The 57,671-nt window shown below is 72.3% G+C and carries 41 protein-coding genes (1 of these 41 running past the window's edge); 25 read left to right on the top strand and 16 right to left on the bottom strand.

Annotation, left to right across the window (positions count from 1 at the left end):
* Positions 1-195 precede the first annotated feature (195 nt).
* The 5 genes from ACIBK8_RS17600 to ACIBK8_RS17580 all read right to left on the bottom strand — a co-directional run bounded on the left by ACIBK8_RS17600 (position 196) and on the right by ACIBK8_RS17580 (position 5,640).
* Complete coding sequence (locus tag ACIBK8_RS17600) at positions 196-567, bottom strand: hypothetical protein (protein WP_399042735.1); 372 nt, start codon at positions 565-567, stop codon at positions 196-198.
* Positions 554-2,212, bottom strand: a complete 1,659-nt coding sequence (locus ACIBK8_RS17595) for a hypothetical protein (protein ID WP_399042734.1) — start codon at positions 2,210-2,212, stop codon at positions 554-556. Before ACIBK8_RS17595 ends, ACIBK8_RS17600 begins: the two co-directional genes overlap by 14 nt.
* A gap of 386 nt (positions 2,213-2,598) precedes the next feature.
* Positions 2,599-3,588: a malate dehydrogenase gene (locus tag ACIBK8_RS17590; RefSeq protein ID WP_399042733.1), complete on the bottom strand. Its 990-nt coding sequence runs from the start codon at positions 3,586-3,588 to the stop codon at positions 2,599-2,601.
* Between the two features lie 749 nt (positions 3,589-4,337).
* Positions 4,338-4,784 carry a DUF3017 domain-containing protein gene (locus tag ACIBK8_RS17585; protein WP_393687396.1) on the bottom strand — a complete coding sequence of 149 codons (447 nt, stop codon included), beginning with the start codon at positions 4,782-4,784 and terminating at the stop codon, positions 4,338-4,340.
* A gap of 1 nt (position 4,785) precedes the next feature.
* The gene (locus ACIBK8_RS17580; protein WP_393687397.1) at positions 4,786-5,640 is read right to left on the bottom strand and encodes a bifunctional methylenetetrahydrofolate dehydrogenase/methenyltetrahydrofolate cyclohydrolase; all 855 of its coding nucleotides are present in this window, start codon (positions 5,638-5,640) and stop codon (positions 4,786-4,788) included.
* A 245-nt stretch (positions 5,641-5,885) separates the two neighbouring features.
* Between ACIBK8_RS17580 and ACIBK8_RS17575 the strand changes: the two genes are divergently transcribed.
* Entirely contained in the window at positions 5,886-6,668 is a 783-nt protein-coding gene (locus ACIBK8_RS17575; protein WP_399042732.1) for an RDD family protein, read from the top strand.
* 164 nt (positions 6,669-6,832) lie between these two features.
* Entirely contained in the window at positions 6,833-7,393 is a 561-nt protein-coding gene (locus tag ACIBK8_RS17570; RefSeq protein ID WP_399042731.1) for a hypothetical protein, read from the top strand.
* A 179-nt stretch (positions 7,394-7,572) separates the two neighbouring features.
* On the opposite strand, the gene purH is transcribed toward ACIBK8_RS17570, so the two are convergent.
* Positions 7,573-9,144 (bottom strand): bifunctional phosphoribosylaminoimidazolecarboxamide formyltransferase/IMP cyclohydrolase, encoded by a 1,572-nt coding sequence (purH, locus tag ACIBK8_RS17565; protein ID WP_399042729.1) that lies wholly within the window; start codon positions 9,142-9,144, stop codon positions 7,573-7,575.
* Positions 9,141-9,791 (bottom strand): phosphoribosylglycinamide formyltransferase, encoded by a 651-nt coding sequence (purN, locus tag ACIBK8_RS17560; RefSeq protein ID WP_399042728.1) that lies wholly within the window; start codon positions 9,789-9,791, stop codon positions 9,141-9,143. Before purN ends, purH begins: the two co-directional genes overlap by 4 nt.
* 334 nt (positions 9,792-10,125) lie before the next feature.
* Between purN and ACIBK8_RS17555 the strand changes: the two genes are divergently transcribed.
* Positions 10,126-11,172, top strand: a complete 1,047-nt coding sequence (locus tag ACIBK8_RS17555; protein ID WP_399042726.1) for a hypothetical protein — start codon at positions 10,126-10,128, stop codon at positions 11,170-11,172.
* Between the two features lie 64 nt (positions 11,173-11,236).
* On the opposite strand, the gene ACIBK8_RS17550 is transcribed toward ACIBK8_RS17555, so the two are convergent.
* Complete coding sequence (locus ACIBK8_RS17550) at positions 11,237-13,351, bottom strand: DUF6350 family protein (RefSeq protein ID WP_399042725.1); 2,115 nt, start codon at positions 13,349-13,351, stop codon at positions 11,237-11,239.
* 144 nt (positions 13,352-13,495) lie between these two features.
* Here ACIBK8_RS17550 and ACIBK8_RS17545 point away from each other — a divergent pair, with 144 nt between their 5' ends.
* Positions 13,496-14,791 (top strand): RNA polymerase sigma factor, encoded by a 1,296-nt coding sequence (locus tag ACIBK8_RS17545; RefSeq protein WP_399042724.1) that lies wholly within the window; start codon positions 13,496-13,498, stop codon positions 14,789-14,791.
* A gap of 156 nt (positions 14,792-14,947) precedes the next feature.
* Here ACIBK8_RS17545 and sucD read toward each other — a convergent pair whose 3' ends face one another.
* Together sucD and sucC are read right to left on the bottom strand one after the other, a co-directional pair.
* A complete protein-coding gene (gene sucD / locus ACIBK8_RS17540; RefSeq protein ID WP_393687408.1) occupies positions 14,948-15,832 on the bottom strand; it encodes a succinate--CoA ligase subunit alpha in 885 nt (294 codons plus the stop codon).
* A 20-nt stretch (positions 15,833-15,852) separates the two neighbouring features.
* A complete protein-coding gene (gene sucC / locus ACIBK8_RS17535) occupies positions 15,853-17,031 on the bottom strand; it encodes an ADP-forming succinate--CoA ligase subunit beta (protein ID WP_399042723.1) in 1,179 nt (392 codons plus the stop codon).
* Between the two features lie 817 nt (positions 17,032-17,848).
* Between sucC and ACIBK8_RS17530 the strand changes: the two genes are divergently transcribed.
* The 20 genes from ACIBK8_RS17530 (at position 17,849) to ACIBK8_RS17435 (ending at position 48,229) form a co-directional block, all read left to right on the top strand.
* A complete protein-coding gene (locus ACIBK8_RS17530) occupies positions 17,849-19,705 on the top strand; it encodes a phage tail sheath family protein (protein ID WP_399042722.1) in 1,857 nt (618 codons plus the stop codon).
* A gap of 42 nt (positions 19,706-19,747) precedes the next feature.
* The gene (locus tag ACIBK8_RS17525; protein ID WP_399042721.1) at positions 19,748-20,272 is read left to right on the top strand and encodes a phage tail protein; all 525 of its coding nucleotides are present in this window, start codon (positions 19,748-19,750) and stop codon (positions 20,270-20,272) included.
* A 29-nt stretch (positions 20,273-20,301) separates the two neighbouring features.
* Positions 20,302-21,078 carry a hypothetical protein gene (locus ACIBK8_RS17520; RefSeq protein ID WP_399042720.1) on the top strand — a complete coding sequence of 259 codons (777 nt, stop codon included), beginning with the start codon at positions 20,302-20,304 and terminating at the stop codon, positions 21,076-21,078.
* Complete coding sequence (locus ACIBK8_RS17515; RefSeq protein ID WP_399042719.1) at positions 21,071-21,835, top strand: hypothetical protein; 765 nt, start codon at positions 21,071-21,073, stop codon at positions 21,833-21,835. Before ACIBK8_RS17520 ends, ACIBK8_RS17515 begins: the two co-directional genes overlap by 8 nt.
* A 4-nt stretch (positions 21,836-21,839) precedes the next feature.
* The gene (locus ACIBK8_RS17510; protein WP_399042718.1) at positions 21,840-22,883 is read left to right on the top strand and encodes a DUF4255 domain-containing protein; all 1,044 of its coding nucleotides are present in this window, start codon (positions 21,840-21,842) and stop codon (positions 22,881-22,883) included.
* 5 nt (positions 22,884-22,888) lie between these two features.
* Positions 22,889-24,922 (top strand): ATP-binding protein, encoded by a 2,034-nt coding sequence (locus ACIBK8_RS17505; RefSeq protein WP_399042717.1) that lies wholly within the window; start codon positions 22,889-22,891, stop codon positions 24,920-24,922.
* A complete protein-coding gene (locus ACIBK8_RS17500) occupies positions 24,922-25,287 on the top strand; it encodes a hypothetical protein (RefSeq protein ID WP_399042716.1) in 366 nt (121 codons plus the stop codon). Before ACIBK8_RS17505 ends, ACIBK8_RS17500 begins: the two co-directional genes overlap by 1 nt.
* The gene (locus ACIBK8_RS17495; protein WP_399042715.1) at positions 25,284-31,940 is read left to right on the top strand and encodes a DUF4157 domain-containing protein; all 6,657 of its coding nucleotides are present in this window, start codon (positions 25,284-25,286) and stop codon (positions 31,938-31,940) included. Before ACIBK8_RS17500 ends, ACIBK8_RS17495 begins: the two co-directional genes overlap by 4 nt.
* Positions 31,941-31,953: 13 nt before the next feature.
* Positions 31,954-32,712 carry a hypothetical protein gene (locus ACIBK8_RS17490; protein WP_399042714.1) on the top strand — a complete coding sequence of 253 codons (759 nt, stop codon included), beginning with the start codon at positions 31,954-31,956 and terminating at the stop codon, positions 32,710-32,712.
* Between the two features lie 71 nt (positions 32,713-32,783).
* On the top strand, positions 32,784-33,470 hold the full coding sequence (locus tag ACIBK8_RS17485; protein WP_399042712.1) for a hypothetical protein: 687 nt from the start codon (positions 32,784-32,786) through the stop codon (positions 33,468-33,470).
* A gap of 5 nt (positions 33,471-33,475) precedes the next feature.
* Positions 33,476-33,853, top strand: a complete 378-nt coding sequence (locus ACIBK8_RS17480) for a hypothetical protein (RefSeq protein ID WP_399042711.1) — start codon at positions 33,476-33,478, stop codon at positions 33,851-33,853.
* Positions 33,846-34,985: a hypothetical protein gene (locus ACIBK8_RS17475; RefSeq protein WP_399042710.1), complete on the top strand. Its 1,140-nt coding sequence runs from the start codon at positions 33,846-33,848 to the stop codon at positions 34,983-34,985. The genes ACIBK8_RS17480 and ACIBK8_RS17475 overlap by 8 nt, the downstream gene beginning before the upstream one ends.
* Positions 34,986-35,061: 76 nt before the next feature.
* Positions 35,062-35,595 (top strand): phage baseplate assembly protein V, encoded by a 534-nt coding sequence (locus ACIBK8_RS17470; protein ID WP_399042709.1) that lies wholly within the window; start codon positions 35,062-35,064, stop codon positions 35,593-35,595.
* A gap of 83 nt (positions 35,596-35,678) precedes the next feature.
* Positions 35,679-35,987, top strand: a complete 309-nt coding sequence (locus tag ACIBK8_RS17465; RefSeq protein ID WP_399042707.1) for a hypothetical protein — start codon at positions 35,679-35,681, stop codon at positions 35,985-35,987.
* Positions 35,984-36,370 (top strand): GPW/gp25 family protein, encoded by a 387-nt coding sequence (locus ACIBK8_RS17460; protein ID WP_393687424.1) that lies wholly within the window; start codon positions 35,984-35,986, stop codon positions 36,368-36,370. The genes ACIBK8_RS17465 and ACIBK8_RS17460 overlap by 4 nt, the downstream gene beginning before the upstream one ends.
* The gene (locus ACIBK8_RS17455; protein WP_399042706.1) at positions 36,367-39,579 is read left to right on the top strand and encodes a putative baseplate assembly protein; all 3,213 of its coding nucleotides are present in this window, start codon (positions 36,367-36,369) and stop codon (positions 39,577-39,579) included. The genes ACIBK8_RS17460 and ACIBK8_RS17455 overlap by 4 nt, the downstream gene beginning before the upstream one ends.
* Positions 39,576-43,442: a putative baseplate assembly protein gene (locus ACIBK8_RS17450; protein WP_399042705.1), complete on the top strand. Its 3,867-nt coding sequence runs from the start codon at positions 39,576-39,578 to the stop codon at positions 43,440-43,442. Before ACIBK8_RS17455 ends, ACIBK8_RS17450 begins: the two co-directional genes overlap by 4 nt.
* Positions 43,439-45,631 (top strand): hypothetical protein, encoded by a 2,193-nt coding sequence (locus ACIBK8_RS17445; protein WP_399042704.1) that lies wholly within the window; start codon positions 43,439-43,441, stop codon positions 45,629-45,631. The genes ACIBK8_RS17450 and ACIBK8_RS17445 overlap by 4 nt, the downstream gene beginning before the upstream one ends.
* Positions 45,632-45,719: 88 nt before the next feature.
* Positions 45,720-47,315: a DUF6519 domain-containing protein gene (locus ACIBK8_RS17440; RefSeq protein WP_399042703.1), complete on the top strand. Its 1,596-nt coding sequence runs from the start codon at positions 45,720-45,722 to the stop codon at positions 47,313-47,315.
* Entirely contained in the window at positions 47,315-48,229 is a 915-nt protein-coding gene (locus tag ACIBK8_RS17435; RefSeq protein WP_399042702.1) for a peptidoglycan-binding protein, read from the top strand. The genes ACIBK8_RS17440 and ACIBK8_RS17435 overlap by 1 nt, the downstream gene beginning before the upstream one ends.
* A gap of 259 nt (positions 48,230-48,488) precedes the next feature.
* Here the strand turns inward: ACIBK8_RS17435 and ACIBK8_RS17430 are convergent, their stop codons facing one another.
* The 6 genes from ACIBK8_RS17430 to ACIBK8_RS17405 all read right to left on the bottom strand — a co-directional run bounded on the left by ACIBK8_RS17430 (position 48,489) and on the right by ACIBK8_RS17405 (position 57,236).
* The gene (locus ACIBK8_RS17430; protein WP_399042701.1) at positions 48,489-49,616 is read right to left on the bottom strand and encodes a hypothetical protein; all 1,128 of its coding nucleotides are present in this window, start codon (positions 49,614-49,616) and stop codon (positions 48,489-48,491) included.
* Between the two features lie 93 nt (positions 49,617-49,709).
* On the bottom strand, positions 49,710-50,669 hold the full coding sequence (locus tag ACIBK8_RS17425) for a hypothetical protein (RefSeq protein WP_399042700.1): 960 nt from the start codon (positions 50,667-50,669) through the stop codon (positions 49,710-49,712).
* Positions 50,670-51,133: 464 nt separating this feature from the next.
* Positions 51,134-51,676 (bottom strand): hypothetical protein, encoded by a 543-nt coding sequence (locus ACIBK8_RS17420; RefSeq protein ID WP_399042699.1) that lies wholly within the window; start codon positions 51,674-51,676, stop codon positions 51,134-51,136.
* Between the two features lie 459 nt (positions 51,677-52,135).
* Entirely contained in the window at positions 52,136-53,263 is a 1,128-nt protein-coding gene (locus tag ACIBK8_RS17415; RefSeq protein ID WP_399042835.1) for a VWA domain-containing protein, read from the bottom strand.
* Positions 53,264-53,451: 188 nt separating this feature from the next.
* Entirely contained in the window at positions 53,452-56,106 is a 2,655-nt protein-coding gene (locus ACIBK8_RS17410) for a DUF5682 family protein (protein WP_399042698.1), read from the bottom strand.
* Positions 56,103-57,236, bottom strand: a complete 1,134-nt coding sequence (locus tag ACIBK8_RS17405; RefSeq protein WP_399042697.1) for an AAA family ATPase — start codon at positions 57,234-57,236, stop codon at positions 56,103-56,105. The genes ACIBK8_RS17410 and ACIBK8_RS17405 overlap by 4 nt, the downstream gene beginning before the upstream one ends.
* 168 nt (positions 57,237-57,404) lie before the next feature.
* On the opposite strand from ACIBK8_RS17405, the gene ACIBK8_RS17400 reads away from it, so the two are divergent.
* Positions 57,405-57,671, top strand: the beginning of a protein-coding gene (locus ACIBK8_RS17400) for an SWIM zinc finger family protein (protein WP_399042696.1). The gene runs 1,083 nt beyond the window's last position; 267 of the gene's 1,350 nt are visible here — the first part of the coding sequence; the start codon lies at positions 57,405-57,407; its stop codon lies beyond the right edge, outside the window.

Raw genomic sequence — 57,671 nt, 5'->3', positions numbered from 1 at the left:
GACGCATCGGCTCCTGAGAAGGAACAACAGGATCCACAACACCGCCACCGCAGACGGCCCCTGACGAATCATCAGACACCACCGGAGCGAACACCGGCCGAGGCGGCAACGGCCCCGTATACGCCGCCGGAGGAGGCCCCCCGTCCTCCCAGCTCTGCGTCTCACTGTTCCAGCGGGCCGGGCCGCCGTTCACCGTCACCCTCCCACCAGCGCGGCGACCGCCTGGCCGACCGCGGCGCCGGAGGACAGCAGCCCGACGACGGCGTTCGCGTCGGTCAGCGCCGTACGCAGCCTGGCCAGCCGACCGGGCCCGGCCGCCCCGTTGTCCGCGATCTCCGCCTCCGTGTCGGCCAGTTCACTGCCGAGCGCCACGGTCTGCGGGCTCTCCACCACCCTGTCCAGATCGGCACGGAGCGCACGAACGGCACGCAGCAACTCCTCCTGCGCCGCATCCACGGACGCGGCCCCGCCGCCGTACTGCGTCACGGTGTTGTTGTTCCCAATGGCCAGGGCGCCCTGGACACTTCCGATGTGGATGCCGCCGCCCTGCTCGTCAGCCGTTGCCACCCCTGGCCCCTTCCGTCGTGGTGCTGCCGCGTTGCGTGTGGTGGGTGACGGTGTTGTGGTCGCCGATGCCGACCGCGCCCTGCGCCGACTCGACGTAGACACCGCCCTCGGCGACATGCACGACCCGCCGCTCGAACTCATCCGTCTCGTAACCGGCTTCGCGCAGCGCGGTGGTCACCCCCGCCGCCACCCGCTGCTCGATCGTCCGCAGATAACGGGCGACGTCCATCTCCTGGAAGAGCGACGCCTCCTCGTCCGTGCCCAGCTCGCGCACCGACGCGGCGGGCCCGTCCGGGAGCGCCGCGCCGTACCCGGCGGTGGCCAGCCGCCACACCGACCACAGGCCGCGCGCCAGCGTGCTCACCGCGCGCCCCGCGGCCTGCGGCGTACGGGTCAGCGCCCAGACCGCCTTGCCGAACGGGTTGAGGTGGCGGTACTGGTGCGCGATCCGGTCGGCGTCCTGGAACAACTGCCGCAGCGACCACAGCACATGGGGCGCGACCTCCAGCATCAGCATGCCGCCCTGCGTGTGCACCCGCACGAACACCGTGGTGACGATGGATTCGTTCCAGCCGCCGACCCGGATGCGCAGGAAGTGCCGCCGCGGCTCGCCGCCTTCCTCCACTGCGGCGGCCCGGTGCTCCTCGAACGCCGCCGGCGCGTACGGCGCCGCGCCGCGGTGCGGCAGCCCCTCGGCCGGAAGGAACACGCACTCGTCCATCTCCAGCTCGCGCAGCCGGTCCCGCACCGCGGCCTGGGCCTGCGGCGAGCCGTGCGGCGAAGGCACCCGCAACGCCGCGACCAGCGGGACGATGCGGGCCAGGATGGCGCTGTTGTCGAGCGGTTCGGCCTTGCGGTCCTTGCGGGGACGCAGCTCAACCGACAGCGACCAGGTACGGAAGGCGGTACCGGCGCCGCGGAACGGCTCGGCGGGCCGGTACATCACCAACGGCCCGTGCTGCTCGGCCCGCACCCGCTCCCGCAGCCGCTGGAACCGCGCGCCGGTGTGCCCCTCCGCCGGATCACGCAGCAGGTTGGGGAATTCCGCGCGCGACAGCTCGGCGGCCAGCACCCTGGCGAACTTCCCGCGTTGCAGACCGACGATGCCGGCGACCGCCACCGGAAACAGCAGCGCGATCCAGACCGGCGCCAGACCGCTGCCGTACCCGGAGGCACCCATCCCGTCGCCGGTCCACTCGAAGTCACCAGCCGAGCTGTAGGTGCCGTAACTGTCATCGTCCGACCAGCCGAAGAGGCCCGAAAGGCCCCCCATCAGCTGGAACGTCCCGCCGAACGCCGCGAAGAGGAACGTCAGCAGGGTGACGGCCAGACTGATCCGGCCGTACCAGCGCAGCAGAAAGGCGACAGGCCGGGACAGCCACTGCGGCACCGGCGCCCGCCGCACGAAGCGTGCCAGCGCCATCAGGACGACGGGAACGAAGTAGAGCGCGGCGAGCCCCTGCGACAGGAGCACCGCCCCCACCCACAACAGCAGGACGGCCCCCGCCCAGCAGAGCTGTATCCGCCGGGCACGCAGCGCATGCGCCAGCACCCGCGCCGCATCAATGCCCAAGGAAGGCGCAGCAAACCGCTCTTCATGCACGTACAGCTCATCGATGACGGCATCACGGAACGCGTCATCCATATACGTCCCGGCACACAACAACCGGGTCGCCTCACTGGCCCCCGGCGGAACCGCGGTCTGCGGCGGCACGGCCGGTGGTGGTGGCGGCCCTGCTATACCGCCGGCGCCCGCCGGATCCCCGCCCGGCTCCCCACCCTGCCGAGGCACATTCATCTGTGGTGTCACCGCTCCCCCAAAGCGCCAACAGGCCGGTCCCGCGGCCTTGTTGCCCGTGCGGATCCCGGCAACTGAGCGCGGTACGGAAGGCGCAGCATAAGGGAGGAGGACGGCCCGTGCCAGCGGGTTGACGGAACGTGTGCCGTGAAAACAGCCGAGCCCGCACGGTCCTTCGCGGACCGTGCGGGCTCGTGGCTGCTGCGCCCTCGGCTACGGGCAGCGGGTACGGCTCAGAGCAGGCCGAGACCGCGCACGGCCTCGCGCTCGTCGGACAGCTCCTTGACGGAGGCGTCGATGCGCTCGCGCGAGAAGTCGTTGACCTCCAGGCCCTGGACGATCTCGTACGCACCGTTCTTGGTGGTGACGGGGAACGAGGAGATCAGGCCCTCGGGGACGCCGTACGAACCGTCCGACGGGATGCCCATGGAGGTCCAGTCGCCATCGGCGGTGCCGTTGACCCAGGTGTGGACGTGGTCGATCGCGGCGTTGGCGGCCGACGCGGCGGAGGACGCGCCACGGGCCTCGATGATCGCCGCGCCGCGCTTGGCGACGGTCGGGATGAACTCGTCGGCCAGCCATGCCTGGTCGTTCACGGCCTCGGCGGCGTTCTTGCCCGCGACCTCGGCGTGGAAGATGTCGGGGTACTGCGTGGCGGAGTGGTTGCCCCAGATCGTGAGCTTGCGAATCTCGCTCACCGGCACACCGGTCTTCTGCGAGAGCTGCGAGAGCGCACGGTTGTGGTCGAGGCGGGTCATCGCGGTGAAGCGCTCACGCGGCACGTCCGGCGCCGCGGCCTGCGCGATCAGCGCGTTGGTGTTGGCGGGGTTGCCCACCACCAGGACCTTGATGTCGTCCGCGGCGTGCGCGTTGATGGCGGCACCCTGCGGCTTGAAGATCCCGCCGTTGGCCTCCAGCAGGTCGCCGCGCTCCATGCCCTTGGTACGGGGGCGGGCGCCGACGAGGAGGGCGACGTTGGCGCCGTCGAAGGCCACGTTCGGGTCGTCCGAGATGTCGATGCCCTGAAGCAGCGGGAAGGCACAGTCGTCCAGCTCCATCGCGGTGCCCTCGGCGGCCTTCAGGCCCTGGGGGATCTCCAGGAGGCGCAGCTTGACCGGCACGTCCGCGCCGAGCAGGTGACCGGATGCGATGCGGAAGAGGAGTGCGTAACCGATCTGGCCGGCGGCGCCGGTGACGGTGACATTGACGGGAGTGCGGGTCATGGCGATCTCCTGCGCGATATTTTCTGGAGGTTTCCGGGGGCAAGCCCCCGGACCACCATGGGTGGCGGTGGGTGTCCTGCCCATCGAGCGGGTCTCAACGATTTCTCTTGGTATCGAGAGACCTGTCGGTCAGGCTATCGGACCCCCGCCCGGCACAGGCGACGGGCCGGTGTGGAACACCTCACCGGTGCCCCCGTACGGCCGCCCGCACCACGCTCCGCCCACGGAGACGCCCCCTGCCACCTCACCCAAAAGTGCGGCGGTCGCCCGCAGATGGAGGGGGAGCGCAGGCGACCGCCGAGTTGTGCCACACCCGTGGGGGGTTAATGCTCCGCATGCCCGGGATCCGCCAGAGCAATCCCCTCGCACGGCACCGACCCCCACACCACAGTCGAATCCCAGCCACCCACACCCCCGCGAACTCCCCCCCCACCCAGCCAAAAACAGCCCCCTCCCCAAGCGATGCCCGAAGGGCGAGAGGCACAGGAACCACCCACCATCCCGCAGCCACACGAGGCCCGAAGGGCGAGAACAGGGAGCAACCACCGGCGCTCAGCCGCGTACGAGGCCCGGGTGGGTCGGAGGGGCCGTACCGGGTCGCTCCCCGCAGCGACAGGTGCCAACACCGGCAGCTTCTTGACTGGTAGCCGAGGGCACATGCGTCGAGGAGACGACCCGGTGCGGCCCCTCCGACCCACCCACCAACGCCACGCGCCCCCACCGCACCACGAAACAACCGGGCACGCACCTCACGCCCCCGAAGAATCCCCCCGAACCGTGAAGTGCACCACATCCTCCAAAAACGGCACATGCACCCAAGGCTTCGGCTGCACCATCAACGCCAACAGCACAATCACCACCCCCAGCCCCCCATACGTCACCAAGTCCGTGAACCGCGACCGCACCGCCAGCATCCCCACCGACGGCAACGCCCACCGCAACGCCGCCGCCCCCAACAGGGAAAGCCCGATCAGGATCGCCCCGATCCGGGTCACGTCGAACGCCACCAGCAGCAGCCCCACGGCCACCCCGCCCATGACGCTCAGCAGCGGCCACTGCCTGGCCGGCGCCGGAAACCCGCCCGGCGCCGCCCTGCCCCCGCCCTGCGGCCGAGCGGTGTCCCGCGTCAGCTGCGGAAAGCGGCGAGTGGCCCGCTGCGGCTCGGACGCTCCGTCGGCCTGTGCCTCGGCACCCACGTCAGCCGACCGACCGCTCGGCCGCCTCGACGACGTTGACCAGCAGCTGGGCGCGGGTCATCGGCCCGACACCACCCGGGTTCGGGGCGACCCAGCCGGCGACATCGGCGACGCCGGGGTGCACGTCCCCGACGATCTTGCCGTTCTCGTCCCGGCTGACACCCACGTCGAGCACGGCGGCGCCCGGCTTCACGTCCTCGGGCTTGATGATGTGCGGCACACCCGCCGCGGCGACGATGATGTCCGCCTGCTTGAGCTGCGCCGACAGGTCACGGGTGCCGGTGTGGCACTGGGTGACCGTGGCGTTCTCCGACTTCCGGGTCAGCACCAGCGGCATCGGCCGCCCGATGGTGATCCCGCGGCCGACCACGACCACGTGCGCGCCGTTGATCTCGACGTCATGGCGGCGCAGCAGCTGCACGATGCCGTACGGGGTGCAGGGCAGCGGCCCGGTCTCGTTGAGCACGAGCTTGCCCAGGCTCATCGGGTGCAGGCCGTCGGCGTCCTTGTCCGGGTCCATGAGGGCGAGCACGCGGTTGGTGTCGATGCCCTTGGGGAGCGGGAGTTGGACGATGTAGCCGGTGCACTCGGGGTTGTCGTTCAGCTCCCGTACGACCGCCTCGATCTCCTCCTGCGTGGCGGTCTCCGGCAGTTCGCGCTGGAGGGAGGCGATGCCCACCTGGGCGCAGTCGCGGTGCTTGCCGTTGACGTACCAGCGGCTGCCGGGGTCGTCACCGACCAGTACGGTGCCGAGACCGGGCTGGACACCCTTGGCCTTCAGCGCCTCCACGCGGACGGTCAGTTCGGACTTGATCGCGGCTGCGGTGGCCTTGCCATCGAGAATCTGGGCGCTCATACCCCCCATCTTCCCGGATGGGGGCGGTCGCGTTCCAATCCGGGCGCGGGCGGGCCCCGCATCACGGAATGGTTCATTGCACTTGCACAACACCTTCCCGCCCTGACTGGACAACGTTCACACGCAGCTAGAAGGATTGTCGCTCAGTGCCGCAGGCATCATCGGGGGCGGGCCAAGTGAAACTTGTATTCCTCCGAAGTCGCGCCCGCGTCGTCCCCCACTGACCCAACGGAGGAAATCACCACATGAGTTTCGGCGACCCCAACAACCCGTACGGCCAGCAGCCCCCGCAGGCCCCGCCGCAGGCGCCGTACGGCCAGCAGCCGCCGGTGCCCCCGCAGGGCGGCCAGCCCGGCTACGGCTACCCCCAGCAGGGCCCGCCGCAGGCTCCGCCGCAGCAGCCCTACGGCTACCCGCAGCAGCAGGCGCCCGGCGCCCCGCAGCAGCCGTACGGCTACCCGCAGCAGCAGCAGATGCCCGGCTACCCGGGTCAGCCCGGCATGCCGGGGATGGGGATGCCGACCGGCTACGCGGGCTGGGGCTCCCGGGTGGGCGCCTACCTCATCGACGGCCTGATCGTCGGTGTGGTCCCCGGCATCCTCTACATCATCGCGATCCTCATCGCCGCCGGCTCGTCGGGCCCGATCACCCCGGACTACTCCGGCTGTGCGCTCGACGACACCCAGTGCCGCCTGGACGCCATCGACGCGGCGTCGTCCAGCACCTTCCCGGTGATCTCCTTCCTGCTGATCGCGGTGGCCGGCCTGATGGCCTTCGCCGCGCTCATCTTCATCCTGGTGAAGGAAGGCAACACCGGCCAGACCCCGGGCAAGAAGGCCCTCGGCATCCGCACCGTGCGCGAGACCACCGGCCAGCCGCTCGGCTTCGGCATGGCCTTCGTCCGCCGCCTGGCCCACTTCCTGGACAGCATCGCCTGCTCCATCGGCTACCTGTGGCCGCTGTGGGACGAGAAGGGCCAGACCTTCGCCGACAAGGCCGTCGGCTCGGTGGTCCTCAAGATCCAGTGATCCGGACCTGGGTCGCAGCGACCTGAACCGCCGGCGAAGGCCCCCTCGCACCTGCGCGATCGGGGGCCTTCGCGGCACCGTACGGGATCCCGGCCGGCTTCCCGCGCCGCATTTCCGCACCGCTCTTCCGCTCTTCCGCTCAAGACGCCCGAAGGACACTGCTCGTGAGTTATCCGAACCAGAATCCCTACGGTCCGCCTCCGGGCCAGCAGCCCGGTTACGGCTACCCGCAGCAGCAGCCGGCACCCGCGCCGTACGGCCCCTACCCGGGTGGCGGCGGCATGCCGCCCGCCGGGCCGTACCTGAGCCGGATGCCGGGCGGGGTGAAGGCGGCGCGCGTGATGCTGTTCGTGCTCGCCGGTCTGAACCTGATCGGGCTCGTAGGGGCCGTCGCGGGTCTCGGCGGCGTCAGCAAGGCGGCGCGCAACGCGTCGCCGTACCAGAGCCACGACGCGGCGACCGCGCTGAACGTCGGCAAGGGCCTGCTCATCGCGCTGATCGTGCTCATCGTGATCTTCACGGTGGTGGCGGTCACGCTGGCGCTCCAGTTCAACAACGGCGGCGGCGGGGTCCGCATCGGCACCATCGTCTTCGGTGTCGCCAACACCCTGGCCAGTTTCCTGGTCTTCCCCCTCGGTCTGGTGCACACCGTGCTCGGCATCCTGGTCATAGCCTTCGCCTCGAAGGACGACGGCAACGCCTGGTTCAACAGGCCGCGTTACTGACCCCGGCGGCTCCGGCCCGCCACCCCCGCAAGGCCCTCCCGCCCGTACGGCGAGAGGGCCTTCGCCGTACAGGCGCTCCCCGTAACAGGCACCCGGACCGAACGGGGCCCGGCCCGTGCCTCACAGAAGGCACGGGCCGGGCCCGTCGTCGTACACCGCCGCAGCGCGACGGCCGCGGCTCAGTGGAAGAAGTGCCGCGCCCCCGTGAAGTACATCGTCACGCCGGCCTTCTCGGCGGCCTCGACGACCAGCTCGTCACGGACCGAACCGCCGGGCTGGACAACGGCCTTGACGCCGGCTTCGGCGAGCACCTCGAAGCCGTCGGGGAACGGGAAGAACGCGTCGGACGAGGCGTAGGCGCCACGGGCCCGCTCCTCGCCCGCGCGCTGGACGGCGAGCTTGGCGGAGTCGACGCGGTTGACCTGGCCCATGCCGACGCCGACCGTGGCGCCGTCCTTGGCGAGCAGGATCGCGTTGGACTTCACCGCGCGGCCCGCACGCCACGCGAAGGCCAACTCGGCCAGCTCGTCGGCGTTCAGCGCCGCGCCGGCCGCCAGCGTCCACGCCGCCGGGTCGTCGCCGTCGGCCTGGAGCCGGTCGGTGACCTGGAGCAGCGCGCCGCCGTCGATGGCCTTGACCTCGACGGGCGCGGACGGCGCCTCGGGGGCGCGCAGCACGCGGATGTTCTTCTTGCGGGAGAGGACCTCCAGCGCGCCGTCCTCGTAGCCGGGCGCCACGATGACCTCGGTGAAGATCTCGGCGACCTGCTCGGCCATCGCCACGGACACCGGGCGGTTGACGGCGATCACGCCGCCGTAGGCGGACAGCGAGTCGCAGGCGTGCGCCTTGCGGTGCGCCTCGGCGACGTCGTCGGCGACGGCGATGCCGCAGGGGTTGGCGTGCTTGATGATCGCGACGCACGGCTCGGCGTGGTCGTAGGCGGCACGCCGGGCGGCGTCGGTGTCGGTGAAGTTGTTGTAGGACATCTCCTTGCCGTGCAGCTGCTCGGCGTCGGCGAGGCCGCCGCCCGCGGCGGCGGTGTACAGCGCGGCGCCCTGGTGCGGGTTCTCGCCGTAGCGCAGGACGTTCTTGCGCACGTAGGTGGAGCCGATGAACTCGGGGAAGCCGGAGTCGTCGGCGGCGGCGTAGCCGTCCGCGAACCAGGAGGCGACGGCGACGTCGTAGGCCGCGGTGTGCTGGAACGCCTCGGCGGCCAGCCGCTTGCGGGCGGTGAGGTCGAAACCGCCGCCGGACACGGCCTGAAGCACGTCGTCGTAACGGCCGGGGTTGACGACGACAGCCACGGACGGGTGGTTCTTGGCGGCGGCGCGGACCATCGAAGGGCCGCCGATGTCGATCTGCTCCACGCACTCGTCGGGAGTGGCGCCGGAGGCGACGGTCTCCTGGAACGGGTAGAGGTTCACGATCACCAGGTCGAACGGCTCGACACCCAGGTCGGCGAGCTGCCGCTGGTGGTCGGTGAGCCGCAGGTCGGCGAGGATGCCGGCGTGCACCTTGGGGTGCAGGGTCTTGACCCGGCCGTCCAGGCACTCGGGGAAGCCGGTCAGCTCCTCGACCTTGGTGACCGGAACCCCGGCCGCGGCGATCTTCCCGGCCGTCGAGCCGGTCGAGACGAGCTGGACACCCGCCGCGTGCAGGCCCTTCGCCAGCTCTTCGAGACCGGTCTTGTCATAGACGCTGACCAGAGCGCGGCGGATGGGCCGCTTCGTACCTTCGGCGGTGGCGGTCACGAGATACGTACCTTTCGTCCCTCAATGCGGTAGCCGTGCCGGGCCAGACGCCCCACGACCTCGACGAGCAGAGTGCGCTCGACTTCCTTGATGCGCTCATGCAGCGCGGATTCGTCGTCCTCGTCCCGGATCTCCACCACGCCCTGCGCGATGATCGGCCCGGTGTCGACGCCTTCGTCGACGAAGTGGACGGTGCAGCCGGTGACCGTCACGCCGTACGCGAGCGCGTCGCGTACGCCGTGGGCACCGGGAAAACTGGGCAGCAGGGCCGGGTGCGTGTTGACGATCCGGCCACCGAAGCGGGCCAGGAAGTCCCTGCCGAGGATCTTCATGAAGCCGGCCGAGATCACCAGGTCGGGCGCGTACGCGGCGGTCGCTTCGGTGAGCGCGGCGTCCCACTGCGCGCGGTCGCCGTGGTCCTTGACCTTGCACACGAACGTCGGCAGGCCGGCCCGCTCGGCGCGGTCGAGCCCCGCGATGCCCTCGCGGTCGGCGCCCACCGCGACGATCTCGGCTCCGTAGGCGGCGGGCCCCGCTTCGGCGACGGCGTCCAGCAGCGCCTGGAGGTTGGTGCCCGATCCGGAGACGAGGACGACAAGCCGGGCGGGGGCGGCGTCCGGGCGGGACGAAGGGCGAAGGGGATCCACGATGGGGGTCTTTCTCGCGTGGGTGCTGCTGCGGTGCGGATGTCGTGCGGGGTGCGGTGGCGCCCCTGATACCGGCCGGCACCCGCACGGCCCCGGCAGCGCGCCCGACCGACATCTTTGTGCAGTCGTACGAAGCCATGGGTTGCGGAAATACGGGGAACCCTACGAAGGCGCCGACCGTCAGCAACGATACCGGCACACCGCGCGGCCCCCACGGGACGGGGGCGGGCACGGGAGGTAGCGTCGGGCCTGAGAACGCATGCAGTTCGTGGTAATCGTCCGCCCGGCCCACCAGCCGGAAGGGCGGCCGAGACAAGGGGAAGACACACTCCAGATGCCGGACCGACACCGCCGCGCGGCCCTCCTCATCCCGCTGCCCGCGACCATCCCCGGGGCGGTCCTGCTGCCGCGTGACGCCACGTCGTCCTCCCCTTCCCCCGCCGCATCGGGCCCGTCACGCAGCACGGGCGCCCTGCGCTCGTCGGACACGGGCTCGTCCGGCGGCTCCGGTTCATCCGGCACGGGCGACGGCTCCGGCTCGTCGGGATCCGCAGATCCGGAGGGCGACGGCGGCCCAGGCAAGGACCGGGGCTCCCCGGACGCGACGCCGGACCGGCCCGCCGCGCCCGACCGTGACAACCCCTTCGCCCCGCCGCCCGCCGACGCCCCCGACCAGGAGTGGCGCCCGCGGCACCAGCACGCGCACAGCCACCACGGCGACGACGGCCAGGCGCCGGGCGACGAGCAGCCGCCGGCCTGGGGCAGCCAGTGGAGCAGCAAGCAGCCGGGGCGGCAGGGCGGCGGCTTCGGCACCCGGCCGGGCCGCAGCGGTCAGCAGGGCGGCGGCCAGGGCGGTCCCGGCGCGCCCGGCGGCCTGCGCTGGGATCCCACCGACCCGGCCCAGCGGCGCGCACGCTACGCACTGCTCGGCGGCATGTGGGCGTTCTTCTTCGTACTCTTCAACCTGCCGGAGGTCGCCCTCCTGTTGGGCGCGCTGGCCATCTACTGGGGCATCAGCTCGCTCCGCGCCAAGCCGGGGTCCTCCGCGAAGGCGAAGGCCGCGGCGACGACGGCGGCCATGGAGGGCCTGCCTGCGCCTTCGGCCGACGGCTCCGATGCGGGCCGGGGCGGCCCGTACGGCGCTCCGGCGCCCGGCGGCCCCGCCGCACCGCAGTCCACCCGCCCGCAGACGACCGCCGCGATCAGCGGTCTGGTGGTGGCGGGTCTCGCCCTCATGATGGTGGCCGCGACCTTCGCCGTGCAGCTCGTCTACCGCGACTACTTCACCTGCGTCGACGACGCCCTGACGCAGTCGGCCGCCAAGTCCTGCGAAAAGCTGCTCCCCGAACAGCTCCGCCCGCTGCTGAGCGTGCAGGAGTAGGAGGAGCGGCAGAGGAAGCAAGGGGGAAACCCTGGCCCTGACCCGGTCCCGGACCGGTGCCGGGTCAGCGGCCCTCTTCCGCCGCCGGCTCCGTCCCGGCCGGTGCGCCTTCGGGCCGCCCTCCGTGCGCGGGCTCGGCCCGTGAGGTCTCGGCCCGTGGGTTCTCGGTCCGGGGCGGCTCGGTCCGGGGCGGCTCGGCCTCGTCGGGGAAGTCGGCCATCAAGTCGTGGGAGCGGACCCGCAGTTCCGCCCAGCGGGCCGCCCGGGTGTCCGCTTCGTGCCAGGGGTCGTAACGGTGCACGACGCGGTCGAACCCGTACAGCTCGGCCGTCTCCTGATCGACACCCTCCGCACCGCCCTTCCGTCGCTTCGCGGCCTTCCGCGCCTTCCGCCGCTTCCGCACCTCACGCTCACCGGTTCCCGCCCCGTCCCGGCCCGCCCTCCGAGTACGCGCACCACGGGACCACCGCGAGCCACCGCCTTCCGCATTCGGCGCCTCGGCCCCTTCGCCCTCTGCCGCCCCGTCCGTCGCATCGGCAGGGCGGCCGACCGGCTCACCGTCCGCGCCCCCGTCCCCGTCCCCGTACGGCGAGACCGCCACCGGAACGATCTGCGGGGCGACCGGTTCCGGCGCTCCCGGGGCATGCGGCCCTGACGCGCCCGCGGCATGCGGCACCGGCGCTTCCGGCGCCTCTCCGGCCGGGATCAGCCCCTCCGGGCCGACCGCGCGCGCGTCCGGCACCGGCACCGCGACGCCCGGATCGACGTCCGTCGCCTTGCCCCGGCGCCCGCCCAGGAAGCGGCGCAGGCCCCGGCCGTCCCTCTGCTTCTCGGCGTGCCGGCGCCGTGCCGACCTCAGGCGGCAGGCGCGGAGCAGGAGGGCGCACGGGACGCCGGTCAGGGCCGTCCAGCCCGCGGCGGCGAGGCCGGTCAGCCACCAGGTGGGGCCGAAGACGGCGAGCCGTCCGGTGCCCAGTGCGCCGCCCGACAGGGCGGCGAGCCCGGCCATCGCCGCCCCGCAGGCCCCGGCCGCGAGCCCGGCGACGGCCGCCGTCGTCCGGCGCCGCCAGGGACGGCCCGCACCGCCCGAGCCCGACGCCTGATGCGCCACGTACCGGGCGAGCAGGATCCCCGCCATCACAGGACCGGCGGCGACCGCCCAGGTCAGCGGCGTGACGGGGGCCGGGTCCGGCAGCGCGCCGAGCAGCGGGAAGTGCGGCAGCGCGGGCGGGGCGGCCGTGCCCAGCGGTCCCGCCGTGCCGCCGACCCCGGCCGTGAAGCCGGGGCCGAGGCCGTATGCGGCGCCCCAGACGGCGGCGTTCGGGAGCAGGGCCAGGCAGAGCACCAGCACCGCGCCCCGGCCTGCCCAGTCCGACGCGAGCCCGAAGAGGTCGCCCCTGGCCTCGCCCGCGTGCAGCCCGAGCCCGACGAGCGTCAGCACGGTGCCCGAGGCGAGCAGGGTGAGGACGGCAGCGGTCGCGGAGCGGCGTACCGCGGCGCGCCGCGGGCCGCCGGCGAGGTACCTGACGCCGCCCGGCAGCACCGCGAGCAGCCGCCGCGCCCACCCCGGAACCAGCTCCGAGCCCGCCGCTCCCCCGTGCTCGTCGGACTCGTCGGCCCCCAGGACCCGCCAGGCCGATACGCCGAGCGTGCCGACGGCCGCGACCGGCACGCACACCGCGGCGCTGAGCGGCACGGCCCGCAGCGGTCCCGTCGACGCGTACAGCACGGCACCGGCGGCGACCAGCAGATACCCGGCGAGCAGCGCGCCCAGCCGGCTCCGCGCCGGGACCTCGGCCCCGGGGTCAGCGGGCTGGTCGTCGGCGTCCGCCAGGGCGTGCCGGGTGGCCCGGTGGAGCAGCCAGACGGGCAGGACGGTCAGCAGCAGCGGGGTCAGGGCGATGGGGACCGGGGTTCCGGAGAGGGTTCCGGTGCGTGCCAGGTCGACGCCGTGCGCGAGCAGCCAGAGGTCGGCGGCGAGGTGCAGGGCGCCGGTGGGGTCGCTGCCGGGGTACGGGGAGGCGACCCAGATCAGGAGTACGGCGACGGTGAGCACGCCCAGGCCCAGGCCGGCTGCCGTCACACCGCTGAAGAAGGCGCCGCTGATCGCGGAGGAGCGCTGCGCGGCGGTCCGGCCGTGCGAGGACAGTGTCGGGCCACGATCGGTCAGCTGGCTCACAGCGCCATGCTGCCAACAACACCTGATTCATCCGCGTAGTGAGCAAATGCCCGACGTGTCGCGCACCTTCCGCTTATTCCGTTTTTCACACTGTCTTCTGGTGCGACTTTCATCGATCCGTCGGGGGGCCGTGTGGAGGCAGGCATGAGGCAGCGCAGGAAGCAGCAGACGCGTCGGCGGTCGGGCGGACAGCCGAACCGGCCGGAGCGGAAGACAAGGGAACGGGGCGCCGGGAAGCGGCGGGACGAACGGGCCAGGGACCGGTCGTCGCCCGAGCCGGTGGCCGCCGAGGCCGTCGACGCGCTCGCCGCCGACGACACCGAGGAGCTGCCGCTGGTGACCGCCCGGGAGGAGGCGCCGGAGGCCGGGCCCGTACCGCCCTTGCCTGGTGAGGGGGCCGTTGCCGCGTTCGACGCGCTCTACGACCGGCACGCGGCCGGGCTGATCCGGCAGGCGTATCTCCTCACCGGGCGGCCACGGCGCGCCCAGGAGGCGGTGGAGCGGGCGTTCCAGCTGGCCTGGCAGCGGTGGCCCGAGGTGGCGGTGGACCGGGATCCGGCCGGCTGGGTGCGGGCCGCCGCGTACGAGTACGCGCTGTCGCCGTGGCACCGGATGCGCCCCTGGGGGCGGGCGGCCGACAAGCCGTCGCCGAAGGCGCCCGCGCCGCCGCCCGCGGGGCCCGGCGAGCGTGCGCTGCTGAGTGCGTTGCTTGAGCTGCCCGCCGCGTACCGGCGCACGCTGCTGCTGCACGACGGCGTCGGGCTCGGCCTCTGCGAGACCGCGGCCGAGATCGAGGCGAGCACCCCGGCCACCGCGGGGCGGCTGACCCACGCGCGCGAGACGGTGGCCGGCCGGCTGCCCGAACTCGGGCTTGAGGGGGCATCGGTGGCGCGGCAGGGCGAGATCCTGCACGAGCGGCTGGCGGTGCTGGCCGCCGCGCAGCCGGTGGCGCCTTCGGCCGCGGCTGCGGTCCGCGGCGGCAGCGAGCGCAGCGCCCGGCGGATCACCAGGGGCGCGTTCGGGATGATCGCGCTGCTCGCGACGGCGACCGCGTTCGTGCTGCTCACCGCGCCGAACCGGGCCGTGCATCCGCCGGAGGTGACCGTGCCGGCGGCGCCCGCCACGTCTGCCGCGCCCGGAACCCGGGCGGACGGCGGGCGACCGGAAAACGGCGGCGAGCCGACGGGCGACAGCGCGGCCGACGGCGGTGACACAGGCCGTGACGCGTACGAGCCGGGGGCGGACGGCTATGGGGAGAACGGTGGTGACTACGAAGGGGAGGACGACTACGGCGACGGTGCCGATGACGGCAAGCCGCGGGTGGGCCCCGGGCCGCGGCCCCGCCCCGGTCCCGCCGCCGGGCACGGGGCCGTGTCCCCGGCCGCGCCGCCGACGGGGCACCCGGCAGGTCAGGGAGCCGGGAGCGGCCCGCCGCGGTGACATCTGCGGCAGGGGCGTGACGTGCGGCAGGCGGCGCCCGTCGCGTACGGCTCGGTTCGGTCATGCCGCGCAAACGGCCGCGGGCCCGCACCACTTGAGGGTGCGGGCCCGCGGCCGGGTGCGCCGGACGGGTCCGGTGCTGCCGTGCGGCTGCGATCAGCCGTTGAGGATCTCGCGCGCCAGAACGGCGGTCTCCGACGGGGTCTTGCCGACCTTGACGCCGGCGGCCTCCAGGGCCTCCTTCTTCGCCTGGGCGGTGCCGGAGGAGCCGGAGACGATGGCGCCTGCGTGGCCCATGGTCTTGCCCTCGGGCGCGGTGAAGCCCGCGACGTAGCCGACGACCGGCTTGGTGACGTTGGCCTTGATGAAGTCGGCCGCACGCTCCTCGGCGTCGCCGCCGATCTCGCCGATCATCACGATCAGGTCGGTGTCGGCGTCCGCCTCGAACGCCTTGAGGGCGTCGATGTGGGTGGTGCCGATGACCGGGTCGCCACCGATGCCGACGGCCGACGAGAAGCCGATGTCGCGCAGCTCGTACATCATCTGGTAGGTCAGCGTGCCGGACTTGGACACGAGACCGATGCGGCCGGGCTTGGTGATGTCGCCCGGGATGATGCCGGCGTTGGACTGGCCGGGGGTGATCAGGCCGGGGCAGTTCGGGCCGATGATCCGGGTCTTGTTGCCCTTCGAGCCCGCGTACGCCCAGAAGGCGGCGGAGTCGTGGACGGCGATGCCCTCGGTGATGACGACCGCGAGGCCGATCTCCGCGTCGATCGCCTCGACGACGGCGGCCTTCGCGAACTTCGGCGGCACGAAGATGACGGAGACGTCGGCGCCGGTCTGCTCCATCGCCTCGGCGACGGTGCCGAAGACGGGCACCTCGGTGCCGTCGAAGTCGACCTTCTCGCCGGCCTTGCGGGGGTTCACGCCGCCGACGATGTTGGTGCCGTCACCCAGCATGAGCTTGGTGTGCTTCATGCCGGTGGCGCCGGTCATCCCCTGGACGATGACCTTGCTGTCCTTGGTGAGGAAGATAGCCATGGTGTTGGAGTCCCTCGTCCTTACTTCGCAGCCGCGAGCTCGGCGGCCTTGTCGGCCGCGCCGTCCATGGTGTCCACGCGCTGCACCAGCGGGTGGTTGGCGTCGGAAAGGATCTTGCGACCCAGCTCCGCGTTGTTGCCGTCGAGGCGCACGACCAGCGGCTTGGTGACGTCCTCGCCCTTGGACTTGAGCAGCTCCAGGGCCTGGACGATGCCGTTGGCGACCTCGTCACAGGCGGTGATGCCGCCGAAGACGTTGACGAACACGGACTTGACGTCCGAGTCGCCGAGGATGATCTCCAGGCCGTTCGCCATGACCTCGGCGGAGGCGCCGCCACCGATGTCGAGGAAGTTGGCGGGCTTCACGTTGCCGTGGTTCTCACCGGCGTACGCGACGACGTCCAGGGTCGACATGACCAGACCGGCACCGTTACCGATGATGCCGACCTCGCCGTCGAGCTTGACGTAGTTGAGGCCCTTGGCCTTGGCGGCGGCCTCCAGCGGGTTGGCCGCGGCCTTGTCCTCCAGGGCCTCGTGCTCCGGCTGGCGGAAGTCGGCGTTCTCGTCGAGCGAGACCTTGCCGTCAAGCGCCAGGATGCGGCCGTCCTTGGTCTTCACCAGCGGGTTGACCTCGACGAGGAGGGCGTCCTCCGCGACGAAGGTGTCCCACAGGGTCACCATGGCCTCGGCGACACCCTCGGCCACGTCGGCCGGGAACTTCGCCTGGGCCACGATCTCGCGGGCCTTGGCGATGTCCACGCCGTCGACAGCGTTGACCGGGACCTTCGCGAGGGCCTCGGGGGTCTTCTCCGCGACCTCCTCGATGTCCATGCCGCCCTGCACCGAGGCCATGGCCAGGAAGGTGCGGTTGGTGCGGTCGAGGAGGTACGAGACGTAGTACTCCGCCTCGATCTCCGGGGACAGCTCGGCGATCATCACCTTGTGGACCGTGTGGCCCTTGATGTCCATGCCGAGAATGTCGGTCGCGCGGGCGACCGCCTCGTCGGGGGTGGCGGCCAGCTTGACGCCGCCGGCCTTGCCTCGGCCGCCGACCTTCACCTGGGCCTTGACGACAGACTTGCCGCCAAGACGCTCGGTCGCCTCGCGGGCTGCCTCAGGCGTGTCGATGACTTCACCGGCCAGCACCGGTACACCGTGCTTGGCGAAGAGGTCCCTCGCCTGGTACTCGAACAGGTCCACGCGCGTCCGTCCCTTGTCTTCTCAGAATCGCCGTAGTGATCGCGGGTCGTTCTCTGCGATGGGCGTGCCGCGAAGGGCAACGTGACGGCGCTGTCACAGGGGATGCGTACACGGTGACCGAATACGCGGCATGTCCGTCTCGCAGGTTATCGCCGTGGGACGTGCGGCCCTAAATCACAGATCACACTGTGGCGGTGATTACGGTCACAGATTCCATGGCCAAGGCGCCGTGCACCGGCGGATTCGTACGCGCCGGCGCCCGTCGTTGTGGAACGGCTCACGTCGCGCCACGGCCGGAATTCCTTCCCGTGGCCCAAGGCGGGGCGCGTTTCGGCGTCACCGCGCGTCACCCGGCGTACGGCCGGCGGTCACCCGCCGTACCCGCTCCCCCGCGCCCCGCGCGGCGGCTTTCACCGGTACGCACCCGCACGCCCCTTGTCGCGTGATTCCGCTTCGGAAGGCGGGGCACTTGTTGTGCGGAGGAGATGCGATGGCCCGTCACATTTCCCGCGCACACCCTGTCCTGAATGCTCTCTTGACCCTCAACTCCACCCGGCGGACACTGCGTTGAGCACTTACGCATCAGGAGTCACAAGCTTCGGGCTTGGTCCCGTGCAGGCCGGTCGGCAGACCGCCGGCACCGGGTGCAGACGGGGGAACTTGATGGGTGGCGGGGGGATGCGCGACCGCGGACAACGACGTGGGCGCGGGCTCTCCCGCACCCCGCCGCCCCTTCCCTCTTCCTCCCGCCACCCCTCCCGACTCTCTCGATTTCTTGGTGTCCTCACACTCGGTGCCTGAAGGGATTGGAGAGGGAATGCTGACCCAGCCGACACATACGACCTATCCCGGCGTCTATGTCGAAGAGCTTCCCAGCAGCATCCGCAGCATCACCACCGTCACCACGTCCGTGACCGCCTTCGTCGGCCACACCCGGCGCGGCCCGCTCAACCACCCGGTACGGATCACCAGCTTCGCCGACTTCGAGCGCCGCTTCGGCGGGCTGACCTCGCAGAGCCCGGTCGGCTACGCCGTCCACCAGTTCTTCGGCAACGGCGGCACCGTCGCGGTGATCGTCCGGGTCGCCAAGGCGCACACCGGCAGGGAAGCCTGCGTCACCCTGGAGTCCACCGAGGGCCACAGCCAGTGCCCGGTCCTGGAGGTGCACGCCAAGGAGCCAGGCGTCTGGGGCTCCGGCCTGCGGGTCGCCGTCGACTACGACACCCACCACCCGGACCACACCTTCAACCTTCAGATCCTGGACGCGCACGGCACCGCCCGTGAGGCGTTCTCCGGGCTGTCCATGGATCCCGGCCACGGCCGGTACGCCGAGACCGTCGTCAACGCCGGGTCCGCACTGGTCCGCGTCGCGGTCGTCGGCGAGGGCCGCCCCGACCCATCCGGCACCGTCTCCAAGGCGTTCCATCACGAACTCCCGGATCTCAACGTCGAGTTGACGGTGAAGATCGGCGAGGTGGAGCGCGAGTTCACGCTCTACGACCCGGACTGCGACGGACCGGCGCCGTGCAACGTCACCGAGCTGGCGCTGCTGCTCGAACACCAGCTGCGCGCGCTGCCCGACGCTCCCGGCAAGCACGCGTTCGCCGGGGCCGAGGTCATCGCGTTCGGGCGCCGCATCCAGGTCGTGGCCGGTTCGACCGACCCGGACGACGTGGTCAGGTTCGTCGGCGAGTGCGCCAACGACCTGGGCCTCGAAGCGTCCGTCAACCCGCCGGTCTTCCCGCTGTGCGGCGGCGAGGACGGTGAACTGCCGGGCCCGCGCGACCTCATCGGCAGCGAGGCGCGCAAGACCGGAATCCAGGCGCTGCGCGACGTCCACGACGTCAATCTGCTGGCACTGCCCGAGCTGGCGTCGTACGAGAGCACCGATGACATGGTCACGGTGCTGTCGGCGGCCGAGCGGCTCTGCCGGGAGCGGCGGATCTTCCTGCTGGTGGACGCGCCCGCCGCCTGGAGCAGCGTGGACGCGGCCCGCGCGGGTATCGCCGCCTTCACGCCGGTCCGCGGCAACCACTCCGGCCTGTACTTCCCGCACCTCCAGCTCACCGACCCGCTGACCGGCAGGCTGCGGTCCTTCCCGCCGTCGGGCGCGGTCGCCGGCGTCATCGCGCGGACGGACAGCGAGCGCGGGGTGTGGAAGGCACCGGCAGGCACCGAGGCGCGGCTCGCGGGCGTGCACTCGCTGACCGTCAAGCTCACCGACCGGGAGAACGGGCTGCTCAACCCGCTCGGCGTGAACGTGCTGCGCAGTTTCCCGATGGTCGGCCCGCTGATCTGGGGTGCCCGCACCCTGGAGGGCGCTGACGGTCTGGACAGCGAGTGGAAGTACGTCCCGGTGCGGCGGCTGGCGCTGCACGTCGAGGAGAGCCTGCTGCGCGGCCTGCAATGGGTGGTCTTCGAGCCGAACAACGAGCAGCTGTGGCAGCAGATCCGGCTCAACGCCTCCGCCTATCTGCACTCGCTCTTCGAGAAGGGCGCCTTCAAGGGCGGCACTCCGCGGCAGGCGTACTTCGTCAAGTGCGACAAGGACACCACGACCGACGAGGACATCGAGCGCGGCATCGTCAACGTCGTGGTCGGCATCGCGCCGGTCAAGCCCGCGGAGTTCGTGATCGTCAAGATCCAGCAGATGGCCGGTCAGTTCGACGTCTGACGTCCGGTGGGAGACGCGAGGGAAAGGGACGTAAGGAATCCGATGGCTGAGTTTCAGATCAACGCCCATCGCTTCGACCCGTACAAGAACTTCAAGTTCCTGGTCCTGTGGGACGGGCGTACGGTCGCGGGTGTCAGCAAGATCAGTCCGTTGAAGCGCACCACCGAGGTCGTCAAGCACCGGCACGGCGGCGACCCCAGCTCTCCGCGCAAGTCTCCTGGCCGCTCGGAGTTCGAGGGGATCACTCTGGAGCGCGGGGTCACCCACGACCCGGAGTTCGACCGCTGGGCCAACAAGGTCTGGCAGGTCGGCGCCGGTCTCGGATCCGAGGTGTCGCTGGCCGACTTCCGCAAGGACATCGTCATCCAGGTGCTCAACGAAGCCGGGCAGGTCGCCGTCTCGCACAAGATCTACCGGTCCTGGCCGAGCGAGTACCAGGTCCTGGGCGAGATGGACGCCAACGCCAACGCCGTCGCCATCCAGAGCCTGAAGCTGGAGTGCGAGGGCTGGGAGCGCGACTACGAGGTGCCCGAGCCGCAGGAACCGTCGTTCACGCATCCCGGCTGACCGCGGGGGCTGCCGGACGGGGGTGAGGGATGGCGCTGACGGGGCCGGCTGAGCTGCTGGCCACCTGGGAGGCGGGGCTCGACCGGGACGCGGCCGGGCGCGCCCTGCTGCTGCACCGGGCGGCCCGCCCGGAGACCGGCACCGACGCGCTGCTCGCGGTGCCGGTCGGTCGGCGCGCCGCCGACCTCTTCGGGTTGCGCCGGGCGCTGTTCGGCGAGCGGATGCAGGTGCGGGTGGAGTGCGGCGGGTGCGCCGAGGCGATGGAGTTTGACCTCGACGCGGGGCAGTTCGCCGCTCCGGCGGCGGGCACGGCGGCGGACGACGGGGTGCTGCGGGTGGCCGACGGCGGCTGGGTGGTCGACTTCCGGCTGCCGACCGTCGCCGACCTCGCCGCGGTCACCCGCGCGCTCGCCGACCCGGCCGCCGCGCTGGATCCGCCCGACGCCCAGCAGCTGCTGCTGGCCCGCTGCACGGTCTCGGCGACCCGGGACGGCGCGCCGCTGCCCGCCGACGAGCTGCCGGGCGCGCTGCCCGACAAGGTGCGGCGCCTGCTGGCCGAAGCGGCCGAACGCGCCGACCCGGCGGCCGAGATCACGCTCAGCATCGCCTGCCCCGAGTGCGGCGATGCCACCCCCGCCGAGCTGGACATCGCCGACCACCTGTGGACCGAGCTGGACGCCTGGGCCCGTGACGTGCTCCTCGACGTCCATCTGCTCGCCACCGCCTACGGCTGGAGCGAGCCGGAGATCCTCGCGCTCAGCCCGCAACGCCGCCGCTACTACCTGGAGTTGTGCGCTGATGCCTGAGCTGCCCGACTACTTCGACCGGCTGCTGGCCCGGCACGCAGCCGCGCCCGCCGCCGGGCCGCCCGGCCTGCCGGCGGACGCTCCGGGCCGTCCCGCCCGCGTGCGCCCGCGGCTCCCCGGGCCGTTCGAGCGCATCGAGTCGCTGGGCGGCGGGCGTGCCGACGAGGGTCCTGCGCCCGGCCTGCTCGCGCCGCCCGCCGCCGCGCCACGGCCGCCCGGCCGCGCGTTCACCCGCGTGGAGCGGGAGGTGCGGACCACGGAGCGGGAGACCGTGGTCCGGCCGGGTCCGGTGCCGCAGGACGTACCGGATGACGGCGGGGAGCGCGTACGGCCTTCAGCCGCGCCCCTGTTGCGGCCCGCCGCGCCGGTCACCGGGCGGGCCCGTCAGGACACCGCCGAGCCGGTGCGGCAGGTCCGGACGGTCGGGGCCACCCGGGACGACGACACCGCGGCCGGGCGTGCGTCCGTACGCCCGGCCGCGTCCGCACCGGCCGCCACCGCTCCGGTCCCGGCCGGTGTGGCGCGCCCGCGCGGCGACCTGGCGGCTGCGGTGCGCGGCGCCGCCGCCAGGCAGGGTGCGGGCCGCCGTGGCGGGCGCCCGGCTGAGCGCGTGGTGCACGTACAGATCGGCCGGCTCGAAGTCACCGCGGCGGGCGGCCAGGCACGCGGGGAGGCCGCAGCTCCGGCCCGTACGGCGCGGCGCGGGCCCGCGCTGAGCCTCACGGACTACCTCTCCCGCGACGAGAAGAGGAACTGACGCCATGAGCAACGCACTTGCCATCGCCACCGTCACCCAGGCCCTTGCGCTGCTGCTGGAGAACAATCTGCGGCCGGAGATCGACATGGCGGTATCGGTCGAGACCCGCAGGCCGCCGGCCGATCCGCCCACCGAGCCGACGATCACGGTCTTCCTCTACCAGGTCACCCCGAACGTCTCGCTCCGCAACAGCGACCTGCCGACCCGCGCGTCGGACGGCACGCTGCTCAAGCGCCCCGCGGCGCCGCTCGACCTGCACTTCCTGATCAGCGCGTTCGGCGAGGAGACCGAGCTGGTCGGGCAGCGGCTGCTGGGCACCGTCATCCGCACCCTGCACGAAATACCCGTACTGCCACGGGAGTTGATCGAGGAGGCGGCGCGGCGGCCGTATCTCGCGGGCAGCGACCTCGCCGACGCGATCCAGAAGGTCCGCTTCACGCCGACCCAGATGGACATCGACGAGACCTCGAAGCTCTGGGGCATGCTCCACCAGACCCCGTACGTCCTCTCGGTCTGCTATCAGGCGGCCCTGGTGCTGGTCGAAGGACGCGAGAAGCCGATTCCGGCGAAGCCGGTGGAGCGGCCGGATGTGCACGTCCACCCGTTCGGGTCGCCGGGGGCGCCGGAGCCTTCGGCCGTCGTGAGGGCGCCGGAGCGGGGTGCGCAGGTCGCCGGGGGCGCGGGGGCATCGGATCCGGCGGAAGGCGCGGCCGGTGCGGCGACGGCGCGCGGTTCCGGGGGCGACGAGGACAAGGCGGCGGGCCGTGCGAAGGCCGATGGCGCGGGCCAGGACGGCAAGCCCCGGGAAGACGCGGAGCGCGGCCGGGCCGCCGGGGCGTCCACGCGGGCGGCGCGGAAGGCAGCCGCGGGGGTCGGCGGCGCGGGCACCCGGGCGGCGAAGAAGCCGCCGGCGGGGCGGGCGCAGCGCAAGGCCGCCAAGTCGGCGCCCGGGTCGCCGCGTTCGGGTGCGGGTGACGCGGCGCCCTCCCCCGCCCGAGAGACCGACACCGGCACCGGCTCCGGCTCCGGCTCCGGCAAGGAGGGCTGACGCGGATGGCAGGTAAGGCCCGAGGAGACGGCGCGGACGGCGGCACCCCCACGGACGCCGCCGGGCCCGCGCCCGCGCCCGGCGGGGACCGGGACACCAGGCCCACCGGCTTGGCCGCCTCCCTGGCCGCGGTCCTGGCCCGCCTCGACATCCACGCCGCACGGACGAACGCCGGAGCCGAAGCGCGGACGGGCACCGGCACCGCTCCCGCCACCCCGTCGCCCCCGCCGCCTCCGCCCGCGCTCGAAGCCCTCGTCTCCTGCTTCGGCCTCAGCCCGTTCGAGCGGGACGTCGTGCTGCTCACCGCGGCGGCTGAGCTGGAGCCCACCACCGGCTCGCGGTGCGCAGCGGCGAGCGGCAGCCAGGACCGTACGCACCCCACCTTCGCGCTCGCCCTCGCGGCCCTCGCCGACCCGCACTGGAGCGCCCTGACGCCGGTGTCGCCACTGCGCCGCTGGCGCCTCGTCGAGATCGAGGACGAGACCCGCCTCACCTCGTCCCGCCTCCGTCTCGACGAGCGGATCCTGCACTTCCTGGTCGACTCCCCGTACCTGGACACCCGGCTGCACGGCATGCTGCGGCGGGCGCCCGTACCGGATGGCCAGCCGCCCTCGTACCTGCGGGCCGCGGCGCAGGTCGCGGCGGGGTGGGCGGGCGGCGGGCCGGAAGCGCCGCTGCGTGTGGAGCTGATCGGCGGTGACCAGCGCTCCCGTGCCGACATCGCCGCGCTCGGCGCCCGCGAGGCCGGTCTCGGTCTGTACGCGATGAGCGCGGAGGACGTGCCGACGGACCCGGTCGAGCGGGACCGGCTCTCCCGGCTGTGGCAGCGCGAGGCGATCCTGCTGCCCGCGGCGCTGCTGGTCGAGGTGGGCGAGCTGGACCGCGAACAGGCCGCGGCCACCGACGCGTTCATCGGCGCCGCCGCCGTTCCGCTGGTCGTCGCGGGCCCCGACCCGCGGCAGACCGGCCTGCCGCGCGGCCGTCGGGTGCTGGTGCCCAAGCTGGACGACGCGGAGCAGCTGGACATGTGGACGCACGCGTTCGCCGGTATCCCGCAGGTGGAGCAGGACCAACTCCGGGCGATGGTGGCCCAGTTCCAGCTGCCGCCGCACGTCGTGCGCACCGCCGCCGCGTCGGTGCGCCGCGATCTGCCCGGCGGTCCGGGCGGCGGCAGCGGCGACGCCACCGCGCTCGCCTGGCAGGCCGGTCTCACCGAGGCCAGGATCGGCCTGGACGAGCTGGGGCGCCGCATCGAGCCGCGGGCCGGGTGGGGCGATCTGGTGCTCGCCGAGCGGCAGTTGAAGATCCTCCAGGAGGTCGTGGCGCACGTACGGCAGCGCGGCACGGTCTACCAGGAGTGGGGCTTCGCGAAGGTGCTGCGCTACGGCCTCGGGGTGACCGCGCTCTTCGCGGGCGGCTCCGGCACCGGCAAGACCCTCGCGGCCGAGGTGATGGCCAGGGAGCTGGGCCTCGACCTCTTCATCATCGACCTCTCCCAGGTGGTCAGCAAATACATCGGCGAGACCGAGAAGAACCTGGGCCGGGTCTTCGACGCGGCCGAACGCGGCGGCGCGCTGCTCCTGTTCGACGAGGCGGACGCCCTGTTCGGCAAGCGCAGCGAGGTCAAGGACAGCCACGACAGGTACGCCAACCTGGAGGTCAGCTATCTGCTGATGCGGATGGAGGCGTACCGCGGTCTGGCCGTCCTCACCACCAACATGAAGAAGGCGCTGGACCAGGCGTTCATGCGCCGTATCCGGTTCGTCGTGGACTTCCCGTTCCCCGGCGAGAAGGAACGCGCCGAGATCTGGCGCCGGGTGCTGCCCGCGCAGGCCCCCACCAAGGGCATCGATCCGGCGCAGCTGGCCCGGCTGACCGTGGCCGGCGGTTCGATCCGCAACATCGCGCTGTCCGGCGCCTTCCTCGCCGCCGAGGAGGGCGACTCCCTCCAGATGCGGCACATGCTGGCCGCCGCGCGCACCGAATACCTGAAGCTGGAACGCTCCTTGACGCCGTCGGAGGTCCACGGATGGGTCTGATGGGTCCGAACGAGGTCACCGGGCGGCGGGTGCCCGCTCCCGCGCCCGCCGCTTCGCCCGCTCCGCGCCCGGCAGCGCCGGAGGGGCCGCCGCCCGCCGCCGTCCGCATCGACATCGGCGAACTGGCCCTGACCGGCTTCGGCACCGGACTGGACCCGGACCGCGTCTCGGCGTCCTTCACCCGCGAGCTGACCCGGCTGGTGCGGGAGCGCGGCGTACCGCTGGCGGCGGACGGCACGGGCGTGACGCTGGACTCCCTGGCGGGCCTGCCGCCGCTGCCCGCCACCACCTCGCCGGCCCGCCTGGGCGAGGCCCTGGCCCGCGCCGTGCACGCGGGTCTCACCGGGCGGGGTGAGGGCCGGTGAGCACGTCCCAGGCGTCGGCGCAGGAGGACCGGGCGGCGCGCGAGGAGAAGCGCCGCAAGCGCAAGGAGCGCGCGGGCAGGTCCCGGGCGCCCGAGCCGAAGGACATCGTCAGCGGGGCGGGTGCGCCGCTCGACCCGTCCGTACGGCGGGAGTTGGAGGAGACGCTCGGCCACGACTTCGGCCGGGTGCGCCTGCACACCGACCGGGACGCCGGGACGCTGACCGACATGCTGGGCGCCGACGCGGTCGCCGTCGGCCAGGACATCTTCTTCCGTGAGGGCACCTACCGCCCCGGCACGGCGGACGGCCAACGCCTCCTCGCCCACGAACTCCTGCACACCGTCCAGAACCCGCACGGCCTCGGCGCCCTGCGGGCCGGCCGCGACCTGGGCGCGGTGAGCCTCCCGCAGGAGTCGATCGAACGGGAGGCGGAGTCGGCGGCGCAGGCGTCGGTGGCGGGCGCGCTCCGCGACTCCGTACGCGCCGATGCGCCCGCCGCGGAGATCGAGGAGGGGCAGGCCACGCCGGGGTGGCTGCGGTACGCGACGGTGGACGCGGACCGTATGCGCGCCGAGCAGAGCGACCCGGCGACCGTCGTCGACCGGCTGGCGAGCGGGGTGCTGCGGTCGCTGCGGGGCGACCCCGCCGACGCGTCGGGCCGGGTCCGTACCCAGCTCTCGCGGATGACGCCCGACCTTCAGGAGTCCGTGCTCGACCGGCTCGAAGTGCGGCTGCTGTCACCGGAGTTCGACCGCCTGCTGGACCTGACCGACGAGGCGGCGCAGCGCGCGCCGCTCACCCTGGGCCCTTCGGACGTGCCCGCGCCGGTACCGGACGCCATCGACCTGATCGAGGACGAGCGGCGGACCGCGGCCGGCCGTGGCGAGCGGGAGAAGCAGGCCGGGGAGGCGCGGGACGCGGACGCCGCGGAGGAGAAGAAGGACGCCGAGGGCCGCGACGGCGCCCGCGAGCAGGAACAGAGCCGGGCGCAGCAGGACGCCGCGGCGGAGGACAAGGAGGCCGGCGAACGCAAGGCCACCGAGGACGACCGCGCCGAGGAGCGGGCGGGCGCCGAGAAGGAACAGCAGCAGGACGAGGAGAAGCAGGCCGGGGAACGCAAGGAAGCGGACCGGGCCGACGAGGAGAAGGCCCAGCGGGGCCAGGACGGCGAGGAACGCGCCAAGGAGGAACGCAAGGAGCAGCGCGAGCGCGAGGAGAAGGACCCGGAACAGGCCGACGCCCCGGGCGCCGACAAGCGCAAGCGCAAGGACGACGAGAAGAAACCGGCCGACGGCTCGAAGCAGGAAGAGCTGGAAAAGAAGAAGAAGGAACAGCCGGGTCCGGTACGGCCGGAGAAGGTGGACGAGCGGGCCGAGCAGCGCGACAGCGCGCTGTCCGAGCACGGGCTGAACGAGAAGGACGAGGACGAGGGCGACCCGCGCGATGAGGAGCGGCCCATCGGCCTGGAGGCGGGAGCGGACCGGGAGGTCGACGGGGGCCAGGAGGAGCAGCGGGCCGGCGGCTCGGGCAAGGGCGAGGCGGAGCTGAAGCCCGAGGACTTCGTACCGGATTCCGACCCCGACCTGTCGTCCGTGCCGACCGCCGACACGCTGCGGCCCGGCGCGGCTGCCCCCGCCCCGCCGTCCTTCCCCGCTCCCCCGCCGACCAAGGCGGAGCAGGTCCAGAAGGAGCGGGAGAACGAGGCCGACGAGGAGGAGGACGAGGACGCGCCGGAGGCCGAGGCCAAGGCTCCGGGCGAGGAGCGGGGCCCGGTCGAGGGCGAGGCGCCGCAGCCCGAGCACGGTCCCGCGTCGGACGCCCCCGATCGCAGCGAGAAGGACCTCCAGCCGGAGAAGCCGGTGGAGCAGGAGGTCGGCCCCGATCCGGAAACCGATGAGCAGCGGGATCCGGAGCAGGAGGCCGAGCAGAAGAAGGACCCCGAGCAGCAGCAGGACCACGACGAGGACGGCGCGAAGCAGGCCGGGCAGGACGCGGCCGACAAGGACGCGGAACGCGACGCGGACACGGGCGACGGCGGCGACGCGCCGGACGCCCAGGAGACCCAGGACGAGCAGCAGGACAAGAAGGACCAGGACGCGCAGGAGGAGAAGCGGGAGGCCAAGGGGCAGCCGGAGGGCGCGGCGGCGGACAAGCCGGCCGGCGCGGCGGGCCCGGGTGCGGCGGGCGGCGGCCCCGGGCCTTCGGCGCCTTCGCCGGCGCCGCCGGCCGGTGCGCACACGGAACGTACGGCGGTCGAGGACCGGCATCCGTCGCCCGCGGCACGGCGCGGCGCGGCGCCGGCCCGCGGTGAGAACGAGGCGCCGGCGGCGAAGAGCGCGGTGCCGAAGGAAGCCGGTCCCGGTGCGGCGCCCAGTGGTCCCGTCGGCGCGGCGGAGCCCGGCAGTGCGCCGAAGGCGGCGGCCGGTCCCGGCGGGGCGCCGTCCGTCGCGCAGGCGGCGGTGAGCCCGGTGGGTGAACAGGCCGAGAACCCGGGGAAGATGGGCGCGCCCGCGCCGGAGGGCGCCAAGGCGCAGCCGGACGCGTCGCTGGAGAAGGACGGTGGCGGCTGCGCGCCGCCCGCTCCGGCGCCGGAGAAGGAGGAGGGCGGCGGCGCGTGCGGCGGGGGCGGCGGGCAGGCTCCCAAGGAGAAGAAGCAGGAGGAGCCGCCGGACGTCTCCGGTCAGGATCCCAAGGCCGCGCTCGGTACCGTCAGCAAGCTCTCGCCCGATCAGGCGCAGGCCGCGCTGCCGGGGGTCGACGGGGCGGCGGACCGGAAGGTCGGCGAGGAGCAGAAGCGTCTGGCGGCCAACCCGCCGAAGCGGGAGCGGCCTTCGGGTGCGCCGCAGACCCAGTCGGGGGCGCCGCAGGCCGAGGCGCCCGAGTCGCCGGTGACGGGGAAGCTGGAGAAGGTCGGCCCGCCGGAGCAGGGCAAGAAGCAGGAGGCCAAGGGCAGCGACAAGGCCGAGGGCGCCAAGCCGACCGACAACGTCCAGCAGCCGAAGGTCACTCCGGGCAAGGACGGCAAGCTGACCGAGAGCGACGCCAAGAGCGTCGAGGCGGCGGCTGACCAGGTGCCGACCACCGACCCTGAGCTGCGCAACAAGACGGTCGGTCCCGCACCCAAGATCAAGCTGGAGGGTGAGAGCGACCCGCAGCGTACGGACAAGCAGGCGGAGAAGCTCAAGGAGAAGCAGGGCACGATCCAGGACACCGGCCGGGCGGACGCGTCCAAGCCGATGGGCGAGGACAAGATCTTCCCGGACGCGCCCAAGGAGGAGCTGCGGGGGAAGGCGGCGGGGCGCGCGGGCGGCGGCGGGCAGCGGTCGGGCGGCGGCTCCGCGAAGCAGCACGAGGGGATCGTCGCCAAGCAGGAGCGCGGCGGTGAGATCCAGGGTGCGGCGGGCCAGTCGCAGACCGAACTGGCGGCCAAGGAGAAGCAGCACCAGCAGGGCGAGCAGAAGGCTCAGCAGGAGAAGCAGCAGGAGATCGACGGCGAGGTCGCCCGCAACACCGAGCAGCAGACGGCGGAACGCGGCCGGGCGGCCGAGCAGGCGGGCAAGGAGCGCCAGAGCTGGCGCGACGAGCAGGACAAGAAGATCGAGCAGGCCGACAAGGACACCGAGAAGGAGCACAAGGGCGGCAACGAGAAGATCACCAAGGAGCGGGACGGCAAGGACAAGGAGGTCGAGGGCCGCAAGGACACCGACAACAAGGACATCGACCACCAGGCCGATCAGGCGGAGAAGGACGCCAAGAAGAAGAAGGACGAGAAGAAGAACGAGTCGGGCGGCCTCTTCGGCAAGATCCTCGACGCGGTCGGCGACTTCTTCAAGGGCCTGCTGGACGCCGTCACGAAGATCTTCGACGCGGCCCGCAACGCGATCAACAGCGTGATCGACAAGTTCAAGGAGTTCGCGAACAAGGCGATCGACGCGGTGCGGGACTTCGCCATCAAGGCGATCAATGTCCTGGCCGACGCCCTCATCGCCATCGGTGACGTCCTGCTGGCGGCCTTCCCCGAACTGCGCGACAAGTTCCGCAAGGCCATCGAGGGCCTGCGCGACGCGGCCATCGCCACCGTCAACAAGCTCGCCGACGGCCTGAAGAAGGCCGTCAACACCCTCCTCGACGCGCTGGCCGCCGGCCTCAACAAGCTCCTCGACGTCCTCGAAGCGGGCATCAAGGCCGCCATCAAGATCTACGCCGAGGCGATCAAGGCGGCGCTCAAGTTCGCGCAGGCCGCGATCGAGGCGCTGGGCAAGTTCGCGGCGCTCGTCGCCGACATCGCGCCGGACCCGGGCGGCTGGCTGAAGAAGGCGGGCAGCGCCGCCAAGACCGGTATCCAGGAACACCTCTGGGGCGCCATCAAGTCGGCGGTCAAGCAGTGGTTCGACACCAAGGTCGAGGGCATCCTCGGCCTCGGCAAGGCCGTCATCAGCGTCCTCGTCAAGGGCTGCATGTCCTTGAAGCAGATCGGCAAGATGGCGTGGGACGCGATCGTCGCCTCGCTGCCGATGATGATCGCGTCGCTGGTCGTCGAGAAGGTCGTCTCGATGATCGTGCCCGCAGCGGGCGCCATCCTGACGATCATCCAGGGCCTGATGGCCGCCTGGGACACCGTCAGCTCCATCCTGACGGCCTTCGGCAAGTTCTTCGCCTTCCTCAAGGCGGTCAAGGCGGGCCCCGCCGCCTGCCTCTTCGCCGAAGCGGTCGCCGCGGGAGTCGTGGCCCTGCTGGACTTCATCACCAACTTCCTCCTCCAGCGCCTGGGCCGCGCCACCAAGGGTGTCGGCAAACGCCTCAAGGCCATGGCCCAGAAGATCACCGCCGGCCTCAAGAAGACCGGCAAGGGCGCCCGCAAGGCCGCGGGCAAGGCCGTCAACGCCGCCAAGGGCGCCGCCCGCAAGGCCACCCAGGCCCTCCGCAAACCCCCCCGCCCCACCAAGCCCAAGGGCCCCCGCGTCCCCTCCCGCCCCGGCGCCACCACCGACCGCACCCCAGGCTCCACCCACCCCAAACACCAGCCGAAAACCGAGCCCCCGTCCCGCCCGACGAGCAAGACCCCCGACCCGTCCAAGAAGAAGCACGAGGACGAGGCAGACGCCAAGAAGACCCGCGACGAGGCCACTTCACCCAACAGGCACCCGGATCGGGACGGGGCGGACCTCAAGAAGGACAAGTCCTCGGATGCAGGTGGCAAGGACCGCACCAAGGACAAGGACGGGCCGGACCTCAAGAAGGACAAGAAGCCGGACAAGCCGTCCAAGAAGAAGGAAACCGAAGCCCCCAAGCGCACCAAGCCCCGCAAGCCCAAGTCCCCCCTGGGCCGCGCCTTGAAGAAGGTCAAGGGCAAGGTCAAGTCCGCCCTCAAGAAGGTCCGCAACGCCGGCAAGGCCCTGGGCAAGAAGCTCCGCAAGTCCAAGGTCGGCAAGGCCCTCAAGAACACCGCGAAGAAGACCCGCGACTTCTTCAAGAAGAAGCGGGATCAGTTCCGCGACAACAAGAAGCGTAAGCAGGAACAGAAGAAGCAGAAGAGCGAGGGCAGGAAGAAGAAGGAAGACTCACGGGACTCCAAGGAGCTGCGGCTCCAGAAGATTGTTTCTCGTATCCAGCCAAAGCTCGACGGCCTTCTACAACGTGGCGTCCCCCGACCGGTTCTTCAAGCGCTACTGAGCGCGATGCGTACGTGGTACCGGCTGACAGGACTGCAAACTGTCGGCTCATCCCTCTTCGACATCATCGCCGCCCTGAACCCGAGCAAGAAATCGAACTCGGGAAAGTGGAAGGAGGAGTACGGAGGCGAAGGGCGGCGCAAGCAGATCGACCCCAAGACGAACGAGGAGGGGAACAGGTACGGCGCGGAACAACTGGCGCCGGTCACGTACGAGAGACTGCCGGCCGAGGTCCAGGCTTCCCTCAAGGACTACACGCACTCCTCATGGCCTTACAACCAGATCGCCCGGGGAACTCCGGCAGAGGAAATGCTGCAAGGTGTCGCACAGCCCCTCCAGGGACTCTTCGGTGGGCGCGACCCGAACCTATACGAAACCTACAACGTGTCCCGTGCCGACCTGAACTACGATCAGCAGGAATTGATCGACGCCATCCACAATGACCCTTATCCGCAGAAGAAACTGATCGAGGTCCTCAAAGGTGGCCACAGGGCTGAAGGTTATCGAAACCTTGAGGCTAGATTCGGCGGAAAATTCCCCACAGCTGACGACATCCGCGAGCGCATGCGGCAGATCGACCAAGGAACGAGCAGCCACCGGCTCCCCCACGGGGTGACAGTCCACCGGTCGCTGCAGGACATCAGCTTCCTGCCCGGATTCCGTGGCACCCCGCAAAGCTTGCGTGGTACCACGCAAGTGGAGAGGGGATACATGTCTGGTTCGCTGGGCAAAGAGCCCGCTTACCCTGACACCGACCACATGACAGAGGACCAGATTCGACAGATGTACCGCTACCGGTTGCACCTCGACGTACCGGCCGGTTCCAAGGCCGTATGGATGGGCGTGAAGAGCGATTTCCCGAAACAGCGAGAACTGATCCAGCCACGCAATACCAAATACCGCATTATGCGAGTAAAAGGTCCCGACAGGCCGGGCCCCTCCGGAGTGTGGGATATTTACGCCAAGGTGATTCTCCAATGACAGAAAGTCAGACATGAGCACAAGTTATCTTCCAGTGACGTTGAATGGCGAAGCCATTGGATTCCTTTCGCTGACACAAGGAGACAGTGAAGCCTATTTCCTGCGACGCATGGCGTCCGATCAGGACACTCTGCTGGCAGCGGCGCGTTGGGCCATGAGGATGGAGCGAGCCCGAGCCGAGGGAAAAACACCGATCCAGGCGATGAGGCAGTGGATCGGCGCTCCAGAAGACCCCGAGGCTGGAGGGATCCCGGAAGGCTCCGAGTTGCTTTCTGCGGATAACGAAGACGCTCTACAGGAGATCGTGAACCCCGATTACATCAATCCTGCTTCCGACGCAAAGCGACCGGAAAACGTAAGAGACCAGGACACGCTTTCTCCGCTCACCCTGGAGAATACCGGGTACTCATTCCTCACGGAATCGACGGTTCGGTATCTCCCGGTAACTCTGGACGGGGCGATTCTGGGGTACCTCTGGGCATCCGAAGTAGATGATGCTGCGGACTACGAGCCACGTGCCGCAGCCGCACCCGCCGGACTCGACGCAGGACTCGTGTGGGGGCCACGCCTCATGCAGGCATGGCAAGAGGGGCTGACTCCGTTGCAGGCGCTTCGCCGCTGGAAGGGCGAAGCGGAACACCCGGAAGCCGGCGGCATCACAGCCGATGCGGAAGAGCGCGTGGCGCCCACTGCCGAGGCACTGGAAGAACTCGCCCGCCAGCCGAATGAGGAGTCACAGAACGCGGCTCACCCAACTGAACACCCGAAGTGACACGTCGTCCTGCCCGAACGGAAAAAGGGGCGGCTCGTGACATCAGCGGCATCGAATTGAGGGAGTGAGAAATGACCACCTACGCCGACATCCCCAAACCCATCCGCTCCGGCATAGTCATCGTCGACCCCGAGCGCGGTACCCCCCAGCGGATCATCGTGCTGCAGTTCAACCCCGACACCTTGGAACGGTCGATCGCGCCGCAATCAGCCGGGGGTGAAGGGGACAGCGGCGGAGGGGGCAGTGGAGGTGGGGACCGGAACGAGGCGCTCCGGCTCAAGGGGCCCGCGGAGGAGAGTTGGAAGTTCACCGCCGAGATCGACTCCACCGACCAGCTCGACGTAGCCGCCCCCGACGGAATCCACCCCCAGCTCGCCACCCTCGAAATGCTGGTGCAGCCGACCGTCGCGCAGCTGCGGGCCGCCTCGCATCTCAGTAAGAAGGGGGCTATCGAAATCAGCCCCATCGAGATGCCGTTGACGTTGTTCACCTGGGGGAGTAAGCGGGTGATGCCGGTTCGGCTGACCGAGCTTTCCGTCAATGAGTCGGCGTTTGATGTGAATCTGAATCCTATGCGGGCTTCGCTCAGTATCGGGATGAAGGTGTTGACCGTGAGCGATCTGCCGGCGGGGCACAAGGGGGCGGAGTTGTATCTCGCGCATCTGGCGCAGAAGGAGCGGCTGGCCGGGATGGCCCGGGGCGGGAGTCTGGGGCAGTTGGGGTTGCGCGGGAGTGATATCGGGATGGGGAGTGTGTAGCCGGTATGGGTGGGATCGAGCCGTATGAGAGTGCGTTGGATGCCATTCCGGGGGCGCATCCGTATCCGCGGAGTAGTCGGTATCACGATGCGGAGGTCGGGGTGTATCGGGGGGATGACGGGGTTGAAGTGCGGTATGTGAAGCGGCGGTTGTTGCCGCCGTTGCCTCGGGAGGACGGGGGGCAAGGCGAGGGGGATGTCGCGCCGCATGTCGTGCGTAGTGGTGAGCGGGCCGATCAGCTCGGGCAGCGGTATTTCGGGGATCCGGGGCAGTGGTGGCGGATCGCGGATGCCAATCCGGTGATGGATCCGCGGGAGTTGACGGAGGAGCCGGGGCGGGAGATCGGGATTCCGTTGCCGGGTGGTGGGTTCGGGCATGGCTGATGAGGCGGTGGGGCGGGGGCCGATTCATCTCACGCTGTACATGGGGCCGAAGCTGGCCAGGCCGGTGCCTGCGGGGGTGACCGAGGCGCTGTTGTCGGCGCAGATCACGAGTACGGCGGGTGAACGGAGCGGGTTTCAGATCGCGTTCGATCTGACGAAGCGGGGTGTGATCACGGAGCGGCTGCTGCCCGAGGGGTTCTTCGATCCGAAGACCAGGGTGGTGGTGACGGCGAGTGTGAAGGGCACGCCGATCGTGCTGCTGGACGGGCTGATCGTGCGGCAGGAGGTGGGCGCGAGTAATCAGCCTGGGCAGACGACGTTGACGGTGACGGGGGAGGATCTGTCGCTGTTGATGGATTTGGAGGAGCGGACGGATCGGTATCCGAACCTTGCGCCTTCGCAGCGGGTGGAGCGGATTCTGGGGAAGTACGCGGATTACGGGATCGACACCAGGATCATCCGGGAGCAGATTCATCAGCCGCCGCGTGAGCAGTGGCGGGTGGATTACCAGACGGGGACGGATCTGCAGTATCTCAACGAGCTTGCGGCGGCGAATGGTTACACGTTTTATCTGGATCCGGGGCCCGTTCCTGGGCGGTCTACCGCGTTCTGGGGGCCCGAGCAGCGGCTGGGGCAGCGGCAGCACGCGCTGAATGTGAATATGGACGTCAACTCGACGGTGGATCAGTTGACTTTCGCGTACGACGGTACGGCGCGCGAGGAGCCGCAGGCGCGGGTGCAGGATCCGCGGACGCGTGATGCGCGGTTGCTGGCGCAGCCCGATATCAGCCCGCTGCGGCCGGCGTTGGGGCGTCGTGCCTCGCCGGCGCTGAAGCGCAAGACGTTGTCGGGTACGGCGAAGAAGGATCTCGGGCAGGCCGAGGCGGAGGCGCTGGGGCGGGCGGCGACGTCCGCCGATGCGATTTCCGGGTCCGGGCAGTTGGATGTGAACCGGCACGGATATCTGTTGCGGCCACGGGAGTTGGTGGGGGTCCGGGGTGCAGGAGTGACGTATGACGGTGACTATTACGTGAAGAGCGTGACGCACAACCTCAGGCCGGGCTCGTATCAGCAGAACTTCACGTTGTCGAGGGAGGGGCTGGTGGCGCGGAGCGGCACCGTACGCCCGTAGCAGACCGAAAGCCCGAACCGATCCACCGAAAAAGCCACAACTGGCCCCAACTGCCATACGACCAGGAGCGTTTCGCATGGCCGCAGCATCGAACAACCGGTTCCTCGGCAAGTTCCGGGGCCGCGTGACGGCGAACGACGATCCGATGGGGATCGGCCGTCTGATGGTCCAGGTCCCGGATGTGCTGGGCGATACGCCCTCGACCTGGGCCATGCCCTGCTTTCCTTTCACCGGGGAGCAGCAGTTTCCCGCCGGGCAGTACGTGGTGCCGTCGGTCGGTGCCGGTGTCTGGGTGGAGTTCGAGCAGGGTGACCCCAGTTTCCCGGTGTGGACGGGGTGTTGGTACGGCTCGCGGGCCGAGCTGCCGGAGGACGCGCGGACCGATCCGGCGACCTCGCACCCGGTGGTGATCCAGACGCCGAAGAAACACAAAATCGTGATGAGCGACGTGCCGGCGAACGGCATTCTGCTGGAGGCACCCGGCGGGGCGTACGTGAAGATCGATGCGGCGGGTGTGCACATCAACAACGGGCACGGCGCCTCGATTTCGCTGGTCGGCGATCAAGTCGACATCAATGAGGGCCGGTTGACCATTCCGAAGAAGCGCTGAGAGCGCCGGTGCGGCCGGTGTTCGCGAGAGAAGCGGAGTACGACGTGTTGTCCATGTCCGGGGGCCTCGTGCACACAGGCGCCGTGATCAGTTGTCCGCACGGTGGCGTGGCCGCCGCCCTGTCGGGTTCCGCAGGCCACGCCGTCCTGATGGGCGGGCTGCCGGTACGGACGGCGGGTGAGGTGCTCACGGTCGTCGGCTGCCGGCACACCGTCGACGGCGTACCGGCGCCCTGCGCCTCGGTGCGCTGGACGGCGGACGGCGACGGAGTGCTGATCGACGGGGTGCCGGTGGTGACGGACAGCACGGCCGGGATGTGCTTCACGGCCGGTCTTGTGCCGCAGGGGCCGCCGGTCGTGGCGGCCGTGCGAGGGGGAGTGATGTGCGGATGAAAGCCAGGGCCGTACGGGCCGATATCGCGTTTCCGTACCGGACGGACCGCCGGGGGCGGACCGGACACGCCGGGTACGACGCGCATGTGCGGGATCTGATCGAGCAGTTGCTGTTCACCAGTCCCGGTGAGCGGGTGATGCGTCCCGACTTCGGCTGCGGGCTGCTGGACCTGGTGTTCACGCCGAACAGCCCGGAGCTGGCCGCCGCGCTCGAACTGTCCGTGCAGGCGTCGCTCCAGCGCTGGCTGGGCGAGCTGATCGAGGTGGAGTCGCTGGACGTGGTGAGCGAGGAGAACGTCGTGCGGGTGTATCTCCGGTACGTGGTGCGCTCCACCGCGAGCCGCCGCGATGAGGTCTTCGAGGGCCGGGGGGCCGAGGCATGAGCGGGGCGGACAGCGGGACGGGCGGCGCGGGGGCCGCGCTGTCCTGCCGGACGGACGGCAGGCGCGGGCGGATCCGGGAGGCCGGGCGCAACGGCGTGGACGCGGTCGAGGTGAGCGACGACGGGCGGACGCTGACGGTCACCTTCCTCGGCAAGGCGCCGCACGGGCTGTGCCCGGAGAACATCCGGATCGACGGCGGGCGGCGGATCACCGGCCTGGAAGCGGAGGAGATAGCCGTCGAGCGGGAGGACGACCCCGAGCTTGACGACCGGCTGTTCGTGACGCTGGACCGGGCGGGCGACGGCTCCGCGTACCGCCTTTCGGTGGTCGAAACCGACCCGTACGGGCGGCCGGGCACCGAGCCTTTCCCCGGTTTCGACCAGCGGTATTTCTCGGCCGGTTTCTCGTTCCTGCCGAACTGTCCCGCGCCCTTCGACTGCGCGGACGAGCCGGCGGACCGCCCTGACACCTTCCGTCCCGCGCCGGTCATCGACTACACGGCGCGCGACTACGACACGCTGCGCCAAGTCGTTCTGGACCGGCTGCGGTTGACGACTCCGGAGTGGGTGGAGCGCAACGCCGCCGACCTCGGCTCGACCCTCGTCGATCTGCTGGCGTACACGGCCGACCAGATCAGCTACCAGCAGGACGCGGTGGCGACCGAGGCGTATCTGGACACCGCGCGGCGCCGGGTCTCGGTGCGGCGGCACGTGCGGCTGATCGACTACCCGATGCACGACGGCTGCAACGCGCGGGCGTTCGTCGCCGTCGAGACGGTACGGCCGCTGACCCTGCTGCCCGGCACCTTCCGCTTCGCCTCCGTCGACTTCCGTACGTTCGGGCCGCGCGACCGGCCGGAGATCGGGTCGGTGATCGACGACCGGGATCTGGCGGTGCTCGGCGAGCGCGGCTCGCTCGAAGTGTTCGAGCCGGTCGCCGACGGGCCGCTGGCGCTGCACCCCGCGCACAACACGATCCGGCTGTGGACCTGGGGCGACGAGGTCTGCGCGCTGCCGAAGGGCGCGACGGCGGCGACGCTGCGCGACGGGTGGGCCGACGAGGCGTGCCGAGAGCGGGAGTTGCGGCTCGCGCCGGGCGATCTGCTGCTGTTCGAGGAGGTGCGCGGGGCGCGGACCGGCACGCCTGGTGACGCCGATCCGGCGCACCGGCAGGCGGTGCGGCTGACGTCGGTGACCCCGTCCGTCGATCAGCTCGCGGATCAGCCGGTCCTGGAGGTGACCTGGGCGGCCGATGACGCGCTGGCCTTCCCGCTGTGCCTGTCCACCGTCGGCGGGCGGGACTGCGCGCCGGTCGGTGACGTCAGCGTGGCGCGCGGCAACGTCGTCCTGGTGGATCACGGCAGGTCGCTGACGTACGGGGCGGACGGTGAGGGGGACGCGGGCGACGGGCTGCCGGAGATCTACGCCGTGCCGCCGGTGCCTGCCGTGCTCGGCTCCTGTGACCCGCCGGCGTTCGGCTGCGGCGACCGCGACGCGGCCGACAACGCGGTGGCCGCGCTCATCAACGCCCTGGTGGAGCAGGCCGAATGCGGCAGATCGCTGCGGGCGGACGACGTCAGGCAGCTGTTCACCGTCGTCGGCGAGCCGCAGACGGTGCGGGCCGGAATCGGCCTGGAATCGGCCGGGCTGCGTGCCGAGAAGGTGGTGCCCGGCACGGCGTACGCGCAGGCCGAGGCGTTGCGGACGCTGCTCGCGCAGTCCGTCTACCCGGGGATCGCGCCGCGTCTGCGGCCGGTGCTGCACCGCTCCCCCGTGGTGCAGGCGGTGCCGTTCCCGCGCCCGCTGCACGTGGCGGCGGGGCAGGCCGAGCGGCTCGCGGAGATTCCGGAGCGGGTGCGCGGGCGGCTGGTGGAGCTGTGGCGCAGCGCCCGTGATCACGACGGTCTCGGGGACGCGGAGGTCGCCGAGCTGGCCGTGCTGTTCGGGCTGCGGCTGCTGGAGGCGCTGGAGCTGCGGCGTCATCCGGTGCGGGCGCTGCGGGAGTTGCTGCACCGCAGTCCGCGGCTGCTGGCGGCGAAGCGGCGGCGCCTGGAGGTGCTGGGGGCACGCGCGCGGGCCGGGACGGTGCTGGACGGGCGTACGGCGTGGGAGATCGCGCACACCTGGGGTCCGGCGTACGCGGCGGGGCTGCATCCGGACGAGCCGGTGCTGCACGGCCCGGCCGCCGCTCTCCTCCAGGACCCGCGCGAGGCGCTGCCCGCGCTGCGCCTGACCGACGCGGACCGGCCGGATCAGGAGCCGTGGACGCCGCGCCGGGATCTGCTGGCCAGTACGCATCGTGACCGGCACGTGGTCGGGGAGCTGGACGACGACGGGCGGCTGGCGCTGCGCTTCGGTGACGGCAGGTACGGCGCCCGCCCGGAGCCCGGCAGCCGGCTGCGGCTGCACTACCGCCTTGGCGGCGGCACGGCGGGCAACGTCGGCGCCGAGGCCATCGGTCATCTGGTGCTGCGGCGCGACCCGGAGGAGTCGGACGCGGCCGACCCCCTGCCCGTCGCCGGGGTGCGCAATCCGCTGCCCGCGGTCGGCGGTACGGAGCCGGAACCGGTCGAGCAGGTGCGGCAGTTGGCGCCGCTGGATCTGCGGCGTACCCGGTTGCGGGCCGTGACGGCGGCCGACTACGCGGCGCTGGCGTCCGGTCTTCCGGGTGTGCAGCGGGCGGCGGCGGAGATCCGGTGGACGGGCAGCGTGCAGGAGGCGCATGTCGCCGTGGACGCGCTGGGGACGGAGGAACCGTCCGCCGCGCTGCTCGCATCGGTGACCTGTGCGTTGGAGAGCTACCGCAGGATCGGGCACGACCTGGTCGTCGGTCCTGCGCGGACGGTGCCGCTGGACGTCGCCCTGTCGGTGTGCGCGGCGCCCGGCCATCAGCACGGGCAGATCCTCGCCGAGCTGTACCGCGTGCTGGGCCGCCGTCCGCTGTCCGGTGGCCGGCGGGGCTTCTTCCATCCGGACGCGCTGACGTTCGGCGAGCCGGTGCGGCTGAGCCGTCTTGTGGCGGTGGCAGCCGGGGTGCCCGGTGTGGTGAGCGTGCGGGTGACCAGGCTGCGGCGGCTGTTCCACACGGACGACGGAGAACTGGAGGCGGGTGTGCTGCGGCTCGGACCGCTGGAGGTCGCACGCTGCGACAACGACCCGGACAGGCCCGAGAACGGGCAGCTGGTCATCGAGCTGGAGGGCGGGCGATGAACGGGATTCCGGCAGGAGGCGCCGGCGACTGCGGCTGCGGTTGCCAGGGCGGCGGGCACGACGAGCGGCGGGCGCCGGACGCGCTGTACAACCCGCCGGGCCGGGCCGCCCTGGACTACCGGGTCGGCACGTACGGTTCGTTCCTCGACGCGATGCTCGACCGGCTCGCCTCGCCCGCGTATCCGGCGCTGCGCGGGCTGACCGTGCGTACCCCCGACGACCCGTCCATCGGGCTGCTCGACTCCTGGGCCGTCCTGGGTGATCTGCTGACCTTCCACTCCGAGCGGATCGCGGACGAGGGCTATCTGCGGACCGCGAACGAGCACCGTTCGCTGGCGCTGCTCGGCCGTCTGGTGGGGCACAGGCCACGGCCCGGTGTCGCCGCCGACACGCATCTCGCGTACACGCTCGACCGTGATCCGCGCGCCGGTGACCTGCCGGTGGTGATCCCGCGCGGGGCGCGCAGCCACAGCGTGCCTGCCGGTTCGGACGAGGGGTCGCAGACCTTCGAGACGGAGGAGGAGCTGACCGCGCGTGCGGTGTGGAACGAGCTGCCGGTGCGGCGCCGCCGTCCGGCGCTGCTGACCCGTGACGACCTGCGGACCAGGCCGGAGCTGCTGATCGCGGGCACCCACACGGCGCTGGCCGTCGGTGACCGGCTGCTGTGCGACTTCGGTTCCGAGCGCACGCTGCTGTCCGTCGCCTCGGTGCGGCGGGACCGCGAGGAGGACGTGACGGGCATCGGTCTCCCGCAGTCCGCGCCGCGGTCGTTGAAGGAGCTGGTGGCCGAGGCACGGGAGTGGATCACCGAGCCGCCGGACGCGGGCGATCCGGATGATCCGGACGAGCCGGGTCCGCCCACTCCCGAGACACCCAATCCGCGCCCGGTCAGCCGGTTCATCGCGGATTTCGACGCGCAGGTGCTGGCGCCGCTGCGCAAGGACCTGGACGGCATCGCCACCCCGGCGCAGTTCATCGCGCGGCTGGCCGGGCCGCACGCCAGGCTGGCGGAGGCGCAGGCGCTGTCCGCCGCGTACGAGGACGTGGCCGCCTGGTTCGAGGAACTGGAGGCGGTGCTCGGCGAACTGGCGGAGCGGGCGGCGGAGTTGTCCGGCGAGCCGGCCGATGACGGGGGCGGCAGCGGTGACGGCGGGGACAGCGAGGACGTTCCTCAACTCCCCGCCCCTGTCCGCCTGTTGAGCGACCTGCTGCCCGCCCTGCGCACGCAGGTCGTCCGCCCGCCCTCCGGTGCCCGTGCGCTCGCCCGCGACCCCAGCAGGCTGTTCGCGGCCGGTTCCGACCTGGGCGCGCAGGTGCTGGCGGCGCTCGATCCGCGGGTGTCCGACGGGCTGTACCCGGCGTGGCGCCGGGCCTCGGCCCGCGCGTCGGTCGGGACGGCGGCGCCGGAACTGCCGGTTCTCCGTGCCCTGTTGGCGATGCGGGTGACGGCGGCGCCGTTCGGTGCGACGGCCCCGCTCAAGCCCGTGCAGGACGATCGCGGCCGGGTCATCAGGACCGCGGACTGGCCGCTGACGGGTGCCGCGCTGACCAGCATGCGGGTGGTGTTCGACACGGCGGGCAAGGTCCCGGTGCGGGCGGAGTTCCAGCACATCGAGACCGGCAGCTCGCAGCAGGTCAGCGAGAACCTTCCGGCCGACACGACGCTGACGCTCGGCCCCGGCAGGATCGAGCTGTCCACCCGTACCGGCCAGGACCACGACCTGAGCTGGCTGGGCCGCCGCCCGGTGGACTCGCAGGACCCTGGGGTCACCGCGCGGCTGCTGCCGGGGCTGCCGGAGCGCACCCTGTTCGTGTCCAGGCCGGGCGAGAACGGCAAGTTCCACGTGTCGGTGGACAACGGCACGCCGCAGAGCTGGGAGCTGGGTCCTGGCGAGCACCGGCAGATCACCCACGGCGAGTACGAGGTCTCGGTGCGGGTGGCGTCCGGCGGCGAGCCGCCCGCCGTGGAGATCGGCATCGCGACGGTCCCGGAACCCGCCGACCGCCACGAGCTGGCCCTGGACGCGGTGCACGACGCGATCACCGTCGGCAGCTGGGTGGCCATCGAACGCCCGCGCAAGGGCAAGGAGGGGCCCGACGGCATCCCGGGTGACAAGAAGCTCGCGTTCGTCACCACCAAGGTCACCGCCGTACGGACCGTCGTGCACACCCAGTACGGCATCACCGGACGCGGCACCCTGCTGACCCTCGCCGACCCGTGGCTGGACGAGCACGACGTGGTGCTGTCCGCGATCCGGGACACGACGGTGCACGCGGCGGGCGAGGCGCTGCGGCAGGCCGACGAACCGCTGGGCGAGGACGTGCACGGCGACCGGATCGAACTCGAAGGACTGTACGACGGGTTGACGCCGGGGCGGCAGCTGATCGTCTCGGGCGAGCGGACCGACATTCCCGGCGCGTCCGGAGTCGGCGGCACCGAACTCGCGGTGATCGCCGGGGTCGAGCAGACCCTGGACCCCGACCTTCCGGGCGACCGGGTGCACACCACGCTCGCCCTCACCTCAGGTCTGACCCATCGCTATCTGCGCGACACGGTCCGCATCCAGGGCAACGTGGTGGCCGCCACCCACGGCGAGAGCCGGGACGAGCCGATCGGCAGCGGCGACGCGGCACGCGCGAACCAGACGTTCGCACTGTGGCAGTCGCCGCTGACCTGGCTGCCCGACGACAATCCCCTCGGCGCCACCCCGCAGTTGGATGTGCGGGTCGACGGGCTGCTCTGGCACCCGGTGGACAGCCTGGCAGGGCGCGGTCCGCACGAGCGGGTGTATGTGACGGGCACGGCGGACGGGGGCGCGTCCCCCGCGTCCGGGGGTGCGGGCGGGCGGACGACGGTGACGTTCGGCGACGGGGTGCACGGCGCCCGCCTGCCGTCCGGGCACGACAACGTACGGGCCCGCTACCGCTTCGGCACCGGCCGCGCGGCGAACGTCGCGGCGCACCGCATCACCCAGGCGGTCACCCGCCCCTTGGGGGTCACCGCGGTCACCAACCCGCAGCCGGCGACCGGCGGCGCCGACGCCGACGGCCCCGGCCTCACCCGGCGGACCGTGCCGCTGTCCGTGTCGGCCCTGGACCGGCTGGTCTCGGTCGCCGACTACGAGGACTTCGCCCGCTCGCGTGCCGGTATCGGCCGGGCGTCGGCGCGGGAGCTGTTCGACGGGCGGCGGCGGGTGCTGCACGTCACCGTCGCCGGGGTGGACGACATCCCGATCGCGCCGGACGCCGAGGTGCTGCGGTCGCTGCGGGCCGCGCTCGCCGAGTACGGCGATGCCAGGCTGCCGGTGCGGGTGGCCGTGCGCGAGACGGTCCTGCTGGTGGCGGCGGCGAAGGTGAAGGTGGCGCCGGACTTCTCCTGGCAGCTCGTGGAGCCGCGGCTGCGGCAGGCGCTGCTGGCCGAGCTCGGCTACGAGGGACGGGAGTTGGGGCAGCCCGCGTACCTCTCGGAGCTGCTGGCCGCGGCGCAGTCGGTGCCGGGGGTCGATTACGTGGACGCGGACGTCTTCACCGGCGTACCCGCGTCCGTCACCCCGGCCGGGCTCGCGGGCCTCGCCGGCCGGTTCGCCGAGCCGCCCGCGGCCTCGGTGCCGTCCCGTACGGCGGTGTACGACGAGCAGATCCACGAGGTCACCGACGAGGGCGGCGAGACGCTGTCGTCGGTGGCCGCGCGATACGGCATCCCGCTGGCCGAGCTGCTGCGCCTGAATCCCGGCATCACCGACACCCGGCCGCTGGAGCGTGGACGCGCCGTCTTCGTCTTCCGCGGCATCAGGCCCGCCCAACTGGCGCTGTTCTCACCGCAGGTCGCGGACACGCTGATCCTCACGGAGGTTGCCCGATGAGTTCGACGAGGGAGCCGGACGGGCTCGCCGAGCTGCTGCCGCAGTGGCACCGGCTGCGGGACGCGGAGGGCGGCGAGCCACTGCGGGCGCTGCTCGCGGTGATCGCGGAGCAGGCCGACCGGGTGCGGGACGGTGTCGCCCAGCAGTACGACGACTGGTTCGTGGAGAGCGCGGCCGAGTGGGTGCTGCCCTACATCGGCGATCTGGTGGGCTACCGCCCGCTGCCCGGCTACGAACGGGTCCTGGCGACGGGGCTGCGGGACGGCGGGCTGCCGGACGCCTCACGGCGGCGGCTCGCCGAGGCGCTGGCGCCGCGCCGCGATGTGGCGGCGACCGTCGGCAACCGTCGGCGCAAGGGCACTCTCGCCCTGCTGGAGGAGCTGTCCGACGGGGTGGCCGGCTGGCCCGCGCGGGCCGTGGAGTTCTCCCGGCTGGTGGCGCACCAGCAGCCGGTGAAGCTGTACGGGTCGGGCACCGCCGTCGCCGACGAGCGGCGGCGCGGCCGTGGCCGCCTGGTGGACGTGCGGGACGGCGCGGCCCTCGACCTGGCGGGCGGCCCGTTCGGCGCGGTCGCCAGGTCGGTGGACGTCCGCCGGGCCGACTCCCGTTACCGGCAAGGGGGTTACACCCCGGCCGGTGTGGGCCTGTTCGTGTGGCGGCTGCGCCCGTACTCCGTGACGCATGCCCCCGCGTACTGCATCGACCGCGCCCGCAGCCTCTACACCTTCTCGATCCTGGGCAACGACACCCCGCTGGTGACCCGCCCGGAGCCGGAGCCATCGGCGACGCACCTGGCCACGGTCGACAACGTGCCGGCCGCGATCCGCCGCAGGCAGCTGCACGACCGGCTCGCCGACTACTACGGGCCCGGCAAGAGCTTCACCATCCGCCGGGACGGCCACGACACCCCGGTGCCGCTCGCCGACCTCGTCGTCGCGGACCTCTCCGAGTGGCGCTACCGCCCCAAGCGCGGCCAGATCGCCGTCGACCCGGAGCTGGGCCGCATCGCGTTCGGCTCCCGTTCGGCGCCCCGGCAGGGCGTCTGGGTGGACTACCACTACGGGTTCGGGGACGACCTGGGCGGCGGCGAGTACCCGCGCGACGACCGGGCGGACGCGGGGCGCGCGCTGCCGCCCGACGTCGCGGTCTACCGGGTCGGGCCAGGACAGGACTTCCGGCGGATCATGGACGCGTACGGCGCCTGGCAGCACGACCGCAGGGCCGGGCGCTGCGGACCCGAAGGCGTCATCGAGATCACCCACAGCGGCGCCTACCAGGAGCAGCTGGACTTCGACCTGGATCCGGGCGACCGGCTCGCACTGCGCGCCGCCGAGGGCACCCGCCCGGTGATCCGGCTGCTCGACTGGTACAGCAACCGGCCCGACGCCCTCAACATCCGCGCCCGGGACGAGGACTGCGCGCCGGGCGAGCGGCCCCGGATGGTCCTGGACGGGCTGCTGGTCACCGGCCGCGGCCTGAACGTCAGCGGGCCGATGGGCCAACTGGTGCTGCGGCACTGCACGTTGGTGCCCGGCTGGTCCCTGGAGCCGGAGTGCGACCCGCACTCGCCTGACGAGCCGAGCCTGGTCCTGGACCGGACCACCGCCTGCGTGGAGATCGACCGCTGCGTCCTCGGCACGATCGAGGTGATCGGCGACGAGGTCTCCACCGACCCGCTCCCCGTCCACCTGCGCGACAGCATCCTGGACGCCACAGGACACGACCGCGAGGCACTGTCGGCGCCGGACTGCCGCCACGCGCACGCCGTCCTGTACGCGCACCGCAGCACGGTCATCGGCGAGGTGCACACACACGCCGTGCAACTCGCCGAGAACAGCATCTTCACCGGCCGCCTGCACGTCGCCCGGCGCGGCACCGGCTGCCTGCGGTTCTGCTACGTACCGCCCGGCTCCCGCACCCCGCGCCGCTACCGCTGCCAACCCGACCAGGCAGGTCCTGGTGATGCGACGCGGGTGCGCCCGGTGCTGCGCGACGAGCGGTACGGGACGCCGCACTACGCGCAGCTGTCCGCCGTCTGCGCCGACGAGATCAGGCGCGGCGCGGAGGACGGCGCGGAGCTGGGCGCGTACCACGACCTGTACCAGCCGCAGCGGGAGGACAGCCTGCGGGCCAGGCTCGCCGAATACACACCGGCGGGCACCGACTCCGGCCTGTTCTTCGTCACGTGAGCGCGGAGCGCCCGCCCGACCGGGGGCCGGACACCGGCTCTCGCCCCGACCTTCCGAGCACCATCCCGTCCGAGGGGGACCTTCTTCCATGCACGCAGACCTCTCCCGCATCACCCACCGGCCGGAGCGTCACTACTCTGCGGTGGTCGCCCAGCAGGGCCGCGTCCAGCTGGACGCCGACACCAACGAGCAGACCGCGATCCAGCTGTTCCAGGCGCGCACCCTCGCGGCCGACCTGATCGGGCAGCACGGCGGTCCGCGCGGCGCCACCGGCTTCCACATCGAACTGCGGGGCGGCGCCCGCGAGTTGGACGACCTGATCATCAGCGGCGGCCGTTACTACGTCGACGGGATCCTGTGCGACGCGACCCGTCCCGCGCCCGGTGTCCCGGTACCCGCCGACGGCGGCGACGGCGACCGGGGCGGCAAGGACGGCGAGGGCGAGCCGGCCGCGCCGCCCGCCACCTGGACGTACTGGGACCAGCCCGACGGCTTCCGCGACCCGGAGCGCCCCGGCGACCGGCTGCCGACGCAGTTCCCCTACCTGGCCTATCTGAAGGTGTGGGAGCGGACCGTCACGGCGGCCGAGGACCCGGCGCTGCGCGAGGTGGCGCTGGGCTCGGCGATGCCGGACACCGCGGCCCGCGCCAAGGTCGTCTGGCAGGTGCTGCCGCTGCCCGGCGCGGAGTTGGGCCTGGAGTCCGACAACCCGCCGATCGACGACATCCGCGCGGCGTTCACCCGCTGGGCCCAGAAGGCCGCGGCCCCGTCATCCCGGCTCGCGGCGCGCAGCGAACGCCCGGCGCACGGGGACGACGACCCGTGCCTGGTCGCGCCGGACGCCCGCTACCGGGGGCCGGAGAACCAGCTCTACCGGGTGGAGGTGCACGACGGCGGCAGCGCGCAGGACGCCACCTTCAAATGGTCGAGGGAGAACGGCTCCGTCACCTTCCCCGTCGACGAACTCGACGGTACCTGGGTCGAGTTGGCGACTCTCGGCAGCGACGACAAGCTGGACCTCAACGTCGGCGACCTCGTCGAGTTCGTCGACACCGCCTACACCAGCAGGGGCGAGGCCGAGCCGCTGCTGCGGGTGGAGGAACTCGACCTGCCGGGACGCCGGGTACGGCTCTCGGACGAACCGGCCCCCGGCGTCGGCAGGCGGCCCGAACTCCACCCGTTCCTGCGCCGCTGGGACCACCACGAGAGCGGCAGGCAGGCCCGGCGCGGCGCGAAGTCCGGCGGGCTTCGGCACGGCGCGCTGCGGGTGGATGAGGGCAGTTGGCTGCCGCTTGAGGACGGTGTCGAGGTGTACTTCGCGGCCGGCGGCAGCTACCGCACCGGCGACTTCTGGCTGATCCCGGCCCGTACCGCCACCGGCGGCGTCGAATGGCCGACCGACGCGGCGCGCCGCCCGCTCCTCCAGGCACCGGCCGGCATCGCGGTGCACCACGCGCCGCTGGCGTGGGTGCAGGGCGAGGGCACCGCACCGGATCTGCGGCTGGCCTTCCGGCCCCTGTCGGCGGGCATCCCGGCGGCCGACGAGGCGGCGCTGGACGCCGAGGCGAGGGCGCGGGCCGAGGAATCCGGCGGGGCGGACGCGGCGGGCGCCGGTCCCGCACCGAGCCGGTCACAGACAACCGCGGCTGCCGAAGCCGCCGTCGACGAGGGGAGTGACAGCTGATGGCGACACCACTGACCGCATCCAAGCTGCTGAAGGCGCTGCGCGACGAGGGCCTGGTGGTCCACGAGGTCCGCGAATGGCGCACCCACAACCGCAACGCGAAGGGCCCGTGGGGCCCGCTGAACGGCGTGCTGATCCACCACACCGCCACCGAGGGCACCGGCAGTTCCGTGGACCTCTGCTACGAGGGCCGGTCCGACCTGCCGGGCCCGCTCTGCCACGGCGTGATCGACAAGAGAGGCGAGGTCCACCTCGTCGGCAACGGCCGCGCCAACCACGCGGGTCTCGGCGACGGCGACGTTCTGCGCGCCGTGGTCAACGAGACGGACCTGCCGCCCGACAACGAGGCCGACACGGACGGCAACCGGCACTTCTACGGCTTCGAGTGCATCAACCTCGGCGACGGCAAGGACCCGTGGCCCGAGGAGCAGCAGGCCGCCATCGAGAAGGTGTCGGCGGCCATCTGCCGTGCGCACGGCTGGAGCGAGAAGTCGGTGATCGGCCACAAGGAGTGGCAGCCCGGCAAGGTCGACCCGCGGGGCTTCACGATGGACGCGATGCGGACCCGGATAAAGAAGCGGCTGGCCGACCCGGCGGAGGGCCCGGCGAAATCCGGGGACGGCGGCGGCTCCGAGCACCCGGTGCCGCCCAAGCCGCAGCACCCGCCGTACGAGCCGTTCCCCGGCCGGGACTTCTTCCGGGCCGACGCCTACAGCGCGGTGATCACGGCGATGGGCGAACGGCTGGTCGCCGAGGGCTGTGGCCGCTACCAGGAAGGACCGGGTCCGGCGTGGACCGACGCCGACCGCACGTCGTACGCGGCGTGGCAGCGCAAGCTGGGTTTCTCCGGCAAGGACGCGGACGGCATACCGGGGAAGGTGAGCTGGGAGCGGCTGCACGTGCCCAATGTGTAGCCGTAGCAGGTGAGTTGAGTGCACGCACGGCGAGGGCCGGCGTCCGGTGGTTACCGGGCGCCGGCCCTCGCCGTGCGTGCGCGGCCCCGGAAACGCCAAGGCCGGGAGGCCCTCCCCCACAGAGGACCACCCGGCTGTTCATGGGGCGGCGGCAGGCCCCGCCGTCCGATCGCTCGACCGGCGGGGCGGCGCCGCTACGGTGCTTCCGCCGTCACCGTAGCGAGGTTTCCTGTGACACCTCGGGGCGCACTGGCAGGACTCAGACGCCCTGGGTGCCCGGCAGCGCGGGGACGGAGGGGACGGAGGGAACGGTCGGCAGGCTCGGCTGCGCCGGGACGGAGGGGATGGAGGGGACGGAGGGAGCGGAGGGGACGGAGGGCACGCCCGGCAGGACCGGCAGGGCCGGGACGTCGGCGGCGTCGGTCAGGCCGGACAGGTCGGCCAGGCCGGTCACGTCGGTCACGTCGGTCACGTCGGCCGGAACGCCGGGGACGGTCTGCGTCGGCGCGAGGCTCTGCACACCGGCGACGGTCCGGGTGACGGCACCCCGGCCGTCGGCGGCCGACACCGCGTCCTGGGCGACCGGCACGACCGTGACCACGATGCCGGTGGCCGTGGTCTGCACCCCGCCGATGGCCTGCTCGGCGGCCGGGCGGACGGTGGCCAGGTCACCCTGGGCCAGGGCGGTCAGCTGCTCGGGGCGCACACCGGCACCGGTGAGAGCGGCCACCAGGTTGGTGACGGAGCCGGGGACCTGGGGCAGCGCGGGGGCCTTGGGCAGGTCCTTCTGCTGGCCACCGGGCAGCTCGGCACCGGGCAGCGCCGGGGTGCCGGGCAGCGAGGGGGTGCCGGGCAGCTCGGGCGTGTTCGGCAGCGTCGGGGTGCCGTCGGCGGCGCGCTGCACGCTCTGGACGGCACGGCCGACGCGGCCCACGTGGTCGCCCTTGGCGATGCCGGTGACCTTCCCGGCGTCCTGGAGACCGGCGCCGTCGGCCGTGGTGTGGATGCCGCCGAGCGCGTTGGTCACGGGGCCGAGCCCATCGGCGGGCAGACCGTCGGTGGCGGGCAGGCCGTCGGTGGGCAGACCCTTGCCGACGGTGCCGGCCGCCTTGCCTGCGGCCCCGCGCACGGTCTTCTTCGCCGTGCCGACGGCGTCACCCGCGGGCAGCTTCTTCGCGGTCTCGGTGACGTCACCGGTCGGCAGCTGCTTGGCCGTCTTGGTGAGGTCACCGGTCGGCAGCTGCTTCGCCGCGTCGGTCACGGAGCCGGCGGCGGGCAGGTCCGAAGTGGCGGGCAGTTCGGCCGCGTTGGCGGCGACGGTACCCAGGGCCCACAGGCCGGTGGCGGTGGCGGCGACGGCGATGGAACGGCGGATGGCGATACGCATGAGAGGAAAGTCCTTCGAATTCAGGGGGTGTTGACGGGCAGACCTGTCCCGCCCCCGCGCGGCAGGTCGGATTCAGACGCGGAACGGTCTGCCCTAGCCGGGGAATTCGATGATGTCTTCGGCACGGTGACGCGTCGGCGCGCCATCGGCCGTGCGCACGCCACCGGGCAGCAGCCCGACGAGCGTGATGTCCGCGGGAAGCACGGCGTGCTGGTCACCACGCGGACCGTGGCCCGCGCCCGCGCTCTGCGAAGCGGGCGCCACCGGCGCCTCGGGGAGCGGACCCGGCAGACCGTCACGGCCCGGCGTGCCCTGCTCGTGCACGGCACTACGGGCCTGCTCGGCGGCCGGCGCACGCGTCCCGGCGGCGCCGGAGCGTGCCGTACCCGCCGCGTCGGACCCGGCGGTGTGGTGCACACCGGCCGGTGCGCCACCGTGCGGGGCGCTGCCGTCCTGCGGTCGCCCGCCGTCGCCCGGCGCCCCCGGGTGCGTACCCGGCGGGCACGGCAGCGGCAGCACGGCACCCGCCGCACCCCCGACCTCCCGTACGGCGCCGGTCAGCGGCTCGGTGACCCGCGCGGCCTGCTCTGCGGCGGGCCGTACGACGTCGGCGATTTCACCGGCGGCGGCCTTTCCTGCCGCCGCGCCCTGCCGCTCAAGTGCGGCCCCGGAACGGCTGTGCCGCACCGGCGCTCCGGCCCGGGTGGCGGCCCGGACCGGTGCCGTCGCCTCGGCCGGAGCCTCGACGGTCGGCGCCGACGCCCGGTGCGCGGGCGTGGCCCGGCCCTCCGGCGACGGCTTGTCGGGGGACGCTGCGCCCTCGGCGGACGCTGCGTCATCGGCTGACGCTGCACCCTCGGCTGACTCCGTGAGCTTCGCCGGGGTGATCGCCCCGGTCAGGTGCTGCGTACGGTCGTCCGCGTGGGCGCCGTGGCCGAAGGCGAAGCCGATGGCCACGAAGCCGATCAGGAAGAGCCCCGCGAGCAGCGCACGCCGCGCGGCCACGGTGCGCGGAAGGCGCACGGCGGCAGGCACGACGGACACAGCGGACAAGAGGAGACCTTCCCAGAGGGACGGGGACACCCGGGCACACGGCCTCGGCGTCACTCGCGTCACGGGTGATCAAGCGATGCCCCGATCCTTGCACGAGTGGCCAGGTGGCCCGCAAGTCCCCCGGGCCCTCCTGTCACCGTTCCTCCGCCATGTCCGGTATGAGCTGCGGAGACGTTTCGATTCCGGCCGCCAACCTCGCCTGAAAAGACGGGAAATGGCCGCATTGAAACGGGTACGCCGGTACACCAGCACACCGGTACGCCGGAACTCCCCCGGAAAACGCCGAGGCCGGGTGACCCTCCCCCACAGAGGGCCACCCGGCTGTCCATAGGACCACCCGGCTGTCCGGGACGGCGGTACTCAGCCGCCCCGGCGGGACGGAGGGCGCGGCGTCCCCTGCGGAACGCATCCCGCATCGGCGCCGCCACCGGCGCCCTCCATCACCGTCACGATGTCGATCTTCCTCAGACGCCGTGACCGTGCACGGTCGGCACGCTCGGAACACCCGGCACAGAGGGCACGCTCGGAACACCCGGCACCGTCGGCACACCAGGAACACCCGGCACCGTCGGCACGCCAGGAATTCCGGGAAGGGTCGGAACCCGCGGGATGGTGCCGTCATCCGCGGCGGACCGCGGCACCGCCGTACCCCGGAGGGCCGGGGCGTTGGTGAGGTCGGCCGGTTCGTCGGTGAGCTCTGCGGGGGCGTTGGTGAGGTCAGCCGGCTCGTCCGTGAGGTCGGCCGGCTCGTTGGTGAGATCGGCCGGCACGTTGGTGTCGTCGCCCGTGACCGCGGCGGCGCGGGAGACCGGCGGCTCGGCGGGAACACGGCCGGTTTCGCCGCCGGACTCCGGCGGATCGACAACACGGCCGCTGTCATCGCCGGTGGCCGCTACGGTGCGGTGGGAGACGGGGTGGTCGGCGGCGTGGGCGACGGTGCCGCCGAGGGCCAGCAGGCCGGTGGCAGCGGCGGCCACCGCTATGGAACGGCGCATGGTGTGACGCATGAGGGTGAGAATCCTTCGCATCGAGGGTTGGGCGGACCTGTCCCGCCCCCGCAGCGGCAGGTCCTGACGCGAGCGCTCAACGCGCCGCCTCAGAAGGGGAGTTGACGACGACCACCGGCACACCACTCGGCGTGCGTACCGCCATCGGAGACCCGTCTGCACAGACCACGGACGGCTCTCCAACGCCCGACCACGCCGCCAACTCCGCTACCCAACAAGGGTGTTGACAGCTCAGCGGCGAAGGACCCCGCGAGCGGCGCACGCCGTCCCCGCCCCCCGCGCGCCGGGCGCACGGTGGCAGGCATGACGAGCACAGCGAACACGGCGGGTGACCTTCCCAGCAGGACGGGGACACCTGCGGCACACGACCGCAATGTCGCTCACGTCACGGGTGATCGGGCGATGAGCCGATACTTGCACACCAGGTCAGGTGGCCCGCAAGGGCTCTCGGCATTCCTGTCACCGTTGCTCCGCCATGTCCGGTATGGAGAGGGGGCGCTTTTCGATTGCGGCTGCCATCACGTCGGGAAACAGATCGGGGGTGCAGGCGAACGCCGGTGCTCCCAGGGCCGCGAGGGCCGCTGCGTGCTCACGGTCGTACGCCGGTGCGCCCTCGTCGGAGAGCGCGAGCAGCGACACGAACTGCACACCGGACGCCTTCATCGTGGCGACCCGCTTGAGCATCTCGGCGCGGATGCCGCCCTCGTAGAGGTCGCTGATGAGGACCACGACGGTTTCGGTGGGCCGGGTGATCCGGGACTGGCAGTAGGCGAGCGCGCGGTTGATGTCCGTGCCGCCGCCCAGTTGGGTGCCGAAGAGCACATCGACCGGGTCATCGATGCGGTCGGTCAGGTCGACCACCGCGGTGTCGAAGACGACCAGGCGGGTGTCGATGGCCCGCATCGAGGCCAGTACCGCGCCGAACACCGAGGCGTAGACGACGGATGCGGCCATCGACCCCGACTGGTCGATGCACAGCACCACTTCCTTCTTCACCGACTGCGCGGCCCTGCCGTAGCCGATCAGCCGCTCGGGCACGACCGTGCGGTATTCGGGAAGGTAGTTCTTGAGGTTCGCCCGGATCGTACGGTCCCAGTCGATGTCGCGGTGGCGCGGCCTGCTGATCCGCGCCGAACGGTCCAGCGCCCCGGTGAGGGTGGCGCGGGCCCGGCTCGCCAGCCGCTTCTCCAGTTGTTCCACGACCTTGCGGACGACGGCCCGCGCGGTCTCCTTGGTCGTCTCCGGCATCACCTTGTTGAGGGAGAGCAGGGTGCCGACCAGATGCACGTCCGCCTCCACCGCCTCCAGCATCTCCGGCTCCAGCAACAGCGTGTTCAGGCCGAGCCTGTCGATGGCGTCACGCTGCATGACCTGCACGACGGAGGCGGGGAAGTACGTACGGATGTCGCCGAGCCAGCGGGCGACATGGGGCGCCGATGCCCCCAGACCCGCCGTGCGGCGACCGCCGCCGTCCGCCCGCCGCCCGCCGTCCTGCCCGTAGAGCGCGGCGAGTGCACCGTCCATCGCCGCGTCCTGGCCCTGCAACACGCACCCGGTGCCGTCGGCTCCGGCCCCGCCGAGCACCATCCGCCAGCGCCGCAACCGCTCCGCCCCGTTCACGGCGGCGGCCTCTTCGTCGGCTCGGTGCGCTCCGTCCGCTCGGTCGGCTCCGTCCGCTCCGTCGGCCCCGTCCGCGGCACCGGCCGCCTGGGCGCGCGTCGTCATCCCGGCCGTCCCCGTCTTCCCCACCGTTTCCGCCATCCCCGTCGTTGCCGTCATCTCCCCGCCCCCACAGGTTCGTTGCTCCATCGTCCGGCGTCCGCGCTCTCCGCGCCGCCCGCCCCGCCCGCCTCGCCACCGCCGCGCTCCGGGCCCTCGCCCCGGCCCTCGCCCCGGCCCTCCTCCCGCTCACGTCCCCGGTCACGCACCCGGTCCTGCCCCCGGCCGGATCCGTCCCGGCCCGTTCCTAGCAGCAGGTGCAGGGTGGGCAGCACCGCGGCGGCACGGTCGCGGTCCAGGCCGGGGCCGAAGCCGGGTACCGGCACCTCGTCATCGGGTACGCCGCCCGCCGGTCGTGGCCCGTCCGCCACGGGACCGCGGCGGACGAGTTCGCCGAGCGTGCGGCGCACCCCTTCGTCGTAGTCGGCGAACGTCCGCCGCAGCAGCGGCAGTACGTCCGTGAAGGCGGCGTCGGGAACCCGGGTCAGCCAGCCGTCGACCAGCGCGAGCAGCCGCTCGTCGTGCACCAGCAGGATGCCGCCGCCGTCCCCGCCGCCGGCGAACCCCTCGATCCAGCCCGCCGCTACGGCGGGCTCGACACCCGGCGACAGCGCGAGCCCCATCAGCCGCTCGGCCCCGCCCTCCCCCAGCCGGCCGTCGTCCAGCAGCAGCCGCGCCGCCCGGCCCCGCAGCAGCCCCGGCAGGCTGTCCCGCTCCGCCACCGCCCGCAGCACCCGGGACCACCGGTCCCGCAGGCCGTCCCCCGGGACGGCGCCGTCACCGGGGCCGGCCTCCGCGGTATCCCCCGGCTGCCCCAGGAGCGCCACCGCCTGCTGGGTGGCGTCGAGATGACGGCGCATCGCCGCGGCGCCGTCCGCGTCGAGGCCCGCGCAGGCCGGCGGCAGCCCGACGAAGATCCGTTCGGCTAGGCCCGTCGCCACCTCGCGGAGCGCCGCGCCGTCCGTGCCGCGCACATCGCCGTAGCGGACGGACCGTACGAGGGCGGGCAGCGCCTGGGCCAGCCGGCCGACGTCCGTGTCCAGCGCGGCGCGGTCCGCCAGGGCGCGCATCACCTCGGGCAGCGCCTCCGGGAGGCCGGCGAGCAGGCAGTTCTCGGCGAGTACGGTCACGTCGGCGAGCGCGGTGGCGGCGCCGGCGTCGGACACCGCCTTCGCGGTGGCGGCGGAGAGCACGGTCGTGCCCCAGATGCCGGCCTCGGCGACGCGTACGGAGAGTTCCGGTTCCCAGCACAGCCGCCAGGTCTCCCGGAACGTCCCCGTGCTGCCGCGGGCGTGCACCGGCTCGCCCCAGGGGATGCCCAGCAGCCGCAGCCGGTGCAGCAGCCGGCTGCGCCCGGCATCCGTCTCCTTGCGCAGATCCAGCTCCACCTCTTTCTCCAGCGCCTCCGGTGCGAGCCGCAGCGTGCGCCGTACCCGGTCGATGTCGCGCTGGAGCGGGACCGCGGGTGCCTCGTCGGGCACCTCGCCCAGGGCGTCCCCCACGACCAGCCGGTCGTGGATCAGCGCGGACGGCGCGTCGGATCCCTCGCCCATCACGGCCCGGATCGCGTCCATGGTCTCGGCGAGCCCCGCCAACGGGCGTCCGCGCACCGTGGCGAGCCCTTCCGCCAGGCGTACCGCCTCGATGACGTGCGCCGGGGAGACCGCGTAGTCCTCGGCCCGCAGCAGCCCGGCGGCCCTGGTCATCCAGCGTTCCACGGGCCGGTCGGGGGCGCCGAAGAGGTGGCCGTACCAGCCAGGTGAGGCGATGCCGGCGCCGTATCCACTGCTCCGGGAGAGCCGTCGGTGCGTCCACGGCACCCAGGTCAGATCGGCCTTCACCTTGGGCAGGCCCTTCAGCAGCTGCCGGTCCGCCGTCACCGTGGTCCTGCGGGCCAGCGCCGGAACGTGCCAGGCGCCGCACACCACGGCGATGCCGTCCCCGAACTCCCTTCTGGCCGCCCGCAGTCGGATGCGCATATGGGCCTCGCGCACCGGATCCCGGTCGTGCCCGCCGTCGCCGTACGTCTCGCGCAGCGCACCCATCGCCTCGGCCAGCGCGGCGAACGGTGCCAGCGCGTCCGCGGCGGCCTGGCCGTCCGCGGCGCGGTGCTCGACGACGTCCTCCCACCAGCGCTCGGCGTCGTCGTAGCCCGCCGCTTCGGCCAGCGCACCGATCGGGTCGATGCGCAGCCCGGAGGGGGCAGGGTCCTCGGGCGTGGCACCGGCTGCCGGGCCGGCTGCGGGGTTCACATCTGTTACGGACTCCGGCCTGGTGACGGCCTCCGGCCCGGTGACGGGGCCGGACTCCTGCGCCGGGCCGTGCTCCCGCGCCTCATCGGGTTCCCGCGCCGCGTCGGGTTCCCGCACCGGTTCCGGTTCGGCCCAGGCCAGGGAGTGCGCCGCCGGCAGGTCGATGAAGCGGACTGGGACGTCGCGCTCCAGGGCCCAGCGCAGCGCCACCCACTCCGGGGAGAACTCGGCGAGCGGCCAGAAGGCGGCGCGGCCTGGATCGTCCCGCACATGGGCCAGCAGGGCGACCGGTGGCCGCATGTCCGGCCGGCCGGCCAGCGGAACCAGCGCGTCCGCCTCCGGCGGGCCCTCGATCAGCACCGCGTCGGGCGTGCACTGTTCCAGGGCGGCCCGCACCGCCCGAGCGGACCCGGGGCCGTGATGGCGCACCCCGAGCAGCACCGGCTCCGTCCCGTTCATGCGCTCACCTCACGGCAGGCGCGGTAGAAGTCCTTCCAGCCGTCGCGCTCGCGGACGACCGTCTCCACGTACTCCTGCCAGACGACGCGGTCGGCGGCCGGGGCGCGGACCACGGCACCCAGGATCCCGGCCGCCACGTCACCCGGGCGCAGCACGCCGTCCCCGAAGTGCGTGGCCAGCGCCAGGCCGTTGGTCACCACCGAGATGGCCTCGGCCGTGGAGAGCGTCCCGGAAGGCGACTTGACCTTGGTCCTTCCGTCGGCGGTGACGCCGCCGCGCAGCTCGCGGAAGACCGTGACGACCCGGCGGATCTCGTCCAGCCCCTCGGGCACCGCGGGCAGGCCGAGTGACCTGCCGATCTGCTCGACCCGGCGGGAGACGATGTCCACCTCGGCCTCCGGGGTCTGCGGCAGGGGCAGGACGACGGTGTTGAAGCGGCGGCGCAGCGCGCTGGAGAGTTCGTTGACGCCCCGGTCGCGGTCGTTGGCCGTGGCGATCAGGTTGAAGCCGCGCACCGCCTGCACCTCCTGTCCCAACTCCGGTATGGGCAGGGTCTTTTCCGACAGGACGGTGATGAGCGTGTCCTGGACGTCGGCCGGGATGCGGGTCAGCTCCTCGACCCGCGCGGTCATGCCCTGCGCCATCGCCCGCATGACCGGACTCGGCACCAGCGCCTCCCGGCTGGGTCCGTTCGCCAGCAGCTGCGCGTAGTTCCAGCCGTACCGGATCGCCTCCTCCGGGGTGCCCGCCGTGCCCTGCACGAGCAGGGTGGAGTCACCGCTGACCGCGGCGGCCAGATGCTCGGACACCCAGGTCTTGGCCGTGCCGGGCACGCCGAGCAGCAGCAGCGCACGGTCCGTCGCGAGGGTCGTCACCGCGACCTCGACGATCCGGCGCGGGCCGACGTACTTGGGTGTGATGACCGTGCCGTCCGCGAGGGTGCCGCCCAGCAGATACGTCGCCACCGCCCACGGCGAGAGCCGCCAGCGCTCCGGCCGCGGCCGGTCGTCGGCCGCCGCGAGGGCCGTCAGCTCCGCCGCGAACGTCTCCTCCGCGTGCGGTCGCAGCGGCTCGGCGCCGACCGCCTCACGCGCCTCGCCGTCCGCTGTCTGCACCGTGATTTCCGACATGGCTCCCCCTCATCGCAAGGTGTGCGTACGGCGCCTCGCATTCCGCCGTTCGCTTGCGGTTCCCACCCTGCACCACACCACTGACAACGCCCTCAAAAACCGCCCCTGACCTGCGAGTTCAATGATCGCGCCGGGCGATTGTCAGTGGTCGGCCTTAGCGTCGTGAGCATGAATTCGCAGGGGGATCGCTGGACGACGGATCAGGTGCTCGCGCTCGCGCCTGACGAGACTTCAAGCAGGGCCGGAGGCAAGCTCGCCGGGCCGGGACCGTGGTCGGACGCGGGCGCGGGCGACGGCGCGGTGTGGGGGCGGTGCAAGGGCAGCGGGAAGACGCCGTATCAAGCGGTGATCGACACCAAAGGCCCCGCCTTCAGCTGTAGTTGCCCCAGCCGGAAATTCCCGTGCAAGCACGCGCTGGGGCTGCTGCTGCTCTGG

It is taken from the genome of Streptomyces sp. NPDC050161 (assembly GCF_044460025.1).
Classification (GTDB): domain Bacteria; phylum Actinomycetota; class Actinomycetes; order Streptomycetales; family Streptomycetaceae; genus Streptomyces.
This window is presented reverse-complemented; position numbering and strand designations above follow the sequence as displayed.

Bases quoted from the DNA above. Each gene is read 5' to 3' on its own strand.
- ACIBK8_RS17595 (WP_399042734.1), bottom strand. From the start codon at position 2,212: ATGGATGACGCGTTCCGTGATGCCGTCATCGATGAGCTGTACGTGCAT.
- ACIBK8_RS17590 (WP_399042733.1), bottom strand. From the start codon at position 3,588: ATGACCCGCACTCCCGTCAATGTCACCGTCACCGGCGCCGCCGGCCAG.
- ACIBK8_RS17580 (WP_393687397.1), bottom strand. From the start codon at position 5,640: ATGAGCGCCCAGATTCTCGATGGCAAGGCCACCGCAGCCGCGATCAAG.
- ACIBK8_RS17575 (WP_399042732.1), top strand. From the start codon at position 5,886: ATGAGTTTCGGCGACCCCAACAACCCGTACGGCCAGCAGCCCCCGCAG.
- ACIBK8_RS17555 (WP_399042726.1), top strand. From the start codon at position 10,126: ATGCCGGACCGACACCGCCGCGCGGCCCTCCTCATCCCGCTGCCCGCG.
- ACIBK8_RS17545 (WP_399042724.1), top strand. From the start codon at position 13,496: ATGAGGCAGCGCAGGAAGCAGCAGACGCGTCGGCGGTCGGGCGGACAG.
- sucD (WP_393687408.1), bottom strand. From the start codon at position 15,832: ATGGCTATCTTCCTCACCAAGGACAGCAAGGTCATCGTCCAGGGGATG.
- ACIBK8_RS17530 (WP_399042722.1), top strand. From the start codon at position 17,849: ATGCTGACCCAGCCGACACATACGACCTATCCCGGCGTCTATGTCGAA.
- ACIBK8_RS17525 (WP_399042721.1), top strand. From the start codon at position 19,748: ATGGCTGAGTTTCAGATCAACGCCCATCGCTTCGACCCGTACAAGAAC.
- ACIBK8_RS17520 (WP_399042720.1), top strand. From the start codon at position 20,302: ATGGCGCTGACGGGGCCGGCTGAGCTGCTGGCCACCTGGGAGGCGGGG.
- ACIBK8_RS17515 (WP_399042719.1), top strand. From the start codon at position 21,071: ATGCCTGAGCTGCCCGACTACTTCGACCGGCTGCTGGCCCGGCACGCA.
- ACIBK8_RS17510 (WP_399042718.1), top strand. From the start codon at position 21,840: ATGAGCAACGCACTTGCCATCGCCACCGTCACCCAGGCCCTTGCGCTG.
- ACIBK8_RS17505 (WP_399042717.1), top strand. From the start codon at position 22,889: ATGGCAGGTAAGGCCCGAGGAGACGGCGCGGACGGCGGCACCCCCACG.
- ACIBK8_RS17500 (WP_399042716.1), top strand. From the start codon at position 24,922: ATGGGTCCGAACGAGGTCACCGGGCGGCGGGTGCCCGCTCCCGCGCCC.
- ACIBK8_RS17490 (WP_399042714.1), top strand. From the start codon at position 31,954: ATGAGCACAAGTTATCTTCCAGTGACGTTGAATGGCGAAGCCATTGGA.
- ACIBK8_RS17485 (WP_399042712.1), top strand. From the start codon at position 32,784: ATGACCACCTACGCCGACATCCCCAAACCCATCCGCTCCGGCATAGTC.
- ACIBK8_RS17480 (WP_399042711.1), top strand. From the start codon at position 33,476: ATGGGTGGGATCGAGCCGTATGAGAGTGCGTTGGATGCCATTCCGGGG.
- ACIBK8_RS17475 (WP_399042710.1), top strand. From the start codon at position 33,846: ATGGCTGATGAGGCGGTGGGGCGGGGGCCGATTCATCTCACGCTGTAC.
- ACIBK8_RS17470 (WP_399042709.1), top strand. From the start codon at position 35,062: ATGGCCGCAGCATCGAACAACCGGTTCCTCGGCAAGTTCCGGGGCCGC.
- ACIBK8_RS17460 (WP_393687424.1), top strand. From the start codon at position 35,984: ATGAAAGCCAGGGCCGTACGGGCCGATATCGCGTTTCCGTACCGGACG.
- ACIBK8_RS17455 (WP_399042706.1), top strand. From the start codon at position 36,367: ATGAGCGGGGCGGACAGCGGGACGGGCGGCGCGGGGGCCGCGCTGTCC.
- ACIBK8_RS17450 (WP_399042705.1), top strand. From the start codon at position 39,576: ATGAACGGGATTCCGGCAGGAGGCGCCGGCGACTGCGGCTGCGGTTGC.
- ACIBK8_RS17445 (WP_399042704.1), top strand. From the start codon at position 43,439: ATGAGTTCGACGAGGGAGCCGGACGGGCTCGCCGAGCTGCTGCCGCAG.
- ACIBK8_RS17440 (WP_399042703.1), top strand. From the start codon at position 45,720: ATGCACGCAGACCTCTCCCGCATCACCCACCGGCCGGAGCGTCACTAC.
- ACIBK8_RS17435 (WP_399042702.1), top strand. From the start codon at position 47,315: ATGGCGACACCACTGACCGCATCCAAGCTGCTGAAGGCGCTGCGCGAC.
- ACIBK8_RS17430 (WP_399042701.1), bottom strand. From the start codon at position 49,616: ATGCGTATCGCCATCCGCCGTTCCATCGCCGTCGCCGCCACCGCCACC.
- ACIBK8_RS17420 (WP_399042699.1), bottom strand. From the start codon at position 51,676: ATGCGTCACACCATGCGCCGTTCCATAGCGGTGGCCGCCGCTGCCACC.
- ACIBK8_RS17415 (WP_399042835.1), bottom strand. From the start codon at position 53,263: ATGGTGCTCGGCGGGGCCGGAGCCGACGGCACCGGGTGCGTGTTGCAG.
- ACIBK8_RS17410 (WP_399042698.1), bottom strand. From the start codon at position 56,106: ATGAACGGGACGGAGCCGGTGCTGCTCGGGGTGCGCCATCACGGCCCC.
- ACIBK8_RS17405 (WP_399042697.1), bottom strand. From the start codon at position 57,236: ATGTCGGAAATCACGGTGCAGACAGCGGACGGCGAGGCGCGTGAGGCG.